Raw genomic sequence first — 57671 nt, 5'->3', positions numbered from 1 at the left:
ACTCGCGGAATTTCTCTTTGATGATCCGCGGGCAATGATCCGCATCGATATGAGTGAATACTCTGAGAAGCATGCGGTTGCCAGGCTTGTGGGTGCCCCTCCGGGTTACGTGGGATACGACGAAGGTGGGCAGCTAACCGAAGCCGTGCGCCGCAGGCCATATTCCGTCGTTCTTTTAGACGAGGTGGAAAAGGCTCACCCGGAGATCTTCAACATTTTATTGCAGGTCCTCGACGATGGGCGCCTCACTGATGGCCAGGGACGAACCGTAGACTTCCGAAACACCATACTCATTTTGACCTCAAACCTAGGGTCTCAGTATTTGATCGACCCTGAGCTTTCATCCGAAGGGAAGCGTGAGGCCGTGATGGGAGAAGTTCACCGAGCATTCAGGCCCGAGTTCCTCAATCGACTTGATGAGATAGTCATTTTTGATCCACTCACCAAAGAAGAGTTGGGTAAGATCGTCGATTTGCAGGTTGCACAGATGGCGAAACGTTTGCAGTCCCGTCGCATCGAGCTTTCTGTTGCACCAGAAGCCCGCAAGTGGTTGGAAGACCACGGCTACGATCCTGCTTTTGGAGCCCGTCCACTTCGTCGCCTCGTCCAAAAGGAAGTGGGCGACCGTCTTGCTGTCGAGCTCCTCGCCGGGGAGATCAACGACGGTGATCAGGTAGAAGTTGAATTAAATAACGAAAACGAGGGGCTAAGAATTCGGACGCAGTGACAACACGTGGAACAATAGAAGAGTTGACTGAAAGCTCGGAGGTGCTCCATGTCGGAGAGTCCCAAAGTACGGGGCGCATATGGCTCTGGGCGCGCTACAAAAGAAGCAATTCTTGTAGCCGCCACTGAGCTTTTTGGAGACAAAGGATATTATGGTTTTTCTTTGCGAGACGTCGCGAAGATCGTTGGTATATCGCATCCGGCGGTGATCTATCACTTCCCGACCAAAGAAGCTCTTCTTTTCTCAACCATGGCGCGTTGGCACAGCCAATTGGGGATAGACGCAATCAAAGTAAATCCAGGGACCGGTGAGACTACAGTTGGGGACTACAAGCATAGTCTCACCGGCCTTGGAGCCGCGCTCTTGCGCTTAACGGCTCTTGAAGAATTTCCAATGTTGGCACGTTTTGATTCAACCATGGCTACTGAAGCGGCGTCGCCTGGCCACCCGCTCCATGACCACTATTCTGAACGGATGCAACATATTCGGGCCCTCATCGTTGAGCGCGTTGACCTCCTAGCCGAAGAAAAATGGTGCGTGCCATTGTTCTCTTCAGAAGGTATTGCCGACATGCTTATCGGCGCTTGGTATGGGGGCCTGATCGTCAGTGAGTATCCTGATGGTCTCGAGCCCGGGCAGTACCTTGTGGGTAGGTTACTTGCTTTAGCAGTAAAAATACTGCAGCTTGGCTCTGATGGGTTACTGGCAATTGCGGCCGCTGTGCCAGAAGAACTGGCTGGATCATTCCAAAGAGTTCTCATTGTGAATCGAGAACTCACCCGATGATCGACGTTCCCTTTGACTACGGTTACGCAGTAATCGACAGATCGGGGGCAGTGCGCGTTCAATACGGAGACGTTGGCCGAGTTTTCCCCCTGGCTTCGGTCACCAAACTGATTACCGCACTAGGGGTACACGTGGCAATTCAACGTGAGCTTATGTCATATGATCAGGCGGCCGGCCCCCCGCAGGCCACAATCGCGCATGTACTGGCACATGCGTCTGGTTTAGCGCCTGAAGGAGACGGGACGCAGACAGCAGCCCGGGTGGGGGCACGCCGGATTTACTCCAATCAGGGGTACGAAGTCTTAGGGCATGAGATCGAGGCAGCCACCGGTTGTTCGGCACCACAATGGTTGCGGCGGGAAGTGTCAGAGCCACTTGGAATGGCCTCAGTTGAGGTGAACGGATCGCCAGCCCATTGCGGCCAGGGTAATGTGGCAGACCTGTCGATACTCGCACAAGAGTTTCTTGATCCGCAGCTTCTCGATTCGACCACTGCGCAGGCTATGCATACGCCTGCATTCCCGGACCTGGTGGGGATACTGCCAGGCTACGGCCGTCAGGATCCTAATCTGTGGGGTCTTGGCCCAGAGATTCGAGGGAATAAAACTGATCACTGGACGCCACCGACAGTCAGTGCGCAGACATTCGGCCACTTTGGCCAGTCCGGATCATTCGTGTGGGCCGATCCAATGTCAGGGTTGGCAGGTGTTTTTCTTGGTGAAGAGCCTTTTGGTCCTTGGCATAAGAAGAACTGGCCAACTTTACCACTGGAGTAAGTGCAATGCGGCCCGCGCAAATCTGCGGAGCCTATTCCCAATCAACGATTACTGGTACGTGATCGGAGGCTCCTTTTCCTTTGCGCTCATTGCGGTCAATTTCTGCCGAAACAACCCGGTCTGCTAAAGCCGGTGATGCGTACATAAAGTCGATGCGCATCCCTTCGTTCTTCGGGAAGCGTAATTGCTGATAGTCCCAATACGTGTAGCCTTCCACTTGGGGCCGTGTCACTTCGCGGTACCCGGCATCTTCAAAGGCTGAGAATGCTTCACGCTCAGCGGGGGTCACGTGAGTGGCACCAGCAAAAAAATCAATATCCCATACGTCTTCATCTCGTGGCGCGACATTCCAATCGCCCCCCATAGCGATAAGCGCATCGGGATCTTCGCGCAGCCACCCTGATGCATCCGCTTGCAGAGCCGCTAACCACTCCAGTTTGTATTGGTAGTGCGGATGGCTGATCTCGCGTCCGTTAGGAATGTACAAACTCCAATACGTTAGTGGTCCCGCTGGAGACTCTACCGTTGCTGCCAAGGCCCGTGCTTCCACAGTGTCTTGCCAGGTAGGTTGCGATGGGAACTGGTCACGTACGTCGAGCAGTGGAAGTTTGCTTGCGATGGCAACGCCGTTCCACTGATTCAAGCCGTGGATGGCAACCTCATATCCGGCTTCAGTGAAAGCATCAATTGGAAACTGGTCGGGGCGGCATTTGATTTCTTGCATGGCCAACATATCAACGTTAGAGCGTTGCAAAAAAGCGATAATACGGTCGACTCGGGTTCTGGCGGAGTTTACGTTCCACGTAGCGATTCTCATGCTCCTAGGATAGTGACTGCTAGTCTTATTGCATGGCAAGTGCATTAGTAACAGGTGCAACTTCAGGGTTAGGAAAAGAGTTCTGCTGGCAGCTTGCGGAACAGGGACATGACCTTATTCTTGTTGCTCGCAATCAAGAGCGCCTTGAACGCACAGCGCAACAACTGCAAACAGTGACTCGTGCGAAGATTGACATTTTAGCAGCAGACCTAGCCGATCCCCGTGACCTCACAGAGGTATGCAAGAGGGTGAGCTCAGTCGATATTGTGGTCAACAATGCAGGATTTGGCCTGGGTGAAAGCTTCCTCAATGGCGCATTAGACCGCGAACTCTATGCTTTAGACGTGATGGTCCAAGCTGTGATGGCTACGTGTCATTTCGCGGGTCGTGCAATGCGTGAGCGTGGACGTGGGGCCATAATCAATGTTTCATCGGTAGCTGCTGACACTGGAATGGGGACCTATTCGGCCCACAAAGCGTGGGTTCGTGCATTCACCGAGGGACTGTCAGAAGAGCTTCGCGGAACTGGGGTAAGCGCGACGGTTGTCCTACCGGGTCTGGTGCGCACAGAATTCCATGAGCGGATGGGAGCCGACCTTTCAGACGTTCCCCAGTTTGTATGGGGCGACCCCGGTACTGTTGTGAGAGATGCTCTCAAAGCCGCCAGAAGGAAACAGGTGGTTGTCACTCCGACAGCCCTATACAAGGCAGTCGGAGGACTTTCACGAATAGCGCCGCGCTCGGTGGTACGCGCGGTCACCCGTAGGCTTCCACACACCTAGTCCGAGGCACCGACAAGGGGAACTAAGTCAGCAATCGACTCTGCTATAACTGCGGGGCGGTACGGGAATGCTTCCACATCTGCAAGGGTATTAGAACCGGAAAGCACCAGGTGCGTTCGTAGACCTGCCTCAACGCCCGCCCGCACATCGGTATCCATCCGGTCACCAATCATTGCGGCGCCCTCTGAGTGAGCCCCAATTTGGTTGAGACCAGCTCGGATCATGACAGGGTTAGGTTTGCCGACGAAATATGGTCTGCGTCCCGTTGCGGCTTGAATCATGGCGGCGACAGCCCCTGTGGCGGGGAGAGTTCCCTCATCTGACGGACCAGTAATATCTGGATTTGTTGCGATGAACTTTGCACCGTGCTCAATCAGGCGGATTGCGCGAGTGATCGCATTAAAATCATAGGTGCGGGTTTCTCCCAAGACCACATATTCGGGTTCTGCATCAGTCATGATGTAATCAGCATGATGCAGTGCGGTAGTGAGCCCTGCTTCGCCAATAACATAAGCAGTTGATGCGGGTGATTGCTGTGCCAAGAATGCTGCGGTGGCATTCGCTGAAGTCCAAATTCGGTCCTCTGGCACGCTGAGACCTGACTGAGCCAGCCGTGCGGAAAGATCGCGGTTTGTGAAGATCGAATTGTTGGTGAGAACAAGAAATGGCAGACCGTTCTCATTGAGAGCGTCCAAAAAATCTTGCGCGCCGGGCAGAGCCCGATTCTCCTTGACGAGCACACCATCCATGTCTGTTAGCCATGCAGTGATAGGTGCATGGGGAACCCGACTGGTTGCCGTCATCATATTTTCTTTCTCTGATGTCATGGTTTAACTCTAGCTAGTTGCGTGGAATAAATGCGCCGATTGACATTAACTTCACCTTTTATTCATGTGATATGAAAAAAGCAGGGGTTTCTTGAGGAATAAACCTCTTCAACTAGCGAGCTAGCTCACGTGAATTGGAGCTAGAGGACTAGGGGGGAAGAGGGATAAGATTAAGTGGTGTCGCTGGCCTCGTGAAAAAGAGGGGCAGGGCACAGCCCATGCGGACAAGAGCCGCGGGACCCCACAGACTGCACCTGCAATGAGCTTGGAGTATTCCACCCATGTCGAAGACCCTTACCACGGGTACGCCTTGGCGCGTAATTGTTGTATTCGCCATCCCGCTACTGATAGGCAATGTCGTGCAACAGCTCTATCAAGTTGTTGATGCGATGGTGGTGGGGCAAAACCTCGGAGTTAACCCCCTCGCTGCCGTCGGGACGACCGGAGCTATTCTCTTTCTACTCATGGGATTTGCTTGGGGAATGACTACTGGTTTTGCCATTCCTACCGCGCAGGCATTTGGCGCCGGAAACTTTGTGGCACTACGACGTTCAATCGCTTCAGGAACTGCTCTCACCGCGATTGCCAGCTTATTAGTGACCGTACTGGGAGTTACTTTTTCGCGTCCCCTCTTGCAACTGTTGCAGACACCAGAATCACTGCTCAACGATGCGACCACTTTCGCAGTTGTCAGCTTTTGGGGCACAACTGCAACGATGTTCTTTAACTACTTATCAGCAATAATCAGAGCCATCGGTGATTCCCGTACACCTTTGATTTTCTTGGTTATTTCTTGCGCAGTAAATGTGGCTCTTGTAATTCTCATGGTCAAGTATCTGCACCTAGGAATTGCGGGCGCTGCTGGTGCCACCATCATCGCTCAAGCATGTTCGGTTGCTCTGTGCCTCATCTATGTACGGCGGGCAATTCCTGTTTTGCACATGCGCCGAAACGACTGGCGTATTAATTGGCAAGGGCTTTCACTCCACTTGCGTTTGGGCCTTCCGATGGGATTTCAGGCATCAATCATCGCTATTGGTACTTTGGCAGTGCAAATTCGGCTGAATCTTCTCGGTGAAGAAGCAGTTGCTGCATATACGACGGCAACTCGCGTGGATGGTTTAGCCAATGCTTTCTTGGCATCTCTCGGGTTGGCAGCATCGACTTTCGTTGCACAAAACTATGGTGCGGGCCTGTATGAACGCGTGCGGGTGGGGACCAGACAGTGTGCGGTTGTTGCCAGTATCGTGGCTGTCACTGTCGCTGTACTTCTTATTTCGTGTGGAGATTACATCATTCACGCATTCGTAGGTAGAGGAAATAGCGAAGTTGTATCGATGGCGCACTATTTCCTTGTTGTCAATGGCCTGTTTTACATCGTTCTTGGAATTCTTTTTGTTACTCGTGGAGCGCTTCAGGGGCTGGGCAGGGTGCTTGTCCCAACTCTTACTGGTGTGCTAGAGCTTGTCCTTAGAGTCGCCGCTGCCACCATTTTGGGAGGGACGTTCGGATTTGCTGGCGTCACATGGGCAAACCCGCTGGCCTGGGTCGCGGCTGTCTGTCTTCTGATTCCCGCGTGGTTAGTTGCCAGACGCCACTTGAATGAGTCGTCCGTACGCCTTGCTAGTGTGAGGTCATGACTGACAGAAGCATTGGTGTGGGGCCATGGCAGGGTAAGTGGCCTGAAGGAGACCATTTCGATGCAGAGTTATTAGCATCGGGGGACCGGCGTAATGTCCTCGACGAATATCGGTATTGGAAGCGGGAGGCTATTGCAGAGGCGATAGCCTCTCATTCTCTAGGCTACGAAATCGCTATCGAAAACCTGGGGCACGATTTCAATATTGGTTCTATAGTGCGTACTGCAAACGCCCTCGGCGCTTCAAGTGTCCACATTGTGGGTAGACGCAGGTGGAATCGTCGCGGTGCAATGGTGACCGATCGATATTTGCCGGTTGACCATTTTTCCGAGGTGGACAGCTTTGTTACTGATGTGCGAAGACGGGGCAGAACACTTGTGGGCATCGATATTCTTGACGAATCCACACCACTAGAGACTGCTCAGCTACCGCCTAACGCGGTGCTTGTTTTTGGAGAAGAGGGTGCGGGCCTCAGCCCGGCAATGAGAGCTCAATGCGACGCGATTCACCACATCACCCAATATGGTTCTACTCGTTCGATGAACGTGGGGCATGCTGCTGCCATAGCAATGTGGGCGTGGGTAACTACCCATAAGACTGGTGACTAGGGCCTTAATTCCTACGCGATACGCATGGACGGGGGTAGTCTGCCTTATGGCAGAATAGTGCCTGGAACTGTTCCCTTGAAGAGGAGGCCCCTGTGCCAATCGCAACACCTGATGTTTATAAGGAAATGCTGGACAAAGCCAAGAAAGGCAAGTTCGCATACCCCGCCATCAACGTCACCTCATCTCAGACGCTCACCGCTGCCCTGCAGGGTTTTGCTGATGCAGAGTCTGATGGAATTATTCAGGTGTCTGTTGGCGGTGCTGAGTACTGGTCAGGTTCAACAATTAAGAACCGCGTTTCCGGTTCACTTGCCATGGCAGCCTATGCTCGCGAGGTAGCCAAAGACTATCCCGTGACTGTTGCTTTGCACACCGATCACTGCGCCAAGCAGAACCTGGACTCCTGGATCATTCCGATCATGGAGCTGGAAGTAGAAGAGGTCAAAGCTGGGCGTCTTCCTTTCTTCCAGTCGCATATGTGGGATGGCTCCGCGGTGCCACTGGCCGAGAACCTTGAGATCGCCAAGAAGATGTTGGCCCTGGCTGTTGCCTCGGACACGATTCTTGAGGTCGAAATCGGTGTCGTTGGTGGCGAAGAAGATGGCGTCAAGGCTGAGATCAACGAAAAGCTCTACACTTCTGTTGAAGATGGCCTCAAGACCGTAGAGGCCCTTGGCCTCGGTGAAAAGGGTCGTTACCTGACCGCACTTACCTTTGGAAACGTACATGGCGTGTACAAGCCCGGTGCGGTGAAACTGCGTCCGGAGATTCTTGGAGAGATCCAGGAAGCTGTCGGCGCTGCCCACAATGCTGGCGATCGGCCCTTTGACCTCGTCATGCATGGCGGATCTGGTTCTACGGCCGATGAGATTGCTTTGGCAGTAGCAAACGGTGTCATCAAGATGAACGTGGATACTGACACTCAGTATGCGTTCACCCGTCCAGTTGCCGACTGGATGTACAAGCACTATGACGGTGTCTTGAAGATTGACGGCGAAGTTGGCAATAAGAAGGAATACGATCCACGTGCGTGGGGCAAAGCTGCGGAAGCTGGCATGGCTGCCCGCGTTGTTGAGGCATGTGAGCGTCTCGGTTCGGTCGGATCAACCAATAAGTAAATACTGATCATGCAGTAGCCCGCCGCGGATAGTGGCGGGCTATTTGCTTATCTTCTCTTTTACGGGCTTTAAGGGGGAGACAAGTAGACTCATTCATGGTGAGATGGGATCAGGGAGAAAGGCTCTTCATGGAAAAAATCGAGTGGCTACAACTAGAAGGCATGATCATCGCGGTCGATTTGGATCCGGAGGCGGTGAGTGCCTACGTCGCAAAGACCGGTGTTATTGCCGAGCTAGAGTGGTACCCGCAGACCCCCAATATGATGGGGATCACCGTCGCTACTGACGGTGAAGCGTTGGCATCATGGAAGAACAAAACCGATGGCGTTGTGCCCGGACCAACACTGATCAGTTTTGTAGAGGACTTGGCAGGACAGCTCAACGCTGAGGTAATGATTGGTGACATGGGGGTTGATCGTCTTCCTGAAGATGCTCAGCCAGCTGAACGTAGTGACTCCGAAGAAACTGGCCCCATGCGCGTGGTTGAGATAAGCTCAACACCCGCTTCAGCGGTCCCACTCATGGCAGCTTTTGAAGGTGTCGACGTGGCTGATCTTGAACTAGCGGGTCAAAAGCGCGCACTGATGGCTGAACTGCCAGTGGAACGATCTGGCTGGTACCTCGGAGATGTTCCCCTAGTGACGTTGACCTATCACGATGGTGAGTTCCAGGCGTTTCTGGTCGAAGACGAAGACCCAGAGAACGTCGTCACCTTCAATTGGGCAATGGAACAGAAACTAGTCCCAGGAGCGGCATCGCTTTCTGATGCGGATGCCGTGGCAATGGCTGAAGAACTGGTAGGTTCTCGCAGTACAGTGCTTCGGATTCATGACGGAGTCCCCGGAGTATCGGGAGACGCAGCATGGGAGTCGGCTTCTGCCAGCGGTTCGGCCGCAGTTCACCAGTTCGTTGCCGCATTGGGCCTACCGGACTCAGTAGCTGACTACTTGCTGGGGAACAAGACGCTCAGTGATATCGAAGGCGCATCCGTTCATGAAGCGCGGGGAGTTTCGAACGCTATCGGACGTTCGATGAATATCATGCTGGACCAGAAAGAGTCCGATTCTGAAGTGTGGGAACGCTATTCGCAGCGAGTGAGTGAACGCCCCTGGCAAGTGCCGGTCACCTCGGGCATCGAAGCAGCTGTCGGTACTGCATTGATCGTCTTAGGGCGGGGACGCGGGCGGCCTCGCAATTGGCTTGGGCGTTTAGGGACTGTTGCTGGTGTCCTGCTGATGGTCGATGCGGTTGGTGAACTTGCATTGGCGAAATATGTGAGAGCTCGTAATCAGCGCCGTGACCTAAAACTGTCACAACTGCAAACACCAGGAATCTCTGACTGATACGTCGACAACTGCTGGGTCCTAAGTCTTATATAGGGTCCAGCAGTTATCCACGGCGTGTTAGCGTTAACACAATGCTTGGTTTTTCCTGTGGCATCTTTTCTGAGGACGTCTAGGCTGGAGAAGTAAGCCGATACTCTAGATGAGGATGCCCATGAATGCAGAAGAGCTGCGCACTCTTAGCGCTGACGATCTTCAAGCTGTTGATGCCTGGTGGAGGGCCGACAATTATTTGACCGTCGGACAGATCTACCTCAAATCGGATCCACTCTTACACACTCCGCTTTCGGCTGATGACATAAAACCACGTCTTCTGGGACACTGGGGAACCTCGCCGGGGCTTTCGTTCATCTATTCCCACGCCAATCGTCTTATCCGCCATACCGGCCAAGACATGATCTATATAGCAGGTCCTGGCCATGGTGGTCCAGCACTTGTTGCTGCCGGATACCTTGAGGGAACCTACTCTGAGGTGTACCCGAAAGTGTCCCAAGACGAACAGGGAATGCTCAAGCTTTTTAGGCAGTTCTCTGCTCCGGGAGGAATACCCTCCCATGTTTCCGTCACAACGCCAGGATCTATCAACGAGGGCGGTGAACTGGGATATTGCTTGGTCCACGCGTTTGGTGCGGTGTTCGATAATCCTGACTTGATCGCACTCGCGGTCGTAGGTGACGGTGAGGCAGAAACCGGTCCTTTGGAAGGATCGTGGAAAGGGATTTCATTCCTCAATCCGGCGCGGGACGGCGCAGTACTTCCGGTACTGCACCTCAACGGAGGAAAGATCGCTTCGCCTACGGTCCTTTCCAGAAAAGACCCCGAAGATGTGCGAAAACTCTTTGAGGGGCACGGTTACGAAGTAATCGAAGTTGAGGGTTCTGACATTCCTGGAATGCATGAACGATTTGCGGCAGCGCTTGCCGATGCCTACCTCAAGATCAAAGATATTCAAGCTCAGGCCCGTGAACTGGGCGCCGACGGCATCCCTCAAGGGCTTGCTGACGTCCCAGGCAACGGGGAAATGCCTCGGTGGCCAATGATCATTTTGCGCTCTCCTAAAGGATGGACTGGGCCAAAAGAGGTCGACGGTGTGGTCATGGAAGGTACGTGGCGTGCTCACCAGGTGCCTCTGTCGGGCGTGCGTGAGAATCCTGAACATCTACAGATTTTGCAAGAGTGGTTGGAGTCCTATCGTCCTGAAGAGCTTTTCGATGAAAAAGGTCAGCCAACAGAAATCGTCACTCGTAACAATCCCCAAGGGGATAAGCGGATGTCGGCGATTCCGGCAGCGAATGGTGGAAATGAGTATACGCCTTTAGTAATGCCTGATTGGCGTGGATTTGCTCTTGATTTCAAGCCAGAAGAACGCGGAACGATCAAGAAAGAATCGACCCGTTACTTGGGGCGATTGATGGAGGCGCTCTATGAGCTCAATCCGCAGACTTTTCGCCTATTTTGCCCGGATGAAGCCAACTCTAACCGGATCGGGGATGTCTTCAATGTCTCTGATCGAGCCTTCATGGAAAAGACAAACGACCTTGACGTTGCACTATCGAGGCACGGTCGTGTGATGGAGGTACTGTCTGAGCACAACACCCATGGATGGCTCGAAGGATATAACCTCACGGGCCGCCATGGGCTATTCGCCTCGTATGAAGCCTTCGGCATGGTCTGTGTTTCTCAAACCATCCAGCATGCAAAATGGCTGGAAGAGGGGGTTCAGCTGGACTGGCGCACTGAAGTACCATCGCTCAATATCCTGCTTTCGTCGACTTGTTGGCGCAATGACCACAACGGTTTTTCTCATCAGGGACCCGGAGTGCTGTCAATGGTGGTTAATCTGCGCGGTGACGTGGTGCGCGCGTATCTTCCTCCAGATGCCAACTGCCTATTGGATACGGCCGTCCACGCTTTTGAGTCGACCGATCGTGTCAATTTGATTGTGCAGGACAAGCAGCCGCAGTTCCAATGGCTCACTCCTGATGAGGCACACGTCCACTGTGAGCGTGGCTATGGCATATGGGACTGGGCCGGAAATGAAGAGGTTGGTGCGGATAAAGAACCGGACATTATCATTGCGTGCGCTGGCGATGTTGTCACGCTTGAAGCTATTGCCGCAGCGCAGATCATTCGTCAAAAGCTACCCAATATGACTGTTCGCGTTGTCAATGTGGTGCGCCCGCAAACGTTGGAGCGTCCCAAGGATCATCCCAACGGAATGTCCGAACAGGATTTCGCCGAAACCTTCACCGATACCAAAGACGTGATTTTCTGCTTCCATGGGTATCCGGGTGTGATTCACCAGCTGGTACACGGACGACCTGATGCTGATCGGTTCCATGTGCGCGGGTTTATTGAGGAGGGGACCACCACCACTCCATTCGACATGGTTGTGCGAAATAGAGTCGACCGTTACCACCTGGTGATGGACGCAATCAACAACTGTAAGCGCACGATCCGCGGCGGTGCCGATGTGAAACGTTGGTGTAAGGAACAGTTGGACAAGCACGAAGAGTACAAAGTGGAGCATTTAGAAGACATGCCTGAAGTGCGCGATTGGATATTTGAAGCGTAGGAGCCCGAAAGGGAATGGCGCAGGACCTTGGTCCTGGGTTAGGATGACCTTATCTTAATTCCGAGGGGCGAGGTGCCTATGTCTACTCTTCTTTCTCACCATCTACGTGAGGGAACTCGACGTGTTCACGCAGAAGCAGAAAGCGTATCCTTCATACGCGATTTGATGGAAGGGCGTTTATCGATAGACGACTATGCTCGACTGGCAGCTCAACAGTATTTTATCTATCGTGCCTTGGAAGAGCTCCAAGCGCCCGCTGAGCTGGATTTCCCACAGCTCAAACGCGTTCCTTCCATCGAAAAGGACTTGGCTTACCTCTACGGACCTGAATGGCCGATTGATATTGTTGCCCTGCCGGCGACACTTGAGTACGTGGAACGCATTGCAGCTGTGGATGATGTTGCCACGTATGCTGCGCATGCGTACACACGATACTTGGGGGATCTCTCAGGTGGGCGGATTATTCATCGCATGATGCAGAGACACTATGGCATGGGCGACGAGGGGTTGAACTTTTACGTTTTTGAACAGATTGATAAGGCGAAGCCCTTTAAGGACCTGTATCGAGAGCGTCTAGATTCACTTAGTCTTGATGAAGTACAGATAGAAAAAGCTGTTGATGAGGCGGTGGTGGCGTTCCGCCTCAATCAACAGCTCTTTTCTCAACTCTCCCCGCGCGTGACGGTGTCATAATTCCCATGGCAGTTTAATATTTGTCGCCGGGACACTGTTTTATTCGGGGGGATAGGATTAGTGGCAGTTAGCTGCTTCTCAATGCTTCGACCGGCGGCATCCGAGCTGCTTTAGCTGCCGGTTGCAGGCCTGCTAGGGCTCCTACTACTAAAGCGACTCCAAGTCCCAAACCTGCTACCTCAAGGGGAATGCGGATCGGGGTTCCCGTGAGAGTAGAGAACCCAAGTGCTGCGGCCACACCAAGAATCACTCCGCCACAGGCCCCAAGGAATGACAGTGCCGTTGACTCGGTAAGAAATTGGGCAACTATTTGTGTACTGCGCGCCCCAAGGGCGCGGCGCAGGCCAATCTCTCCTCGGCGTTCCATCACTGAAACAACCATAGTATTGGCGATTCCGACACCCCCAACAGCCAGCGCAATCCCTCCCAAAGCAAGACCGAGGGTTTCCAACATGGTGTCAGCCACGGTCCTTGCCCCACCTAAGTCCGATAATGCTGCGACCGCCACGTGGGGTGAGCCGGGGCTGGCTGCCGCCGCGACGCGATCGCGGAGATCAGCAACGCCACCGGGCGCCGACTGGACGTAAATTTGCGACCAGTCGCCGCTAGTGAGTCCGGTGGCCAAAGGATCGTTCGCAAAATGCTGGGCTGACCACTGGTCGCCAAGCAGCACGGCGGTGTTGATTCCCTCGGCAAGCTCAATTGGCGAAAGGACTCCTAAGAGTGAATACCATTCATTGCCGATCCAGAGGCGATCACCAATAGTAGGTTCACCGAGACGCGCCGCAGCTTCAGCACCAAGAACGACGGTGGGAAGTGCCCGAGAAGCCTCATCGAACCAGCTTCCCGATTCCATAGATGCGCCCAGAGCATCGTAGAGCGATGGGGTTGCAGCCGTGATACCGAGGCCGTTGGTCTCTCCCTGAGCCACAACATCGGTCCGATAGGCATGAACTGAATCGGGGATTTTCTTGAGACCGCCAACTGCCTCCACTCCGTCTTGGTGCCTAATTGCATCCACGGCAGACGCGGGGAGGGGTACTGGTTTACCGTCTGGGCCGTTGGCGGGTTGGACTACCAGTAGATTTGCCCCCATACTATCGAGCTCTTCCATGAGGGCGGCTCGGTTAGAGTCCGAGATTCCCGTCAATGCGACAAGGGCAGCCACCCCGACGGCGATTCCTATAGCGGCAAGAAAACTCCTTTGTGGTCGGGAAGCTACGCCTTGCCAGGCCACTTTCCATGCATCTAGGGGCGAGAGGTGCGAACGCTTGAGTTTAGTGGACGGCATATTCGCTACCTCGACTTTCCTGGACCGCCCCATCGAGCACGTGGAGTTTTCTCTCAAAGTGGTCAGCGATGGCCTGGTCGTGGGTGACTATGACGACTGCCGTACCCTCTTCAGCAGCTTCTAGAAGAAGGTCTAGTACTGCTAACCCTCTCTTAGAGTCCAATGCTCCCGTCGGCTCATCAGCGAAGAGGACACCAGGCCTACGTACTAAAGCTCGCGCAATGGCAACCCTTTGCTGTTCACCGCCGGACAGCTGACTAGGACGGTGTTTCATTCTGCCTGATAAACCGACACGTTCAAGGGCTGCGCGGCTTCGTTCAAGGCGCTCGCGCGGATGAACATCAGCGTACAATAGGCCCGTTGCGACGTTCTCTTCGGCGGTGAGCCGGGGGAGTAAATGAAATTGCTGGAATATGAATCCCAGACGGGTTCCCCGCATCGCGGCTCTCTCCCAGTTTTTCATGTGCGAGGTGCACTGCCCTTCGATGCGAACTTCTCCGCTGGTCGGCTGATCCAACGTTCCCAGAATACTGAGCAGCGTGGATTTCCCGGATCCTGAAGGGCCGACGATTGCTACCGCTTCGCCAGCGTTAATGTGGAGGGACGTTGGTTGAAGCGCTTCCAAAGGGGGTGGTCCAGGAAAGACTTTTCGTACAGCTTCAAGCTCTACAACAGGTACGGTCATCGTGACACCACCACATTGTCGCCTTCCGCTACATCTCCCGACAAGATTTCGGCTTTTGTGTTTGATACCCGTCCGATTTCCACAGGCACCCTCACAATGGTGGCTTGGCCATTGGCCATCCGTTTAACTTCGACAGCGTATTGTCCGTCAGCATTGGCAAGAAGCGCAGTAATAGGTACAAGGAGCGCGTCTGAGTCGCCCTCGTGGATGGCGGCAATGCGTACTTCGCCGGGCGAGGCATCCTCAATGCCTTCGGCGCGAATGATCGCCTGGGCTTTGACTTCCTCTTCTTCCCCAGTAGCAGGCTTTCCAGGAATGATGTCGGTGACTTCACCTTCCAATACGCTCCCGTCAGTGAGCTTCACCTCCACTTTTTGGCCGACCTCTATTTCCTTTTCCAAGCCAGAGGTCAATGGTGCCGAGATTTGTCTTTCAGGGGAGGTGTAGGTGGCCGGGCTCACCCCCGATTCCCCAAGCTTGCCAGTGACACGATCGATCCTTACCGGCGCAGCACTTGTTACGACGACGTCGCTGGGAAGGAACACTCCAGTCTTTTCGACTCCTAAGTCTTTCTGCCAAGCCTTCACTGCCTGCTCGGTGTACCAGTCGTATTTGTCACCGACGTAATAGTCGTAATATCCCATGTCGGCAAGGTTTTGTTGCAACTGGCGCACGTCTTCACCTTCTGAACCGACAGAAAGCTCCCGCCAGAAGGGGCGGGCCCCCACCATGAGGGTGACGGGCCTGCCTTCGTTCTCATACACCGTTGCTCCTCGGCCTATTTCCATACCAGCCTCGGGCAGACCAGTGAGCATCCCAGCAGATGCTGGCAGTGCAATGGGATCTCCATAGGAGATTCTTCCGGTGAGTTTCGTACTGGTTGCTAAGGTTCCTCGTTCTAAAGGGACGACGACCGCTTCGGATGTTCCTGACTGCTCATCGGCGCCTGCAGCTGCGGCATTCCACGGTTTCCACCAGAGCATTCCTCCCAACGCTAATGCCGTAAGTAGACAGGCAGTAACTCCGATGACTACTTTCTTTGCAGTTCTCACTGGTCACTTCCTCCGGCTTTCATGAATTCACCGAGAATCCCACCTAGATCGATATTTCCGCCGCTTCCCCATCCGAATGCATAGTTAGGCTTGAAGCAGGCTTTGAGAGCACCCCGTAATTCATCTTCGGTAACGTTTTCACCGACGAAGAATGCTCCGTCTTGAGGATCTTCCGCCCAATCGAAACCTTCGTCTCGTGCACATTTGGCAAACTCTAGTCCATCTTTTTGTGCTTGCTCTTGGAATGCGGCGAACTCTGGGTTGGATTCAGGGGAGAATTGAGGCTGGGTGAAACCGGGAATCTTTTCTTCGCACTGCCTATATATGTCCTGTAAGTCTGGGTCTTCGTTCAGATCTCGTGAGCTATCATAGGCTGCCCAAGCCTTGCCCGTACCAGTATCGATGTCTTCAATAGCAATAGGCCCCTGGGAACCCTCGTCCGATGAGCCGGCGCGTGTCATAGTAACTGATGCGCCGTCACCGCTATCTTCTATGTCAAATCCTGCATCTGTCTGTACGAGGAGAAGTCCCGAATGCTCACTTATTCGAGCTTGCGCGCCGCCCGCTTTGAGACATGACACCATTTGTGCTGCCGAGCCGGAACTATCTGTTGGCGCTGAGCTGCCTCCCGATTCAGGTGTGGGGGTTGATGCTGAGCAGCCTGTAAAAGCAAGTGCCAAGAGGGCTGCTGTCGCAGCGGCGGCAAAACGGCCTATGGATGAATGCAATGTCATTCTTTTTCCTTTCCGGTGGTTTGTGTGTCTCTACTGTGCCCCCGTGCTGGTCAAGGCTCGGTCGTGAAACACTTGACCGGTAGCTGACTGGTACCTGAGAAGATGGGAACCATGAGATTGCTATTGGTGGAAGACGAAGCCGATTTGGCGCAATCGCTGGCTGAAGGACTATCTCACGATGGGTATCAAGTCAGCGTGGCGGGGGATGGGCAAGTAGCTGTGCAGATGCTTGCAGAAACTGATTTCGACGTGATGATTTTGGACCGTGACCTTCCCCTCCTCAGTGGGGATGCGGTGTGTAGAGTCGCGCGAGCACAAGGGTTAGATGTACCTGTCATCATGCTGACGGCAGCCGCATCGGTTTCTGATCGAGTCGAGGGACTCGATTTGGGGGCCGACGATTATCTGACCAAACCTTTCGCCTATGTGGAACTGTTAGCGCGGCTAAGAGCGCTTGGACGGAGGGCTGGAAGCACCCCCACCATCACAGAGTTTGCTGACCTCCGTTTAGATACTGCTAGGCGCCTTGTTGAACGAGGCGGACGCCCCGTAGGGCTGACTCAAAAAGAATACGGCGTGATCGAATTGCTGCTGGCTGCCGGTGGGGGGTTCGTTACTGTCGATGAGTTGCTGGACGAGGTGTGGGGGTCAGCCCAGTACAACACGCGGGGAGTGGTTAAGACCGCGATCTACACGCTGAGAAAGCGCTTGGGAGAACCCGATCTAATCGAGGCGATCTCGGGCAGGGGGTACCGGTTGGTGGAGCCAACGCCATGATGAAGCAGTGGACTTTTCGCCGACAGTTAGTGACGACAATAGCCGTGGTATTCATCACCGGAGCTGCCGTTTTACTGGCAGTCCAGTACTTTACTGTTCGCGAGATTGTCAGCAGTGAAGTGTCGATTGGGACAGGGAGCCTTCCTGTATCGATCTGCACATCTGAAGACAGTGATGAGTGCATTGAAGGACCGCAGTCAGGACCCTTGTGGGGGCCTGACGAGGCTGCTCCTTCGCAGATGCCTTCAGTATCTGCCGATAACAATGGTGGAAGTGTCTCTGTGCAGATGGTGAATTTCTTCGATGAAGCCAATGCGGCGATTGCTCAACGCTTATTGCTGTGGTCAGCAGTGATCCTCGTCGTATTTGCCATCGTTGCTGTTGCCGTTGCGAATTGGTTGGCTGGGAAAGTTTTGAGGAGAGTCGCCTCCATCAGCGAGACAGCGAAGAGTGTCACGGCTTCAGACCGCAGTGCTCGACTGCAATTGGATGGCCCGAATGATGAAATCAAAGTTCTAGCCGACACTATCGACGGGATGTTAGAAAGGCTTGACGAGGCACTGGGCCGGCAAGAGCGTTTTGTTGCTGCCGCTTCTCATGAGCTGCGTACGCCTCTAGCCACCGTCCGCACTTCTCTTGAAGTACCAGCATTGCAGGGGCGTTTTCCTGAGGATGTATCAGCTTCTGTCGAGAGAGCTTTGGCCGCGAATCACAAGAGTTTGGAGCTCTTGGAAGCTCTCACTTTCTTGTCATCAGTACAACTGACAAACGACAGGCAGTATCGAGGTGATTTCTTATCTGCAGTTGGCCGCGCATTAGAAGAGGTAAGGCTCCTGGCTGAGGAAGTGGGTATTGTTATCCATTCTGCTAAGTTTCCCGCCGGTGACCCTACGGATCCGGCAGATCGCCTGGTGACTGTCGCTATTGCCAATCTGCTTCGTAATGCCGTAATTCACAACACGGTGGATGGGCAAGTGTGGGTTGAGGCTGATGAGCGGACAGTGCGAGTATTGAATACCGGTGGGGTGCTTGAGGCTTCCGCTGTGGCAGAGATGTCGCAACCGTTCAATCGAGGCAGTGAGACTCGACTATCTGGCGGTGGGCTTGGATTGGGTCTCACCGTGGTGCAGGCGATAGCCGAGCATTTTGATGGAACTTTGAATCTCGAACCCCGTGATGGTGGCGGTCTTGAAGCAAGGCTTCATTTGCGGTAGCTGTAAAAGCGGCCAGCCTGGCAGTTCTTCACGGGGTTAGCTGTAGGGGGAGGCGAAAGTGGTTTAGCACGGCTTAGGTGGAGGAATGACCCAAACGCGGGCCGTCGGTTGAGCGCTCGACGGAGGTTGCGCAGCAGGATTCGTGGGTGGATCGCCGTCGGGCACTGTGGGCGTAACTTCAGGAGGTGGTGCAGGAAAACTCATAAGACCTCGAATCTTTGTGTCAAAATATCGAACAGCTCTAGGATTTCATCTGTCATACTGATTGCTGGTGACGTGGCCCCGATCATGAGTGTCCCCGTGGGGGTGGGAATATAGGTTTCCATGATCACGGCTCTCACCAGAGGGGTATGGGGCTCTAATTCTTGGCTTGCCACTCCAAAGCGCCGTACGGCGTCGTGGCCAGATGGCAGAGACACAGGAACTGTCTGTAGCCAGTCGCCGTCTTGAACCCATTGTGGGTCAGGAAGCGACTGAGATAGCCACTCTACCGATGATAGTTCTGTATTGGAGGCTGGCCTGGGAAGAGCTGTGGCGGTCAGGGAAGCGAGGAGTACACCCTCTTCCATGGGAATGGCACATACGGAACAGAATTTGGTTCCGACTCGCCAGGCTTTGTCGGTGAGGTTGCGGGTATAGGCGGTGATGTCATCTGCGCGAGGCGCCAAGTCAGGCATGGCAGCGACCATCTCCCGAACCAGCTCACGGCACGATTGGTCGCGCGTCTCAGGGTGCAGGTCAATTTGGCGCCAATCGGAGGGAAGGGACACTGAGAAACGAACGGTACTGGTCATGGCACTTCCAGGTAGATGGGAATTTGCAGGGATTTCTTTGTCGATGTTGGGTCGCCAACATTTGTGAATGCGCGACCAGGTGGGGGTGGTATGTCAGGGCGTGTCTCTGAGCGTGAAAGTTTCAGTCCGATCAGATTGCCATGGGTGAGCTCGCTAGGGGACAACAACATCCCGTTTTTACTCTTGCGCGCCTCAACAATCCACCCCGAAAACCCTTTGCCTAGCTCGTCAATATCTCCAGCAACGACAAGGGCAGTTTTTGTGGTCGTAGCGTGAGTGATGAGCTCTCGCAGGTACAGATCTGCTGGACACTTTGCCAACAGGTGGGCGTCGTCAACAACGATGAGGGTTGGCTGTTCAAGCCCGATGTGAGGGGCTAATGAATCCTCATCCAGGTCTGCTCCGTGGAGGACGGCCACCCCTGATTGTTCCCATCCAGGGGTGGAGGGAGTCTCATTCTTGGCACTGACGAAGACGGTGTGATATCCGCGGCGGGCTCCCTCGCTTGCCAGCCATATCGCGGCGGTTGTGCGCCCAGATTTTGGAGGTCCAGCTACCAAAAAACAGGGTCCTTCCAGAGGATTAAAATACAGCGGAGCCGTATTGTCGCCGCCTATCCCAAGAAGGAGATAGTGTTCTTGGTCAGTTGGCATTGTGTGGAGGGCGACGTCGCGTGCAGAGAGTAGGCGTGGCAGTTCAGCAATGGTAAAGGGTAATCGTTCCTGCGCGGTGTTGGACCAGTGGTGGGCAATACCCGCAATCGTAGTGCTGATGTACGATTCGGGTCCCCCTTCAACGGTGATTCCTAAGCCTGCAATTTGCAGTTCGGTTGCATCTGATGACGATAGTGCCCGCCCCTGTGGCATATCGTCTGATATTTGGCGGGGGTTCGCTCCAATAGTTGAGTAATCGGATTTGTCAACCATGCGTAACATGACCTTGTCTTCTGCAAGAGTTGCCAGTTTGCTTGAGGTAGCTAGCTGCCTGTCACCAGCAACTATCAGGTGTATTCCTACTGAGGGGCCTTCTCTAAGCAGCTGAATAACTGAGTCGATGAATGCTCCACCGTCGGTTCCCTGATACGCGGAATAGAATGCCTCCCACGCGTCAACTAAAACCAGCACATCAGCAGGGGCATCATCGGAACGCAAGGCTTGGAGTGCCTGAAGTGAGGTTGTGCCGGTACTTGCCATTTCTTCTTGCCGTCTACTTAGTTCCCCCAATAATCGAGAGAGAAACTTGCGGATAGTTTCTGTTTGGTGTCGCAAAACGACTGCGCCGACGTGCGGCAATTCTTGGAGGGAAAGTAACCCGCCGTTACCACAGTCCAGTACATACATGTGCAGTTCACCAGGTGAAAAGGCATGCGCTGCGGAGACTGCGATTGTTCGTAGCGTGGTTGTTCTGCCTGATCGTGGCGCGCCGATCACGAAGAGATTACCGGAACTCACAAGATCGAATGTTGCTGGTACCTGTGCCTGCTTTTCGGGCACGTCTTGAATACCAAAGACAATGTTTTTTGAGCCTTCTGCAACGGTTGATAGCAGGGAAGCAAGCTCGATCTGCGGGGGAAGTTGTGGCAGCCATGGGCGCCGCGGTTGCGGATATTGACCTTCGACGTAAGCTTGCTTTATTGACTCCACCAGCAGTTTCAGGTCAGTCACTTCAACATCAGTAGCACCTTCTTCTTTTTCGCGTCTTGGCGGCGGGCAGCCGAGGTCATCAAAGGTGAGGGTAGTTACCATCGGTGCGATGAGTTCGTTATCTTCTGTGGTTCCGGGTGCCCTGCCCCCTACACGTGATGCTTGGAAGGGAATGAGTGAGTTTGCTCCAAGTCGGGCTAGGGCCCTGCCGGGCGTTGATTTCGAAATGTTTCCGGCTTCGGGGGAGTTGATCACATCAGTGCTTTCTGCCCCATCTGTCATCCGCAACGCGATACGCAGATTGGTGTTGGCCCGAATCTCGGGTGATATCGCACCTGAGGGGCGCTGAGTTGCCAGCAATAAATGAATCCCTAACGACCGCCCTCTTTGCGCAAGGTTCACCAAGCCAGTGATAAATTGTGGGAGTTCACGTGCCAGCGAGGCGAATTCGTCTGCGACGACCAGTAATCGCGGTAATGAGGGTAGTGCTTGTTTCACGGCAATATCTTGGTAATCCTCAAGGTCTTTTGCGCCGACTTGTGCCAGCAGGTGCTCGCGGCGTCGCAATTCGGCTCCCAATGATACTAGCGCGCGCTCAACCAGGTGGGTGTCGAGGTCGGTAACCATTCCAACCGTGTGAGGTAAGTGTTCGCAATCTTTGAACGCCGCGCCCCCTTTGTAGTCGATGAGAACAAAGTTCATTTCTGAGGGTGTGTTGGCAACTGCTAGTGAAGCAATTATGGTCTGTAAGAACTCACTCTTTCCTGAGCCGGTGGTGCCGCCAATCAGCCCGTGGGGCCCATCTTTTACCAGGTCTATGCTGAAAGGTCCGCCCAGAGATTCCCCTATAGTGGCAACGGTTGAACGTCCCCTCATGCGCCACCGGGCCAAAATATCTTCTTTTGTTGGATTCTCAAGGCTGAGTACTTCGAGCAGTCGGGACTGATCGGGAATAGTGGCTTCGTTGGTGGTTGGCGTTGAATCTTCAATGCGAGCGATTGATCGTGATACCCAATCCAGCCAGTCTGGTGTCACCAGATCTGCGGAAACTTTGGTCTGTGTTTCGCTGCGGTGTTGAGTGAGAATAGATCGAGGACCATCAACGACGAATACGGCTTCGCATTCTTCGGGAAGTACGCGTTCATCGTGGTTGAGGCAGATCGAATATATGCCGTAGCGTGGTCCTATTTTTAGGATTCGTGCCATGCCGGGCAGGGAACGCAAAGTAGCTGCTCCATCCATGACAACGACATCAACGGGTCCCACATATCGGCTAGAGTTTTGTTCTTGTGACTCTTCTATTCTTTGGTCTAAGAGTGCGTTGAGTTCAGCAATGCGCGCTGAAATCGTGGTCATTGTAGAACCAATGCGGCGCAAAGAATTTGAGGATGTGAGCGGGTAACTGTGGGGAAGCCAAGGGAAAAAACTCCAGGTTGTACTGCGTGATGCGCCTTGATTTCCAGGTGACACTAACAGATATAGGCTGAGATCAGAGGGGCTGTGGAGTAATGCTAATTGTGTGGTAATCCAGCTGCCAATGTGAGTGGCTTCGGCGGGGTTGAGGTTTCTTGAGGCCACACCAAGGACACCGACTTTGGTGAGATCAACAAATACCGGTGCGAAAGGAATTTCCCAGTACACCTCGCGCTTGTGGTGTAGTTGGTTGGGATCGTTGAGTTTGATATTCGACTTGGTTGTCGTTGAACCCAACCTGATATTCAGCCATGTTGGGTCTCCTGGCCGTCTTTCCCACAGACGCGTTGTTGGTGTCGTGGCGGTCATTCCTAATACTGTGGCATCTGGATGATCGTAGAGACGTTGCTGAGCTTCCATATCTAATGCTTGACGCGCATCAGCTTCTGTTTGGCTACGTTCTTCCTCATACGCTTTGACCATCGATAGGTAGCGTTTCTTCGTATTCTTGCCACGAGTAACGTACGCTGCCCCCAACATGAATGGCGAGAGCAGACCAAAGATCAACATTCTGGGATTGGAAAATACCAGGGCCATCACGATTCCCGTCACGAGTGGCATTACTGCCATCAGCCAGGGAAGTGGCTGTTTTTCGGGTTCATCCGGCTTGCGAGGCAGATGGAAGTCTGTTGGATTCTCTTCGGGTAGTAGGCGCGGGGGGCGCGTGTATTTAAGTGTTCCGCTCTCACTGGGTATCACTGCCGCTGAGGTTCCCCACTGGCCAGCGCCTAGTTCAACAACGCAGTCTTTGAAACCGATGTGGTGAATGCCTTGAAGCGGTTGTCCCACTCTTATCTCGGAAGAGAGACGAATCAAGGGATCATGGGCAGGAATATAGGTGGGTGTCATTGTCCCATCGGCAGCAATATTGATAACTAGGTCATCTGCACCTACATAAGGTTGTCCAACCTGAATGGTTGCCCGGGGGCTTGCTCCGATAGCAACAATTCCTGAGGAACATGCGTATATCGTTCCAGTTCCCGTACCACTGACGATGCGGACATAACTTATGGCTGGTTCGTGAGAAAGGTTCTGCCAGGCAGGTTCCGTGAAACACAGATGAGATCCTTGTCCCACAGGATCTTGGCCCTGAACTAGGGGGTATGGATATGCCCATGTTTTGCTCTCAGTAGTGATATCTCCACCTAACCGAACGCGTATTGCGTTGAGGGAATGCTCTATGTGCGTGTCTTTTGGGGTGTCGATATGAATGAGCGAGGTTGGGTGGGTTGGGGTGAGTTGCGCGGTGATGAGCAAGGGGTGTCCCCTTTGGGGTGTGGTGGTATGGATCGTAGATTACCGATAGTTCAGTAAATAGTGGTACATGTGTTCGTGGTGTCTGTCAAGGAGTTCGGTTTCTGTGATGTGCTATGACAGTGTTTTGTTTGAAATGTGGGCTTAACAGCTGAAATGGTGTTGTGTGGGTGGTAGTCTCCGAGTCGAGACCGAGCTTTCCGGTCGGTAATTAATATGTAGTGATGGTCTTGGGAGATTGTGTTATGGCTAATGTGAATGTTACGTATCAGGATTTGGAATCTGTGAGGGGCCGCCTTGAGAGTGGGCAAAGTGATATTGAGGGAAAACTGACTGAGTTGAAGAACGCGGTTGATGAGTTGGTGTCGGCGGGGTTCCAAACGGATCAGGCTTCGGGTGCGTTCCAGACTTCGTATGAAGAGTTCAATCGGGGTGCTACAGAGACTATTAGCGGGTTGGAAGGAATGCGTTTGTTCTTGCAGAAGGCTGCGGAGGCTTTTGAGCAGTTAGATAGTGAGCTTTCTTCGGCGATTAGTGGCTGATGCTGCGGATACACGTGGTCTTTGGCGGTGTGGTTGCGTAAGAACAATGGTGAGTGAGGCTAGCCTGTGGTAGATCGGTTGGTAGCAGATATAGATGCGTTAGATGACCTGGGGAATTCACTGTTTCAGGTTCGTGATCTTTTGGATGGGTTAGGGGAAAGGATTGCCGCGGAAGAAGACTCGTTAGGGTCCCCTGCTGTGATAGCAGCGGTTGGGGGTTTTGAGTCGCATTGGTCGCGGGGGCGTCGTCTTTTGCGGGGTTCAGCTGATGCTCTAGGCCAGATGCTTATTGATTCGGCTGCAACGTATGAGAGCGGTGATGCTGATATTGCGGCTTCTCTTCAGGTTGAACAAGGGAGTACTTCTGCTGTTGTCCCTCAGTATTAGGGCATCAGTGGTGGTGTGGTCCCACGCACGGTAAGAAGACACGAATAGCGGACGAAGAGGTCGAAGAGGAAGTGGTTTATGAGCCGTGGTGGGGATTGGTCGCTGGTTGGTTTAGCATCTGATCCGACTCCTGGTAGTACCCATGGAGTGGATTCTTTGGCTAGACGTTTTTGCCAGGTTGAGGACACGGCTAGGGAAGCTGGAAGCATCCTCGCCCGGGTTGATACTGCGCATGGGGTGTGGGAAGGCCACGCTGCGGAGGCTTTTTCAGCTCAGGTCAGTGACCTTCCTGCCAACATGTCTAAGTGTGAGATGGCGTATGGGATGGTAGCTGATGCACTCGCAGCGTGGTCTTCGGCTATGGATTCTTGCCAGGGGCAAGCGGATCGGGGTTTAGAGGACGCGCTTGGCGCTCAAGCAGATATTGATGCCGCGCAGGCCGCTCTCGATCAGGCGCTTGCTCACCAGTCATGGTGGCAAGGGAACCTGGCCAGTCAAGAGGAAGTGTACTGGCGGTACAAGAATGTGGATGAGCCACCATCATGGGTGGATATTCCATCAGTTCAGGACATATCTTCTGCGCGGTCCCAGGTGGCGCAGGCCTCAATGGGTGTTACGGATGCTCAATCAGCTCTTAGCGGGGCTACGTCTCGTTTTGAAGCGGCGAGAAAGATGATTCTGGCTGCTAAACAAGATTATGAGGAGGCCGCGCAAAACTTTGTTGCCAGGGTTGAAGAAGCCAAAGAAGAAAGTGTTCGCAGGGATCATTGGTGGGAGTCTGTAGCTAACAGTGAACTATGGCAAACCATCGTCACTATCGCCACCGTTGTCGGGTTTGTTGCCGCTTTCATTTTTGCTCCTATTGGGCTGGTTATCGGGACCGTTGCTGGGGCGATTCTTACCGCTGACATGATCCTGCGTTTCCTTGACGGTGAAACATCTACCCGGCAATTCCTTGCCGAAGTAGCCCTGACCTTCATCCCAGCAGGACGCATCCTCAAAAGCACACAAAACGGACTCCGCAACGCAAACAGATTCGTGAGGGGTGGTTCGCCAAAGAATCCGTTGGGTGGCGGCCGGATTTCCCAAAAAACTGGAATAAAAGGGTCTTCGAGGAAACCAAATGGTAGATCTATAGATACTGGTGGGAGCAAGGGAGTCGATGCGCAGCCGCCGGTCCGTGTAGCAAAGGGAGTTTATCGTCGTAGTGATGGGACGCTGGAAATCCGTCTGCGGCCGAAGAAGAATTGGACTCCCGAGCAAATTGCGGAGGCGAAACATAAGATTGAGCAGATCAATGCGCGAAATCCCAAGAAAATCGATGATGTTAACTCGCTCAGTCGCAGGGGAAACGCTCGCAGGCTTTGGGAAAGCATCCATGGGAAAGGTTCAGCAAGAGGAAAGGATGTAGATCATATTCTCGATTTGCAGCTGGGAGGAGAACATCATATAGATAATCTGCAGCTCTTGGATCGCAGTGTCAACCGTAGTTTTGGCTCTCAGATACACCATAGGCTGGGACATGTTGAGGAATCTGATCGTTTGGTTTTTGTTTTTGATGGGTAGGTGTGTGTTGTGGGTTTTGTGAGGTATCGGCAGTCTCGTGGTGAGGCTGAGGTTTTGGTGGGGCGGATTCGGGAGTCTTTGGATGTGCGGGGTGTGCCGGTTCCGCGGGTGTGGCTTTCTAATGGTTTTCGTGATGTGGACCGGGGGAAGTTTAAGTTGAGTGTGAATAGTGGGGGTATTCGCACGGTTCGTGCGGTGGTGTTGACGTTGTGTTTGTATGGGTATTATCGGCGCACGGTGGGGACTGCGGTGTTGTTGGAGCCGGTGGATCGGGATTTGTGGGAGATTGATTTGTCGTATGTGGAGAGGTGTTTTTTGTATCCGTATTATTTCGCGGTGCAGGCTGGGGATGAGGAGTCTGTGGGGGTGTTGGAGCCTTTGCAGGGGTATCGGCGTCGTGATTGGTTTACGGGTGAGCCGAGGCCGCTTCGTGAAGACAAGTTGAGGGGGGAGTGGTTGCGTAATCCGTTGGAGTTAGGTCTTGAGGGGTATGAGAAGAAGTATTGGCAGGATTATTACAGTGAGAAGGTTATAGATAGTTTGATGATTGACGACATCGGGCATGATATTGGTGTTTTGTTGTCGATGTGGGCTGATGGTGGCAGTGATGTGTGGCCTAGGGAGCGGATTGTGGGTCAGGTGGATCGGTTGATTGAAGCGTTACAGTCGTTTCCGGGCAGAGGCCCGTGGAGCGAAGAAAAAAGCGGATGGTGAGTGGTATGAGTGTTGTTGTTGACCAGTTAACTGGTGGTAAGGGTGGTAGGTATGTGGTTGAGCATATGCGACCGGTATTTGCTGATAATGGGTATTGTGGTGTGTCGTTGAATCAGGGTATGTTGCGGTTTCATGATGCTGAGACGGGGCCGCTGTACCGGGCTTTGGTGGGTGAGGCTTTCCCTGATTTTGCTGCGCGTGGGGTTGACGTGTTGGCTTTTGACTGGCAGGGGCGTCAGTATGCGACTGTTGATAGTGGTGGGGGAGAGTCTGATATTTGGGTGGCAGATATAGGGCGTGGAAGTATTGACGCGGTGTGTAGTGTTGAGAATTTTATTGCGGCGTTGAAAGATGATCATGCTTTTGACACTGTTTTTGAACGGGAGTTGTTAGATCAATGGCGTGGGATGGTCGGTGCTGAGAATTCGGTGATCCCTTTCGATAGTTGTGTGGCTTATGAGGTCCCGATTTTCCTTGGGGGCAGTGAGGGAGTGGATAACCTTGAGGTTGCTGATTTGGAAGTGAATTGGACTGTTGGCGCACAGATTTATGCTCAGGTAAAGGACCTACCTGAAGGTGCGTCGGTGAACTTTACCTTTGAATAGTGTTGCTTTTTGAGTGAGTGGAAGCTGGAAACAGCCGACTGAATCAGTGTTGCCCTACTCAAACGAACAAATCTTGGGACATGCATTCCCAACACGGAAGTTAAACTGACGTGGGAAGGCTGCGCGGCAGAGGCTTTGTCAGCTCAGGTGGGTTTGTTGCAGCTTTCATTTTTGCTCCTATTGGGCTGATTATCGGGACCGTTGCTGGGGCGATTCTTACTGCTGACATGATTCGGCGTTTCCTTGACGGTGAAACATCTACCCGGCAATTCCTTGCCGAAGCAGCCCTGACCTTTATCCCAGTAGGACGCATCCTCAAAAGCACACAAAACGGACTCCGCAACGCAATACGCACCCAGTAACGGGTCAGTTGAGCGTCCGGCTGGTCGGTTGCCAAGCCGTGGTGAGCCGAATTCCTTTGGGTATGACGCTAATGGGAAGCGTCTTCCGTATGCTAATAGTCGGCCTCGCTATGCGTCGGGGCAAATTGAGCAGGTATAGGACAATACTCGTGCACGGCAAATTCGGGACATCGAAAATGGAGTTCTAGATGCCCCGCCGAGACTTCCGGGAGCGGACCAGCTGTGGGTCAAGGATATTGCGGGTGAGTGGAAACTGATTGAGTGGAGACCTGGGGATCCTCGCGCTGGACTCTGGGACATGGGTCACATCCCTGAAGCTAGATATGCTAACCTCCGGGAGGAATATCTTAGCGGGAAGATCTCAAAGGAGGAATTCCTGAAAAAGTATCGCAATCCAGAGAACTATCGGGTTGAGGACCCGCTTAGAAACCAATCACATATTGATGAATAGTACGAAAATAGGAGGATGTAATGTCTTCACCGCTCTATCTGGCGGAGTATGGGACTTATGAAGAGTTTATGGCTGTCTATGATCCCGTGACAATGCCGTTTATTGTAACAGCGAGTGGGCTTGGATACCTTGGTAAGGCCCTGGCGAATCGAGATCCTGTGGCGCGGTTGGCGATTGCGAATCGTTTGCTTGATGATGGTGCGGACGCCAGCCTGGTTAGTGTGGATGGTGACCGGATAAATGTGCTTCATGTGTTGTGGGGGCGTGAGCGTGAGCGGGATGTGGAGGGTGAGGCTGCTCTCATTGGCCGGTTGTTAGATGGTGGGGCGGATATTGATCTGCGCTCCCCCAGATTCGGTCTTCCGCTGAAAATGCTTTCCAGAGAAATTTCGCCTACGCCGGAGTATTTACGGGCTGCTTTTGTTGCGGTCACGGAGCATTCTCGGCCCGACCTGACGGCACATGTTGATAATAAGCGCGATATGAGTGTGGGGCGGTCGCTTGCTCGAACGATGTTTGGTGTGATTAGTGATGAGGTTCTTGCCTATGCTGCGGCGTCTGGGCAAGATATCGACGTGGTTTCCTAGGACAAGGGAGTAGTTATGGAGTTTATTCCGCAAGCTGGTGCGTGTTTGATGACAGTGAATGCGTGGGAAGGTCGGGCCCCGGTGCGGTGGATGCTGCGTGAGTCGTCAAAGGCGCCTTATGATAATGGTTGGCGTATTATGAGTGCGGCAGATACCAGTGAGTATCTTGCAGACTCTGCGAACTGGCGTATCACTGACTTCAACGACGCTTGTGAGATTGAGCCCGCTTTGATCGGTATCTATGATCTTCCTGTTGGAAGCGATTTACAGATCGTGGTTGATGAAGAGGGGATACACATTGTCGAGACGCCAACTGGTCGTGAGTTGACACCTGACCAGATGTACGTCCCGCCAGCGTGGCGCCGCTAATCCACTGATAGCAGAGCCCAGTTTGCATGACCCGAACCTGACGCAGCCCTCGTGCCACCCGCACCGTTGGCGACGGCAATGTGTCTGAAATTGTCGCTTGTGTGAAAAGGATGGAGGTCTCAATGGCATAGTTTAGGGAGGAGGAACAGGAAATAGGGTAAGTAAGGTCCGTATAAAAATTGAGAGTGGACGCATAAAGATAGCTGAACACGGCTCCAATTTGACGGTGAGTGCCGATAACGGGGAGCATGCAGCTTATTTTTCGGCGAATAGACGATCGGGTGGGCAAGTCGTAGAGTTTAAGGTACCAAAGTGGTTTGATGATTTCGTTAAGGAAAATACGATACCTCAAATAGGCTATAGAAAGAATTCAGCGAATCAGTGTGGATTCGCACCGAAACGCGTTGATAGTACGAAGCCGGGCTATGCAGTTGAGCTACCACCTGTTTGGATAGAGTGGATAGAAGAGGTCGCTGTGTCTGGAAGAGTAGTTTAGGTCATATAGATAGATGGAGTTAGAACCAGATTATAGTGATGCGTTTGTCGTTGCGTCTGTGTTGGGTGGTGAGTTTAGCTGGTATGTGACTCCACCGGACTATTGGTGCTTGGATTATCGACGTATTTGGCGTGATGCGGATGAGCAGGAACTTGAGCAGTATCGCAGTTTTTTTGGCGATGGGTATTTTCATAATAAGGGCTCTGTTTTTGGGCCACGCGAGGATATGGTGATTCTGGATTCAAAGTCGGCACCTGTATTTCTAGAGAGAATCGCTAGAGACCGCGCATCAGTGGCGGAACTGCGTGAATGGCTGAGCATAGTTTGGCATCCACAACATACGGATGAAAATGATGATGGAATGTGGTACTGGGCGTGGCGCCCTACGTTTTATGTGAATTTTGATGAGAAAGTGTTTTATTCCTCCTATACAGAGCCTGGCTCATGGGAGCGCTGTGCGCCAGAAGGATGGAGGTCTCAATGGCATAGTTTCTTGTACTTGGTACCGGAGGAATACCGTTACTGGGTGCTGGATAGTGGGGTGAATGTATTTGCCCGTTTGGAGCATAACGAGTGGGAGGTCTCGTGTGAATAGTTCTATGACGGTTATGGTGGATCAGTTTGAAAATGAGCGGACGGGGGAGATGGTTGAGGGGGTGACGATTATCGTTGATGGTGTATTGAAGCAGTTTTTGGATGTTGTGCGTTCTCGTAGTTCTGCTTATCCGGATAATGCCACGTTGATTCAGGATGCACTTTTCCGAGGTCTGAATGACATCAAAGATGGCCTGTAGGGCAAGGCATTCACCAAGGAGACAAATTGAGAAAGATTTTGAACCTCTCGTCGATGGGCGTGTCAAGAAAATAGATTGGATGTTCTATCGAAGTCCTGTGACAGGAAAAGTGGGGCCGACTGGTCCCTTACGTGAGTATTTGGATCGCCGAGGAATCGGAGTGATTGAGGTGTCAGGTGCGGGGGTGCTGTAATGGTTGATTGGGATGGGTTCGAGGTTTTCGCGCCTCGCGATCTGGCGCGTGTGGGGGAGGTGAGTGGACGCCAGGCGCGGGCTCTGTTTCGGTTGCGGATGGGCTTGTTGAATGAGCGCATTAACGAGCTAAAGGGGTTTGCGGCTCGTAACGAGTTCGTTTTGGATGGGCCTGATGTGAAGTGGTCTGGGTTTGGTTCCGTCCTTTTTGAGAGGATGGATTCATGGCAGTGAAGTATGAGCAGTCGTTCAAGGATCGCGCGGTGCGCATGGTTCTGGATCGATTGAACGATGATGATGCGGAAACCCGGTCGGCGGTGATCCGGGAGGTCGCTCCACGGTTGGGGGTGGCCAGGGAAACGCTGCGTAGGTGGGTGAACCAGGCACTGGTGGATGAGGGAAAACGCCCTGGTGTTTCCACTGAGGAGTCCGCTGAGATCCGCAGGTTGAAGCGGGAAAACGCTGAACTGAGAAGAGCTAACGAAATCTTGAAGACAGCGTCAGCGTTTTTTGCAGCCGAGCTCGACCGCCCCCGGGCGAGATGATCGCGTACATCGACCTGTATAGGGATCGTTTCGGGGCCTGGCCGGTCTGCCGCACCCTGTGTGCAACAGAGGGCGGGTTCATCACTTCTAGGGGTTACCGGGCCGCGAAAACGCGTCCTGTGTGTGACCGGGAAGTGCGCGACAGCGAGTTGATACCCGTGTTGCGTGAGGTTCATGCTCGCAACTATGGGGTGTACGGCAAACGCAAGATGTGGCATGCGATGCGCCGTGAGGGTTGGGACATTGGCCGGGAACAAACCGGCAGGCTCATGCGCAAAGCGGGCTTGTGTGGGATCCGTCGGGGCCGTAAACCCATCACCACCTGCCGGTCTAAAGCAGTGGACACTCGCCCTGACCTGGTGGACCGGGACTTCACCGCTGTCGGCCCTAACCGACTGTGGGTAGCGGACATAACGTACGTGCGGACCACTTGGATTCTATTGGTGGTTGCAACACTGAGGATTCAGGAGTTGTGGTGGCTGAACGGAAGTACAGTGATGAGCAGAAGCAGGCGGTTTTAGCGGCGGTTGAGCGCGGATCTACGGTTCGCGCCGCTGCGGTCGTTGCCGGGGGTCTCTCCCAACGCGGGTTAACGGTGGGTTAAACAGGCGGGCCTTTCGACATCGCGGGGCTCCCCGAGAAAGTACACGACAGAGGAAAAGGGAAGCATTTCTACAGCAGGTCGGGGAAGTGAGAAACGTCTCGCAGGTTGCGCGGGAGCTGGGGATTAATCGAGTGACTGCGTACTCGTGGGCGCATCGCGCTGGCATTTTCACTAGCGATGATGCAAATGAGAGGAAGAAGGAGTTCTTCCGGTTGCGCCAGCAAGGCGTAGGGCGTGTTGAGGCTGCACGTCGGTTAGATATCGAGGCTCATCAGGCCTCGGATTGGGATCGTGGGATCCACTCGTTTGCGAAAGGGCGAATCTATCCTGATGGTCGAGTCGTTGTTTATAACCAAGACGAGATACTGGCTAATGTGAGAAGACCAAGAACCACGTGGGCCCAGGGCGAACACATTGCTCTAGAGAGGGTCGAGCAAGTTATTGATTCGCGGTATTTGAGCTTGATTGAGCGAGAACACATCAAGGATCTTCAAGTCCAGGGACTCTCGATCCGTAAGATTGCTTCGTTTCTGGGGCGGCCGGCTTCAACTATTAGTCGGGAACTGCGTCGTAACGCGACCAGTAAGGGAGAGTACTTGCCTTACACGGCGCATCGGTTTTCGGTCAAGCGTCGGTTTCGACCAAAAACAGCCAAACTTGCGGTTCCGGGCCCGTTGCAAGACTACGTCAGGGCTAAGCTTAAGAAACGGTGGTCGCCAGAGCAGATAGCTCATCGGCTGCGCAAGGATCATCCCGATAGTGAGGAGATGAGAGTGTGCCCAGAAACCATTTATCAAGCGATCTACGTCCATGCTAAGGGTGAGTTGAAACGCGAGCTTACCGCCCCACTGCGCCGAGGTCGAAGCGGACGAAAAGCACGCAAGAATGCAGCAAAACGAACTGCTAGATTTGTTGATGAAATGACCCCAATTGCCCAGCGTCCCAGTGAGGTTGATGATCGGGTGCTGTCAGGACATTGGGAAGGTGATCTGATTACCGGCACCCAGAATCGTTCAGCTGTGGCGACCTTGGTCGAACGCAATACTAGATACGTCGTGCTGGGTCACTTACCAGATGATCACGGCGCCCAGTCGGTGCGTGAGAGCCTTGTCCGCAGCTTAGAGCCCCTACCACAACAGTTGCGCCGCACTTTGATATGGGATCAAGGCGCGGAAATGGCAGAACATAAGGCTTTCACTGTCTGCACCAACATTGATGTGTACTTCTGCGACCCTGCTTCGCCCTGGCAACGCGGCACGAACGAGAACACCAATGGCCTCTTACGTCAATACCTCCCCTAAGGCGAAGATCTTCGCCAGTTCACACCAGACCAACTCGCCTTGATCGCCGAAGAACTTAACACTCGCCCCCGAAAATCCTTGGACTGGGACACCCCAGCCGAACGATTCTCTGCTTTACTAGAAGCCACATAAGCAAACCCGTTGCAACGACCCCTAGAATTCACCGAGGGTACGTTCCGGGCACCGATGCTGAGGTCTATCGGCTACACGTGCGTTTTTTACAAAGACCATGTCCCAACCTGAGCTCGTGCAGCATCCTGGGCGACGTAGTTGGTGCTGGGGCGGTATACACCGTATGTACGGTTCTATGGCCCCGTACTTGGGAATAGGGGAGGTCCAACCGCCTCACCAGAATCCGAAGAGCCGGTTTCATCGCTCAGTGCGCTGGGAAGTGAGAACAAAATGCAGAACATAACATCCTGTGTTCTGCAGAGCGCGTGGAGCGGGCGACGGGAATCGAACCCGCATGACTAGCTTGGAAGGCTAGGGCTCTACCATTGAGCTACGCCCGCGTGTCTTTTGGACTCGTCAATAATAGCGTCAAAATCCAAAATGGTGAAACTGAGATGTTCGGAATTCGAACTCTTCATTTAAGTGTGGCTACTGAAAGCTAACGGAAGCTCGACCGTATTCGCCGCTCCAAATTACTTCCAGGTCCGAGGCATCTTTGGCCATAAAACAGGCCGTATATGCCAATGTTTTTCCATCTGAAAGAGGAAGATTTGGCATGGAGGAATATCCCTCGGCACACTGGTGGAGGCGCTCTGACTGCTCACCTCCCGATAGCATGTCAGTCATAAACATCACAGTTTCAACTGTATTTCCCGTGTTGTTGGAAACCTCGACCTTGACCTCGAGTGGTGTGTATCCGGTCTTGCCATAATACTCTTGATCAAATTCGTCGAGTTCGAAGCTTTTTGGAGCAGAGATCGTGACTTCCAAGTTGTCATCCCAGACGGCGGTGTCCCCGAAAGAGAGTTGAGACTTCTCAACGTCTATATCACTTGGAGGGGTCCAGGAATTTGTTGATGAACTCAAAGGAGAAGTAGACGTCACAAGATTTTCAGCATCCCGGATAAGGCGTTGCCCGTGGGCCATCATTGCTGCCCCAGCAAGGAACATGGCGATGCTAAGCCCAAGCACAACCCATACCCACGTTGGATGGGGGCGCCGTGAACCATTGTGGATGGAGGATGGTGCTGGCGCTTGAAAGTCACCTGGCATATTGGGGGAATGAGGATATGCCATGGGCGGTGGGGGCGGTGAAGGCTTCGGTTGACTACCGTACGGGAAACGTGCTGCATTATTGTTTTGCTCCATGAACGCTCCTTCTTGTGCTAGATTACATGGGCTTCCAGCATAGACATGAGTTTCGGGCTCACTTACCGGTAGGTATGTCAGCATGATAACGGATGCACTGAGGTAGCAAAATGTGTACCAAGAATCAGTACAATAGTGCGATGCGAATCGAGCATCTAAAACCTGAAAAGAATGAGCCTCGCCTCGAAAGATTTGCCCGCACTGTGGAGATGGGCTTCAACGGTGGTGAGATAAGTGACGTGGAGCTCTCGCGCACCGTGGGACTCATGGTAGATAACAATGCGGATGTGACGGAGGTATTTACTGACGGCTCTACGAACCCTGATCCGAAGATGACAGCTGCACCTGAGGGGACTTTTGTCACGTTCGAAGGAACAGTTAATCTTGGAACCACGCCGATTCGAGCAGCAGAAATTACCGCGGTGTCCGTGCGTCCCACATCTAAGCGACAGGGCATATTGCGTGCCATGATGACCGACAATCTCGATCGTGTAGCTGACGAAGGCTACCGAGTTGCACTCTTGACTGCGTCGTCTGCTGCTTTATATGGCCGTTTCGGATTCAAAAATGTTGTCGAAGTGTCGACCGTAAAAATCCACCCATATCCCAGGTTTGCTTTGCGGGACGGGAGTACCGAGAACGTACATATGGTGTCAATGGAATGGCTCTTCCCACAGATGCCAACCATTTTTGAGGCATTTCACAAGATCACTAGAGGATCTGTGAGTCGCTTCGAAGGATTCTATGGGTTGGCGAAGTACTTAGATGATGCGGGAAAACCTGATCCGAAATATCGTGGGGCCATTCACTGCGATGAGCAGGGAGCTATTGACGGCTACGTCGTCTACTCGATTGCAGATGAGACGAAACTTGCAATCAAGGATTTCATCACGCTTACACCGGTTGCTGAAATAGCATTATGGGCATTTTTGGGGAGCATCGAATGGCTTGATGAAATCCGGTGGGACGGTGCGCCAAAGGAGTGGCTGCTTCCAGAAGCGTTAGTGGATCGACGTGTAATCAGAGTCGAGAGCCAGTCAGATGCGCTCTGGGCACGCGTCCTCGACGCCCACATCCTCGAAAATCGTCCGTATGGCACAGACGGAGTATTCCGTTTATCTATTGACGACCCGATGGGGTATGCCAGTGGCGATTTCCAGCTTGAGGTATGTGATGGGATTGGGACTGTGACTGAGGCGAAGGGCGGTGTCAAAGTATCGGTACAGGCATTAGCAGCATTGGCATTCGGGTCAACAGCCCCCAGTACCCTTGCTGCAGTGGGGCTTATGGATAGCGACGCGGACCTTTCATTGCAGAAACTGGATGCGCTCTTCTCACCCCAAGGGTTAGCGCGCTTTGATTCCTGGTTCTAGAGTATTGACGCCAGCTAGGCTGAGACGCTTTGCTGCACTAAGATTAGGCGGGGTGCCCGCAGGGCGTGGGCTAAGAAACGTGGAGAGTGAATTTTGAAGAGCACAGTTGAGACCGTGGAGCCCACTCGGGCAAAGCTCACCGTCGAGGTTGACTATGACGAACTAAAACCTCACATGGATGCAGCATACAAAGATATTGCTGGTCAAGTTGAGATTCCTGGTTTCCGTAAAGGCAAAGTTCCTCCCCGTATCATCGACCAGCGGTTTGGCCGGGGTGCTGTCATCGAACAGGTTGTGAATGAATCTCTGCCCGGATACTACGGCGACGCATTGCAAGAAAATGAACTCCGTCCCATGGCTCAGCCCCAGATTGACGTGGTTGAGGTTCCTGCCACGGAGGGAGAACCGGGCGGTGTGCTGAAGTTCACTGCGGAAGTTGACGTAGTTCCTGCCTTCGAGTTGCCTTCCTTGGAAGACATTACGGTCGAGGTTGAAGCCACTGAGGTATCCGACGAAGCCATCCAGGAAGAACTCGATCAGTTGCGTGGACGTTTTGCAACGCTCAAGACACTTGAGCGTCCTGCGGAAGACGGGGACTACCTGTCACTCGATCTCAGCGTCGACGTGAATGGAAAAAACATCGACTCTCTGTCAGACGTTTCTTACGAGCTGGGTTCAGGAACCATGCTTGATGGAATGGATGAGGCGCTGCGCGGAAAGTCAGCAGGGGACGAGGTCGTTTTCGTAGCCCCTATCAAGGGCGGCGAGTACGCGGGTGAAGACGGAGATGTTACCGCCAAGGTACTGTCTGTCAAAGAACGTGAACTACCGGAGGTCGACGAAGATTTCGTCCAAATGGTCTCGGAATTCGACACCATTGAGGAACTTACTGAAGACCTCAAGAAACAGGTTGCTACTCGCACAAAGTCCGATCAGGCGCTTGCGGCTCGCAACGCACTTCTTGAAAAGCTGATTGCTGAAACAGAGATTCTTTTACCGGAGGCTCCTGTCGCTGCAGAAGTTGATGAGAGAGTCGATGAGAACACCACTGATGAAGAGCGTAAAGAATTGCGCGAAAAGATCGAAGGTGAAATCCGTCAGCAGATTTTCCTCGATACTTTGGCGGCAAAGCAAGAGGTGAAGATCGCTCAGCAAGAACTGATTGACTTCATGCTGCATACCTCGCAAACTTTCGGTATAGACCCGAATCAGCTCTTCTCTGATCAGAACCAGATCCAGGGAATGATGGGCGAACTAGCACGTACAAAGGCTCTTGTATCGGTACTACGCAACACTAAAGTTGTTGATACCAATGGTGAAGAGGTTGACATCAGTGAGTTCACGCGTGACCCTGCAGAAGACGTTGAGGTCGTGACGGACCCCGAAGGAGAATAGTCGTCTCCACTGTGGCGTACATGGTAGCTGCCGGGGCCTGTGAAGCCCCGGCAGTTGTCATATATGACAACGAGATTGGCATGCGCCGTCAGCGAAAAGACAAGCCGCGATCGTCGGAGCACGCTACCTTTGAGTTAGAGCGATGAAAGGAAACCGTTGATGTCTACTCTCCCCGTTGGTGAGCAAAGCCAGAGTCCATTGGGCTTGGGCGACAACGTATACCAAAAACTTCTCAAGGAACGCATTGTCTGGTTAGGCAGTGAGGTTACAGACGAGAGTGCCAATACGGTCTGTGCGCAGCTGCTCCTCCTAGCCGCAGAAAATCCCGATGAGGACATCTTCCTCTACATCAATAGCCCCGGCGGCTCAGTAACCGCGGGCATGGCTATTTATGACACCATGCAGTGGGTCAGTCCCGATATTGTCACCGTGGGAATGGGAATGGCTGCTTCGATGGGGCAGTTTCTTCTCACTGCGGGTACTCCGGGAAAGCGTTACATTACCCCTCATACCCGCGTACTCATGCACCAGCCTTCTGGCGGTGCGGGGGGCTCGGCAACCGATATTCGTATCAACGCAGAGCTCATCTTGTCCATGAAGAGAGAGCTTGCACAGATTATTGCTGACAGGACTGGGAAATCTGTCGAGCAAATCAACAGAGATTTCGACCGCGACAAGTGGTTCACAGCCGAAGAAGCCTTGGAATACGGGTTTGTTGACCATGTAGTTGAGAAGGCCTCGTCTGTAGGAAAGGAAGACTAACGTGACCACAAAACCCTATTTTGAGGCCATCGCCCGGCAGATGCCAGAGGCCCGCTATGTCTTCCCAAGTTTCGAAGAACGTACGCCCTATGGTTTCAAACGGCAGGACCCATACGCGAAACTCTTTGAAGAGCGGATCGTGTTCTTAGGAGTGCAGGTTGACGACGCCTCAGCAGATGACGTCATGGCACAGCTATTGGTCCTGGAAAGTCAGGACACCGACAGTCTCATCACCATGTATATCAACAGTCCTGGTGGGTCTTTCACTGCGATGACTGCCATCTACGACACCATGCAGTTTGTGCGTCCACAAATTCAAACAGTGTGTCTAGGTCAGGCGGCGTCGGCGGCTGCGGTTCTTCTGGCGGGAGGATCTCCTGGTAAACGTCTTGCGTTGCCGAATGCGAGAGTTCTCATCCATCAGCCCGCAATGGACGGTGTGCGCGGGCAGGCCTCGGACATTCAAATTGTTGCTGATGAGATTGACCGTATGCGCGCGTGGCTAGAAGATACGTTGGCCGATCATACCGGACAGCCAGTAGAGAGAGTGCGCGGGGACCTCGAAAGAGACAAAATCTTCACCGCGCCCCAGGCGGTTGAGTACGGACTGATTGATGAGGTGCTATCCTCACGTAAGGCATAGCACGTAAGAAGAGGAGCCTGAATGAGTCGCCTCGGGGACAGTACTGAACTGCTCAAGTGTGCCTTCTGCGGTAAGTCGCAGCGGCAGGTGCGTAAGCTCATTGGGGGCTCGGGCGTATACATTTGTAACGAATGTGTCGATCTTTGCCAAGAGATTCTTGATGAGGACGTCGAAAAGGAAGCGAAACCTTCAAAAATTTCCTTGCCTAAGCCAAAAGAAATCTACGAATTTCTAAGCTCCTGGGTAATCGGCCAAGAACGGGCAAAGAAGGCGCTTTCCGTCGCGGTGTATAACCACTATAAGCGGGTGCGTTCGCGCGAGTCAGGCAATGAAGAAGATCTTGAGGGCACTAAGTCCAACATCCTCTTGCTAGGCCCAACTGGCACTGGCAAGACACATTTGGCGCGGTCTTTGGCCCGTCTGTTGGACGTTCCCTTCTCCATCGTTGATGCTACTGCGCTCACAGAAGCTGGATATGTCGGCGAAGATGTGGAGAATATTCTTCTCAAGCTCATTCAAGAGGCTGACGGCGATATCAAGAAAGCTGAACGGGGCATTATCTATATTGATGAGATCGACAAGATCAGCCGCAAGGGTGAGAACGCTTCGATTACCAGGGATGTGTCAGGCGAAGGCGTCCAACAGGCTCTTCTGAAGATTATCGAAGGAACGAAAGCTTCCGTTCCACCCAGTGGCGGACGGAAGCATCCTCACCAACAGTTCCTTGAGATCGATACGTCCGGCATCCTCTTTATTGCAGCGGGAGCCTTTTCTGGCATTGAGGACATTGTGAAAGCCCGCGTGGGTAAACGTTCCACCGGGTTTGGTACCAACTTGGCAGAAACTGCTCAGATTGAAGATTTCTATCAAGAGATCACCACGGAGGACCTCCATAAGTACGGAATGATTCCCGAGTTTCTTGGGCGTTTGCCTGTCCTCACGTCGACATCAGCGCTCAGCGAAGAAGACTTGGTGCGGATCCTCACGGAGCCGAAGAACTGTCTAGCAGCCCAGTACAAGCACCTTTTTGACCTTGACAATGTTGATTTACAGTTCCAACCGGGGGCTTTGGAGGCCATTGCTCGCGAGGCGATGACAAAGAAGACTGGTGCCCGCGGTCTTGCCACTCTTATGGAGCGCACGCTTGCTGATTTGATGTTCGAGATTCCGTCCCGTCCTGAGGTTGAGAGAGTGGTGGTCACTCCCGAATCTGTGATGGGTGAATCTGTTCCCGAGGTATATTCCAGCGACGGCAGTATCGTCGAACAAGGAGTCGCATAGCTAGCGTAGGGCATACGAGGGGAAGCCATGGAAGATACCGCAGCATTGGTCCAGTTGGACGAGGAACGCCGCACGATCGACAACATCGATGCGGCTCTCATTCACATCCTTGCAGAGCGATTCCGCTGCACACAACGCGTGGGACATATCAAAGCACGCGGCGGACTTCCCCCAGCAGACCCCGAGCGCGAAAGACAACAGGTCGAGCGCTTGCGAGCGCTAGCAGAAGAGTCCGGTCTAGATCCGGATTTTGCAGAAAAGTTCTTGTCGTTCATGGTCACTGAGGTCATCCGACACCATGAGGTCATTAAGGAAGCCTACGATGGAGTTTAGGAGGTTCTGAGAATATGTTTCTCTGAACCCATCTAAACTGGGCCTCCATCCTTCTGTAAGGGATGTCTGGTGCTCTAACCCTGTAATGGACCACCGTAAATAGAGTCAATGACGTCCTCAAACTCTGACAAGACCACAGAACGTTTGACCTTGAGTGAGGGGGTCAACATGCCGTTCGCTTCAGTGAGATCGGTGGGAATGATCTCAATTTTGCGGATCGACTCGGCTTTAGAAACTCGCTGGTTTACCTTTTCGATCGCGCGTTCGAGCGAGGCACGCACCTGAACATTTTCAGCTGCTTCCGAAACCGACATGGGTGGAAGATCTTTGTTCTTGAGCCACAGTGGCAACATTTCTGCGTCCAAAGTGATGAGAGCAGCCACAAAAGGTCGCTTGTCACCGACCACAACCACCTGGCTAATCAGTGGGTGGGCGCGCAAATCGTCTTCTAACAGAGATGGAACCACGTTTTTGCCCCCGGCAGTGACAATGATGTCCTTGGCGCGTCCGGTAATGCGAAGGTACCCATCGCGATCAAGTGATCCTAGATCGCCAGTCTTGAACCAGCCGTCTTCAAAGGTAGCTTCTGTCAGTTCGGGCTTATGGAGATACTCTTTGAAAACGGACGGGCCCTTGACTAAGACTTCGCCCTGGTCAGAGATTCTCACCGACATTGGCGGCAGAGGCGGGCCCACAGTTCCGATCTTATTGAGTCGGGGTGTATTGACCGATATTGGACCAGTTGTCTCGGTGAGGCCGTATCCTTCAAGCACGGGCAGCCCAGCACCTCGATAGAAGTGTGCCAGACGTTCAGACAGGGGAGCTCCACCCGAAATAACATAATCGACATTGCCGCCGACGAGGGTGGCAATCTTGCCGAGCACTAAGGTTTGGGCCGCACGCATACGCGCTTTGAGAGATTTTGATGGGCCTTCATCGGTATCGAGAGCCTGCGAGTATTCGATGGCAGTATTCGCTGCCCAGCGAAAGATCTTGTTCTTTGTGCCTGATCCGGACTTGGCGTCAGCCGAATTGTAGATTTTTTCCAGAACGCGAGGTACGACCAGAAGATATGTGGGGCGGAAAGACCCCAAATCTGGAAGGAGATTCTTAATGTCCGGGGTATGTCCCAATACGCCTTGACCTGTGAGCTGAAAATACTGCAAAAAGCGCGCCAGAATGTGAGCCAGGGGAAGGAAGAGAAGAAGTCGTGACTTGGGGTGACTCGCTATCTCGGACATCCACAAGTGGGAATTGACACCAAGATCTGTGAAGTTTCCATGAGTGATTGCAACGCCTTTGGGTTCCCCTGTCGTTCCCGACGTGTACACCAATGTCGCCAATGAATCTGTTGTGAGCCGGTTGGAGCGACTGGTGACTTGAGATTTGGGAATAGTGCGGCCAGCCTCGGTGAGGCGTTGAATGGCTTCAGAGTCAAGAGAAAGAACTTCAATATTTCGATCTAGCGTGTCCACGGCTGCACGAACAAGGTTTGCCATAGATGCCGTTTCAGCAACAACCAGTTTCACCTCGGCGTCATCCAAAATATAGGCGATTTGCTGCATGGATGAGGTTTCATAGATGGGAACGGGCGCTAATCCGGCCACCCAGCCCGCGCAGTCCAGAAGCGTCCATTCATAACGGGTACGTGACATGATTGCAAACCGTTGCCCGTAATCCAAACCCATTCCGATGAGTCCAGCAGCAATGTCTTGCACTTCTTCCCAAAAGTCAGCTGCAAGAATCTTGCGCCATGACGAGCCCATTTCGCCTTTAACTTCGATAATCGGTGCCTTCGGTGCCGCGGCGACTCGCTTGGCAAGCATGGAAGGAATCGTACTGTGTTCGTCAATGCGATCGAGCACAGGGGCATGCCATTCCAGAGCGGCAGTATCGCCGTTCTCTTCTCCATTGCTCCCTGACATATGAGCGGTATTGTCACCCACAGTTTCCTCCCCGGTTCTAGTTTTTGTTTCTCTTAGGGGCCTCACCTAACTGATGTGATGCGATGGACAGTGAGTCCCCTTCGAGCCACTCTATCGGCACTTCTGATTTCACCGCCGCTTCAAGATCTGCGGAGGCAGCGTGCAGCTTGTCCAGCAACGTTGCAGGTGCGGCTACACTCACCTGCAGATAGGGCGTGCGCGGAGAAACCTTCGCATCGGATTTCACTCTGCGCAGTACGATAAGAGCCTCAGAGACTGCCGAGAGCATATCCGGGTCGCCATTTTCTCCATATTCATCGGCTTTCGGCCACGGTGCGTGGTGAATGGAACCTTCGCGGTACCACGACCAGACCTCTTCTGTTGCGAAAGGAAGGAACGGGGCCAGCAGGCGGATGATGGCATCGACAACCAATGCTAGAGCTGTGCGTGCAGAGTGCGATTGTTCTGCAGTCCACACCCTGTCGCGGTTGTAGGCCCGCTCTTTGACCAGCTCGACATAGTCATCGCAGAATGTCCAGAAGAATGTTTCCGTCACTTCGAGGGCGCGCGTATGGTCATAGTCGGCGAAAGCCTTCGTCGCGGCGGTGATCACCTGTCTGAGAGCAGCCAAGACTGAAAGGTCAACTGCCTCAGAGACACCGGAAGGATCTAAAGTGAGCGAAGCGTCGCCTCCCATGGTCAGTGCAAACTTTGAAGCGTTGAGCACCTTGATGGCTAGGCGGCGTCCGATTTTCATTTGGCCTTCGTCGAAAGCCGCATCGGTTCCCAGCCGAGCTGAGCACGCCCAGTAACGGACAGCATCGGAGCCATGCTTTTCAAGCAGGCCCATAGGCGTGACGACATTGCCTTTGGACTTGGACATCTTCTTGCGATCTGGGTCCAAAATCCAGCCGGAGATTGCAGCATTTGCCCAGGGAAGGCAACCGAACTGCAAGTCTGATCGAAGCACTGTAGAGAACAGCCACGTGCGGATAATATCTTGACCTTGCGCCCGCAAATCCATGGGGAAAACGCGAGAGTACAGATCCTCATCGCGCAGCCAGCCTGTGGGAATCTGTGGGGTAAGTGAGGATGTGGCCCACGTGTCCATAATGTCTACTTCAGCAGTGAAACCACCGGGTTGGTCGCGCTGTGATTCGTCATAACCCGCCGGAACGTCAATGGTGGGATCGATGGGAAGTGCATTCAAAGACGGGGTGAGTACCTGGTCGTAGTGCACGACACCACTGTCATCGATGCGATACCACAGTGGGAGTGGGACACCGAAGAAACGCTGGCGGGAGACCAGCCAGTCAGTGTTGAGGCCCTCAACCCAGTTTTCGTAGCGCACACGCATGAAGTCTGGGTGGAACGCTAGTTCACGGCCGCGCTCTAACAGCTCGTCTCGTAGCTCTTGCCCTTGATGTTCGTAGGGTTTTCCACCATTGCGGATATACCACTGCCGTGAGGTGACAATCTCAAGAGGCTTGTCGCCTTTTTCGAAGAAATTTGTCATGCGGTTTGTCGGGGTAATCTCTCCGACCAGCTCTCCCGACTCTTGGAGAGCCTCCACTACCGCCTTGCGGGCAGAAAATGTTGTCTTACCTGCCATCGCCTCGAAAAGAGCTTTTCCATGGACGTCAGTAATCCAATCCGGAAGCGAACGCGTAATGCGTCCATCCTTGTCAAGAATTGCTCTCGTCGGGAGGTTCAGCTCGCGCCACCACTGTACGTCGGTGAGGTCACCGAAAGTACAACACATGGCAATACCAGCACCCTTGTCCATCTCTGCCATCGGGTGAGGCAAGACTGGCACCTCCACATTGAAACCGGGGGAAGTAACCGTGGTGCCGAAGAGATGCTGGTAACGCTCGTCTTCTGGATGCGCAATGAGAGCGACGCATGCAGCGAGCAGTTCCGGACGGGTCGTCTCAATGACCACATCTCCAGCCTTGCCGTGGAAAGCCAGCGAATGATAGTGCCCGGGGTATTCACGGGCTTCCAACTCTGCCTGGGCAACGGCGGTTTGGAACGTAACATCCCATAGTCCGGGTGCCTCGGCCTGGTATGCCTCACCGCGTTCCAGATTTCCCAAGAATGCAGCCTGAGCTACTTTGCGAGCATCAGACCCGATGGTCTGGTATGTCAAGCCCCAGTCCACCGACAATCCAAGGTAGCGCCACAGCTCTTCAAACTGTTTTTCATCCTCTTGAGATAGGCGCATGCAGAGTTCAATAAAGTTCTGTCGAGAAACTGGCACCTGGTCGGCGGCTTTGATGGACTTGCCTTCTCCACCCTCATGAGGGGGAACAAAACTGGGATCGTAAGGTAAAGATGGGTCGCAGCGGACACCAAAATAGTTTTGGACCCGCCGTTCGGTGGGAAGACCGTTATCATCCCATCCCATCGGATAGAAGACTTCCTTGCCTTGCATGCGCTGAAAGCGAGCTACCGCATCGGTGTGGGTATAAGAGAATACGTGGCCCACGTGCAATGACCCTGAAACAGTGGGGGGAGGCGTGTCAATAGAGTAGACCTGGTCTCGCGTGGCACTGCGGTTGAAGCTGTAGGTTTGCTGGGCAGTCCAGGCTTCATTCCACTTGGATTCCAAGCCGTCCGTGGAAACCCGATCCGGAGCAGAGGGCGACGGAAGGTGGGCAGGAAGGATGGGGTTCATTGACACTCTCCATGATGGTGGTTTGTAGCGGAGTTAACGGTAGTTCCTCAGCGGCTGTAGAGCCAACTGGGTCCAGTTTCTAGCCGCCAAGTTCTTGGTCGCGTAGTACGGTGGCATCGACGGCCTGCACTAGAGCGGAGTCTAGACCAGCCGCTTGAGCAGCCAGAAGACCAGCAATGGTGGTTCCCCCCGGAGAACAGACACGATCAATGAGTTCGGATGGGACTGTGTCCTTTTCAGATTCGATTTGGACCATACGCGCTGACCCAAGCATCGACTGGGTGACAGCCTGTAGTGCCTGTTTCTTTGTCAAACCGTGCTTGACTCCGGCTCGGGCGAAAGAATCGAGGATCTGGAAGAACCATGCTGGCGACGCTCCCGCCAACGCGGAGAATACCGAAAACGATGCTTCTGGCAGTTCTATGCACTCGCCGATCGCCTCAAAAATTGAGATGGCAGAGGCCCGCATATCATCGGCAACATTGGGGCAGAAACAGATTGCTGACGCTGACATGCCGATTTGTGCATTGACGTTGGGCATCACGCGAATCAACGGAGGGCATTCCGATACACCAAATTCTGCCAAATCTTGGAATATTGCGGTGAGGGTTCGACCGGCTGCAATCGAAATGATCCCGGGTCGCTTAGAGGAGGTGAGAGCAGGAGCGACTTCTTGTAGGACAAGACGCTGAATGTGAGGCTTGACCCCAAGAATCACAAGATCGCACTCTTTGACTACTGTCTCGATATCGGGAGCAACTTCGCCGCCGATATCTGTTGCCAAGGTGTGGGCAGCGGCGTCATTCACGTCGAAGAGAACGAACTGTGCTGCGTTGTCTGTCTTAGTCAAGCCGCGGGCAATGGCACCCGACATGGCCCCCGTACCGATGACTCCCAAGCGCATGATGATCCTTTCCGTACTCTATTGTGCCTGACGTCCCCTAAAATAGACCAGTAGTCGTATATCGAAGGGGCAACCATGAGCACACTAGTTGGAATCATGGTGCTGACGCTGGTTACGATACTGGTAGTTGAAATTGGCAATAGAGTAAATGCGCCATGGCCAGCTCTTATGGTGTTAGTTGGTGTAGGGATTGCGTGGATTCCTGGGCAGCACCTTAACGTTCCTAACGATTTAGTTCTTCCTCTACTGTTACCTCCGTTGTTGTACACAGCTGCCGAACGCACCAGCTGGCGGATGTTTCGTATGAGATGGCGCACTATTGTGATCTTTGCGGTCGGTCTTACGATTTTTACAACGGCGATGGTGTCGGGGACCGCGTGGCTGCTGTATGCAGGTATGGGACTGCCAGCTGCCCTGGTGTTGGGTGCGATGGTGTCTCCGCCTGATCCAGTAGCGGTCGAAGCAGTGTCGAAAACTGTTCCCCTGCCGCGCCGTATCCTCTCCACTTTGCAGACCGAAGGTCTATTCAACGACGCGGTTGCTTTGGTGATCTTTGAAGTTGCCTTGGCAGCTCTTGAAAGTGGTGAGGAAATCCAACCCAGGGAACTTCTAGCGGATTTTCTCGTCGGATTAGTCCTAGCGGTTATTGTCGGTTTGGTTTTGGCCACGGGTATTCGCTTCATCGTGCGACTATCAGATAATGCCATTGCGTCTGCTGCCGCCACCGTCGTCTTGCCCTACGGTGCATATTTGATTGCTGACTCTATCGAGGCATCGGGTGTACTTGCTGTAGTTGTGGCTGCCCTCGAATACCGACGGACCGAGTCCCCTGACGACGTGGAAGAGCGTCTGGTGAGGGCATCATTCTGGGAAGTGGCGGAGCTGATATTGACGGGCCTCGCCTTCGGGCTTATTGGTGAAGGCTTCCAAGATGTCCTGTCTGAATATGGTTCGCAAGTCTGGCGAATGATTGGCAAAGGCCTCATCATCGCGTTGGTTGTCGTTGTTGTGAGGCTGGTTTACCTTGTCGTGCTGACCAGGGTCAACCGCATGCGAGGAACGCCTATCATGGCCCCGCGAACATGGAAAGAAGCCATCGTGATGACCTGGGGCGGTATGCGCGGCCTGATCACCCTGGCACTAGCAGTTTCACTGCCACGGTTCATAGGGCCGGGGGACGAGTACTTCTCTGAACGTGCGCAACTTATTGTCGCCTCCTGCATGGTTCTAGTCGTGACTTTGCTTATTGCAGGTTTGACAATGCCTTGGCTACTGAGAGTCCTCAACGTGGGATCTGAGGCGGAGGTCGAACGCAAACAAGAACGGGAACTGGCACATAGTGCTGCAAGACGGGCTTTTGACGCCATCCATGAGATGGAGGACCTTCCCGATCCTGTCGTTGAACGCATCGATGCTGTTGTCGAACAACTGGAATCGGGCCTCTTGGAACGTACCGTGGTAGAAGATATTGACGAGGATATTAACACCAGGCGCACAAACCGGGCGATTCTCTATCAGGTTCAGAAAACTGCACTTGCTGCCGCGCGGGAAAGCCTCATCGAGGCACGCAACCAAACTGGCGCGGACCCTGTCGTTGTTGATCGAGTCCTCCAACGCCTCGACCTGCAAACTTCACTAATGAGAAAGAGAGACTGAGGCTATCCACAGGTCTTGATGGGGGAGTTATCCACATTTCTTGAGGTTGTGACTAGGTAAGTCACAAGACTGTTGTTAGCGTGGCGGCGTGAAGGGAATATGGAAAGTGCAGCGCTGGAAGCTAGATCCTTTGGCCGCCGTCACGCTAGTTGTCTTATTGGTTGGGCTTTCAGTATTCAGCTACGTGAACTTATGGATGAAAGACCCGGGCGGAGGCAGTGACCACGCAGCTGCGGGACAATCTGCAGGGGTGCTCGTAGAAGATACAGCCGAGGATTTAGCCCAGGCCATTTCCGGAAGCGAAATCGCGAAGACTCCGGTTGGTGAGGATGCGGTGGTGTATGTTTCTGGGGCAGTGAGTACCCCGGGAGTTGTGCACCTTCCATTGGGGTCACGAGTCTGTGACGCCCTAGAGGCAGCCGGTGGTGCACTTCCTGAAGCAGATGTGGCACGTATCAATCTTGCACGAAAAGTCATGGATGGAGAACAAATTCATGTGACGGTCCAAGGCGAGGTAGACGTGGGAACAGGGGAGGAGACCTCGCGTGAAACCACCAATACCACCTGCGTCGACATCAATTCCGCCGATATGGAACAGCTACAGCAACTCGACGGCGTGGGGCCAGCATTGGCACAAAGAATCCTTGATCACCGAGAAGAATTCGGTCCCTTTTCATCGCCTGAGTCTCTAGTCGAAGTGACAGGGATAGGCACAAAAAAGCTGCGAGCGATACGTGATAGCCTCTGCCCCTGAGAGGAAACCACAAGACTACCGTTTGGTGCCCATCGCGGCAGCAACATGGCTTGGAGTCGTACTTGGTCTGACCGGTCTGGTGTGGGGGGCCGTAATCGCTGCGCTACCGTGCCTGGTGTATACAAAGATGCGGCTGACGGGCGGCGTATGGTGTCTGGCATTGTTGCTTGGCTTTGGTGCGGGAACACTTGCCATGCAGGGGTACGAAAGAGATGCGGCAGCGAAGATGTATGACGGGCAGACTGCTGTGTTCTCGGTGATCCTCAAAGAAGATCCGCAACGGAGAGTCTCTTCCTGGGGCTCAGTTCAGTGGGATGCTCGCATAGAAATAGTAGAGGTTGACAGTGGAAATGTAGTGCATCTGTCAATGGCAGAAGCAGTCATCTCCGGCGATACCATCAAAGCATTCCACCGATACGACCGCCTCAGAGTATATGGGGCACTGAAAAAGGGCTTTCGTGATACTCCGCCGTTGATTGGAGTCGTGAAGGCGAAAGGGGTGCGTCACTACGAACCGGCCCGAGGATGGCAAGCAATAGTAGGGCAGATACGGCAAAACCTGCACCAGCGAACTGCAAAACTGAGTTCGGCGGCCCAAGGTCTCATACCAGGCATGGCACTAGGTGATGAAAGCAACTTGCAATCTGAAGTGAAAGACGCGATGAAAACGGTGTCACTCATCCATATCACCGCTGTCTCAGGGGCGCATTTAGCGATTGCACTTGGTGTATTAGGAGCGGTTATTCCAGGAGGCCGGATCACTCGGGCAACCATCGCGGCCGTATTTGCGTTACTTCTCTTGGGTGTCGTCGGCCCAGAACCCAGCGTTATACGAGCTGTAGCGACCTGTTGGGTGTCATCGTGGGGATTAGCTGGGCGTAGGCGTGGACAGCCACAGACCACACTGTCGATTGTGGTTCTCCTTTGCGTGCTAATTCACCCGTGGATCGCCGTAGAGATCGGTTTCGCACTGTCAGTACTGGCCACATGGGGTCTCTTATTCACTGGCAGAGAGCTGATGGAATGTTGGCGTGTGAAGAATCGAATATTCCGGTTCTTTATCGAGGCGGCCGCATTGACTCTCTCAGCCCAACTATGGGCAATGCCAGTACTGCTGACTTTCAACGATGCGCTGCCCCTGTGGGGACCGCTGGCAAACATCCTTGTTGCACCAGTAATTCCTGTAGTGACCATTGGGGGAATGCTTGCCGCCGCTTGCGGTATGTGGGCGCCGCAGTGTGCTGAAGTCTTGTGCGCGTTGGTAGCCCCTTGCGCTGATTGGATAGCGTTCGTGGCGACAACATGTGCACAGTTGCCGGCAGCGCAGGTGCCCTGGTTCTCAGGGTGGTTGGCTCCACTAGCATGGATTCCCCTGATAGTTTTAGTGGTGGTATGGCAATCGCTTAGGAGGCGCATCGGTGGCACACGCGGAGGGTATCACTCTCATTCGGGGCAGCGAAGCAGCGCTGGGGGATCGTGAGGTGGCGCGGATACGGACACAAGTCCTGTCTGCAGATCCTTCAACTGAGGTGACAAAACTCAGCGCGGTTAGCTACCAGCCGGGGCGCTTGCAGATGATATGCGCACCATCTCTTTTTGAGGAAGCACGACTGATTATTCTCGATGATCTAGACCGTGCTGGGGCCGCGTGTGTAGAGGACGTTTTAGCGTATATTGCGCAGCCTGCTTCCGGCGTTCAGATGCTTTTGCGTCACCGCGGGGGCAACAAGAATAGAAAAATTATTGATGAGGCAAAGAAAGCCGGAGCTACGATGATCGAATGCGCTCAGTTGCGCAATGATCGGGCGAAAATCCAACTGGTCCAAGAGGAAGCCAAAGCGTGTGGTGGCACTATTAGTGCTCGCGCTGCAGCAATGATTGTCGACGCGGTGGGACGCGACTTGTATGAGGTGTTGGGGGCCGTGCGTCAACTGGTGAGCGACTATGGTCCGCGCGTAGCCGACGATGATATTCAGTCCTTCTTTGCGGGGCAGACAGAAGCAACTGCCTTTGAGGTTGCCGATGCCATCGTTGCAGGGCAGGGACCACGGGCGTTGTTGCTCTACAGGCAGGCGCGCTCGGTTGGAGTGGAAGATATTCCACTTTTAGGTGCGGTTGCCATGAAGTTTCGCGATATGGCTTTGGCAAGTGCGGGTAGTGCACCTGCAGGATACCGGGGAACGGCGGCTCGGGAGAGTTTGCGGCGCTGGGATGACGACCAATTGGGGCAAGCCATGTGTTTCCTTGCTCAAGCAGATTCGGTCCTTAAAGGAGCCCCCGGATCAGCTGACCACGCCATCGAAAAGTGCATCATCGATATTTCCCGGCTAAGGTCTAATGCTTCGCGTTGATGATGTGCGGTACCTCTTCCCACGTACGGGTCCCACCTACGGGGTCATAAAACTGTAAACAGGGCGGCATGCCGCCCAGGCACTTGCCATATCGCCCAGTCTGTTGCATGAAGACCTCCGCAAGGAAGACCCTAGAGGTAAGAAAAAGGCCCGGCTTGGAGCCGGGCCGAAGATAGAGTGAGAAGGTCTCAGTCCATTGCATTTACGCGTTTAGCAAGCTTCGACTTACGATTGCGAGCCTGGTTACGATGAATAACACCCTTTGATACTGCAACGTCCAGCTTGCGGCTGGCAACACGCAGATTTTCTTCTGCAGCTGCCTTATCACCAGCGTCTACAGCTTCACGGGTTTTACGAACTAGAGTCTTCAGCTCAGACTTGACCGCCTGGTTACGGACACGGCGCTTTTCGTTGGTCTTGATGCGCTTCTTCTGAGACTTAATATTTGCCACTGGTCGGTTTCTCCTCGTCAGTTTGTTTAGATACAACGGTCGGTGAGGGGTGAATCACTGTCGGGACTGGGCGTGGGGCACCCTGCAAACGACGCGAAGCAGATCCGCGGCCCGACCTGGCCGAGAATCCAATGACCAAGTTTAGCAGCGTCAGATACTCAGAAACTATTCCTGGCAGTGAAAGGTGTCACCTATTCGTCCACAGGCTTTCCTTTTGATCTTATCCACATTTTCTGTTGGGGGTGGAGGCGAGCTTGGGAAAAACCGTGCAGAGTGTGGTCACGACTATTCGACTATTACGGAGGAAGAATGAAGCTATACAGTGAAATACCAGCCCCTGAGGGCCTCTTTGAGCATGCCCAAGTCAAAGAAGCCCTTGTTGCCGCCTACTGGTCAGAGTTTGAGCGCGCGATCGCCGCGATCACGGAGTTTCTCAATGATGATCCACCGGAAGATCATGCGATCTTTGCTTTGCGTGAGACAGTTCCTTGGTGGGCAGAACTGGGGAACCTAGACCGCGCGGCAAAAGTTGCAACACAATGCGCGCAGCGCGCCATCCAGCTATGGGGATCTTTAGATCCGATGGCGTTGGTGATGCGCAATACACAAATGTACTGGCTGGGGAAGGCCGGAAAACAGTCCAAAGCTGAGGAATGTGCCAGGAGTCTCCTAGCCGATGCTGCTGTGGTGCTGGATCTGAAAGAGCCACTGCACGCGGCCGTGCGTAACAATGCTGCCAGAATTTTTGAGGGAGGGGAGCACCGGGCGGAGGCTGAAAGCATCTACATCGACTTAATCTCTGATTTTGAAGCATGGGGACAATCTGAGACTGAGCATTGTTTCACGACGCGGGATAACTACGTCCAGTTCCTTGCCTCGGATGGGCGCGTGAGTGAGGCTAGGGATCTTATGCTGGAGCAAATCCTGATATTTACCAAGATCTACGGCCAGTACTCTCCGATTACACTGAGAGGCCGTTATGATGCATCTATTCTTTCGCTGCACCTGGGACAGATGGACAGTGCCCGTGAACAGTTAGAGGGGTTGGCGCAGGACTGCGCGAAACATCTTGACGTGGCAGACGCACTCACATCGATGGTTTTATCTGTGCTTTTATCTATTGCTCTTGAACAAGACGATGCTGCCGCTGTGGTCCAGGTGACCACTCGGCTCCTTGACCAAGCCCAATATACGGGTGACCCGTGTCAGATGAGTGCCGGACTGCAGCAACTGCGCAATCGGTACCGCGATCTTTGTGGAGTGTCACACTAGTTTTCCTAAAATGCGCGCATCATGGGACCATATTGAGGCAGCATCAATCGGGAGGTCCCAGTGAGTGAAGCAACGGCCTTGAGTCCATTGCATACAACGCAAGCACGCATACGCAATTTTTCGATCATCGCTCACATTGATCATGGCAAGTCCACACTTGCTGATCGCATGCTTCAACTGACCGGAGTGGTCGATAATCGGGAGATGCGTGACCAGTACCTTGACCGCATGGACATTGAGCGCGAGCGTGGCATCACCATCAAGAGCCAAGCCGTGCGTATGCCTTGGACTGTCGGGGGTGAATCTTTTGCTCTCAATATGATTGATACACCGGGGCACGTGGATTTCACTTACGAGGTTTCTCGATCGTTGGCAGCGTGTGAGGGGGCATTGCTGCTAGTCGATGCCGCGCAAGGAATCGAAGCGCAGACTCTCGCTAATCTCTATTTGGCGATGGAAAACGATCTCACTATCATCCCGGTTCTCAACAAGATTGATCTTCCTGGTGCTCAGCCAGAAAAATATGCTGAAGAAGTCGCCGGTCTGATTGGGATTGATCCAGAGGAAGTGATGCTCGCTTCAGGGAAAACTGGCGAGGGTGTGCGTGCCATTCTTGATCGCATTGTCGATTCGGTTCCACCACCTAACGGGGATCTGGAAGCGCCGACTCGCGCAATGATTTTTGATTCGGTGTATGACTCTTATCGTGGCGTGGTGACCTATGTTCGTGTGGTTGATGGGGCGCTGAAACACCGCGAACGTATTAAGATGATGTCAACTGGTGTCAACCATGAGCTATTAGAGGTCGGTGTCATCTCACCCGAGCCCAAGCCTTCCGAAGGGCTCGGAGCCGGTGAAGTCGGCTACCTTATTACGGGCGTCAAGGACGTGCGCCAGTCACGCGTAGGTGACACGGTGACTACCGCCATCCGGGGGGCTACAACGCCACTAGAAGGCTATCGTGATCCGCAACCAATGGTGTTCTCTGGAATCTACCCGGTAGACGGTTCAGATTTTCCTGATCTGCGTGAAGCTCTCACAAAGCTACAACTCAACGATGCCGCTTTGACTTTTGAACCTGAGTCGTCGGCGGCATTAGGGTTCGGATTTCGGTCAGGTTTCTTGGGGCTGCTTCACCTCGAGATCGTGCGTGAGAGGCTTGAACGTGAGTTTGGTTTGAACCTTATCGCCACGGCCCCCAACGTCGTCTATACGGTGATTGCTGAGGACGGAACCGAGCTGCGGGTGGATAACCCCTCTGAGTATCCTGATGGAAAGATAGCTGAGGTTCGCGAACCGGTGGTTGACGCAACGATCCTTGCGCCCTCGGAATATATTGGTTCAATTATGGAGCTTTGCCAAGAGCGGCGGGGAACCTTGGGGGGCATGGACTATCTGTCGCCTGAACGGGTCGAAATGCGTTACCGGTTGCCGCTGGCTGAGATCGTTTTTGACTTTTTTGATCAGCTGAAGTCCCGCACCAAAGGCTACGCTTCGCTGGACTACCACGAAGCGGGGGAGCAAGCCGCAGACTTGGTGAAAGTCGATATTCTTCTCAATGGAGAACAAGTGGATGCTTTTTCGGCAATCGTCCACAAAGATGCAGCATACGCATACGGTGTGCGCATGACTAAACGACTCAAGGAGCTTATTCCTCGTCAACAATTTGAGATTCCTGTTCAGGCTGCTATTGGCTCACGGGTTATTGCGCGTGAGACGATCAAAGCTTTGCGTAAGGACATGCTGGCAAAGTGTTATGGGGGAGATATTTCACGCAAGCGGAAGCTTTTGGAAAAACAGAAGGAAGGAAAGAAACGCATGAAGTCGATAGGCAGCGTAGACGTCCCTCAAGAAGCTTTTATTGCGGCTCTTACTTCCGAAGCTCCGACAGGAAAAAAGTGAACAGGTACCAGGCTCGCACGAAGTCTTTTACTCGGCGTGCCAGGGCACTTCCTGAGAACCTTCAGCGGACCCTGGCGCATCACGGGTCAGACTTTGTGATTGAAGTACCTCGCAGCGATGGGCATACAACCATTAATGAGGAATACGTATTTGACCAGCGCAGTATTTTCGGACGCATGAATGAGCTCGTTGTCGAAATCGGTTCTGGCGTTGGTGAACAAATTGTCGAGGCATCGCGCCAACAACCTGAGCGTGATTTTCTGGCATTTGAGGTGTGGCAGCCAGGCATAGCCAAAGCTGTTTCGCGTGCTGTGGAAGCTGGTGTTTCCAATCTGCGCATTATGGAAGCTGACGCCCAGCAGGCTTTCCCAATAGTTTTTTCAGACGGTGCGATTGCAGAACTGTGGACATTCTTTCCAGATCCTTGGCGTAAAGCCCGCCACCACAAGCGCAGACTCGTCTCCCCAGATTTCGCTGAAGAAGTGGCCCGTACTCTCGTGAGTGGGGGGCCGTGGAGACTTGCGACAGATTGGGAAGATTACGCACTGCAGATGCGTGAAGTGCTAGCAAACTCGCCCAGTTTCGATTTCGAGGAAACCTCACGGTGGGAAGGGCGAGTGCTCACTCGCTTTGAACGTCGAGGGATTGAAGCTGGCAGAGAAACGTGGGACTTTACCGCATGGCGCAAGTAGCCATCCCCATCAGTCCCGCACATAAGGCAAAGTCCGCGTATGTGCACATACCGTTTTGTACGGTGCGGTGCGGATACTGTGACTTCAACACCTATATCAACGATTTTGGGCCGGGAGCCTCCCGGGGAAACTATCATCAGTCGGTTTTGCGCGAAATCGAGATGAGTAAACGCTGTATCGAAGGCAAATTTCGGACAGTGTTTTTTGGTGGAGGTACGCCTACTCTGCTCGATGCCAAAAGCCTCGCTGAGATACTGCACGCCCTCCCTGTAGCGACAGATGCTGAAGTGACGATTGAGGCAAATCCAGAGACGGTCACGGCTCAATCTTTGAAAGATCTAGCCAGCGCTGGATTTACGCGGGTGTCTGTTGGAATGCAATCGGCTGTCCCCAAGGTCCTAGCAACACTGGACCGCCAGCACCGCCCGGAAAGACTACCTGTGGTCGCCCAGTGGGTCAGAGATGCAGGCCTCGATTTTTCGGTGGATCTCATCTACGGAACTCCAGGAGAGACTCTTGAGGATTGGAAGACTAGCCTTGAGCATGCGCTTTCTCTAGAGCCCGACCATATGAGTGCCTATTCCTTGATTGTTGAACCAGGAACAAAGCTGCATGCGCAGGTAGCCCGTGGCATCCTCCCGCAGCCAGACCCAGATGAAGCCGCCGACAAATATCTCTTAACAGACCAAGTGCTTTCCGAGGCGGGCTTCGCTTGGTATGAAATTTCTAATTTTGCAAGGGCACTTCCTGGCGAGGATCACCTCGATGCAAGTAAGAGAAGATTCGCTTCGCGTCATAACCTTGCATATTGGAGAGATTGGGACTGGTGGGGCTATGGGCCCGGTGCTCACTCCCACGTGGGAGATACCCGGTGGTGGAATGTGAAACACCCATTGGCATACGCTCAGAGGGTTCGTGACGAAGAAATTCCCATGCACGAAGGCGAAAAACTTAGTGTCGAGGACCGGGAACTAGAACGCCTGATGCTCAGTATTCGCACGTGCGAGGGGGTCCAGGCGCCAATGCGACCTGAATTAGAAGGTTTGGTTACTGAAAACGACGGACGTCTTATATTGACGGTACAAGGGCGCCTTATGGCCGATTACGTTACGCGAGTGCTGGCGGGCTGGGAGGGCTAATTTCCCCTCCCTGACATGTGACAGTGTCATAATACCTATCCCGGCGGGAAATAAAAGTCCGGGACACTGTTTTGTTCGGGGGATTAGGACTTTGCAGGGACCTGCAACCTATGCCAGCTCCACCAAAACACCAGTCCCGTCATGGTTGAGGCGGCACTTGCCGCAACATAGGTGACTTGGTAAGCGCCGCTTTGATAATCCGCACCACTAAGAGTGGGGAGAAAATATGCGAAGGCCAGCGCCAAAGCTAAAGTGACGGCAGCAAATAGCGCGATGAACACAACCAATGCGGTGCGAAAAGGAAAGGATTTACCGCGCCACGGAACTATATCGCCGCTGCGCGCCAGCCACAAGGAAAAGAGAGATCCCACCCCTAAAGCAATCATGTCGCCACCGATAGTGTCACTGAGCCGGTGCCAGTGTGCGGCCAGTGTTGCTGCCCCGATTCCAGTTGACCATGTGAAGACGATGAACATTGCCCAGCCGCGACCCCTGTAGGGGACGACCAGGATTGTTGCCATAAGAATACTCATCGCGATCGTAGTGTGTCCGGAGGGAAAGGAGTTGTGACTGATATCCGCAGCCGCCTGGACAAGTGCAGGTCTTGGGAGAATTATGCGTTTAAATGCTTCGGCTGCAAGGACCGAAACGATGATTGTTCCCGCTCCAGCGATTGCCAGCCGCGGACGTCGACGGATGAGACCAATGAGGAATACAACGACAATGGAAACTGCCAGTGAAGTGTACGATATTGCGGCTAGCTCATCGTCTGCCTCGGTGATGAAAGCTGGAGCTTCGAGGCGTGACCCGGCCAGAGCGGCATTTTCGAAAGCCTGTCCCTGTGATGTCAGCACTGCAATGCCATATATGGCAGCAAATACCAGTATTGACATCACAGGCAGCCATATCCATCGAGAAAGATTCCGTATCGAAGTCATGATTTCAGTGTGCCATTATTCTTGCCCAAAGGATCTGGAAGGGGAGATCGGTAAATCTAGACTTGGAGTCCTTCAGCCTCCATCGCCTCGCTTAATGCGATATCATCAGCCGAAGCCTGGTCGTAATTGACGTCTTTTGTCTCGCGAGTGATCCATAGGGCAATGAACGTCAAAGCTGCGGATCCGGCAAGATACCACCCGACGGTGTGGGTTGATCCGTCAGCATCCGCCCATAGAGCCACGGCAATAAAGGGAGCCAGCGCCGCACCTAGGATTGAACTCACGTTGTAAGCGATTGCGGATCCGGTGTAGCGAACATTGGTGGGGAATAGTTCAGGCAAGATGGCACCCATTGGTCCAAAAGTGAGGCCCATGAGAGTGAAACCAATAATGAGGAAAGATTGAGTCATTGCGCCGGTAAACATGAGCTCAGTTCGCATGGTAAGAAATATTGGGAAAGCCAGCCCAAAGACGGCGATAAGCGCCGATATCCACAGTAGGAGCCTGCGGCGGCCCAGTTGGTCTGCCATCACTCCAGACACCGCGGTGAAGATCGCGAAGAAGACCACACCGATGATTTGCATGAGGACGAAGTGAGTGTAGGTAATCCCCAGTCCGGCAGGTTTAGCATCTTGCGCCGTGGTGCCATAGGCCTGACTTCTGACATGGGGTCCTGAGACGGCGTTTTGGGTTGTTGGTTTTGGCTTGTTTACGCGGTTTGGGTGTCTGGGTTGGGGCACTAGGGGCCTTGTTAGAATGGGGTTGTGGCTTACATTCG

Annotated in this window: 56 protein-coding genes, 1 tRNA gene and 1 pseudogene (1 of these 58 running past the window's edge); 42 read left to right on the top strand and 16 right to left on the bottom strand. The window is 53.4% G+C overall.

The genetic code is table 11. From position 1 onward, the window contains the following. The 3 genes in view from clpB to FYJ24_RS07510 are tightly spaced (at most 48 nt apart) and all read left to right on the top strand, a layout consistent with a single transcriptional unit that may run on beyond the window. Window positions 1–727, top strand: partial view of an ATP-dependent chaperone ClpB gene (clpB, locus tag FYJ24_RS07520; RefSeq protein WP_318656587.1) — the final stretch only. The gene continues 1874 nt to the left of window position 1, outside the view; the window shows 727 of its 2601 coding nt (coding positions 1875–2601); its start codon lies beyond the left edge, outside the window; it ends in the stop codon at window positions 725–727. A 48-nt stretch (window positions 728–775) separates the two neighbouring features. Continuing rightward, window positions 776–1513 (top strand): TetR/AcrR family transcriptional regulator, encoded by a 738-nt coding sequence (locus FYJ24_RS07515; RefSeq protein WP_154545127.1) that lies wholly within the window; start codon window positions 776–778, stop codon window positions 1511–1513. Continuing rightward, on the top strand, window positions 1510–2289 hold the full coding sequence (locus tag FYJ24_RS07510) for a serine hydrolase domain-containing protein (protein ID WP_154545125.1): 780 nt from the start codon (window positions 1510–1512) through the stop codon (window positions 2287–2289). Before FYJ24_RS07515 ends, FYJ24_RS07510 begins: the two co-directional genes overlap by 4 nt. Window positions 2290–2320: 31 nt before the next feature. Here the strand turns inward: FYJ24_RS07510 and FYJ24_RS07505 are convergent, their stop codons facing one another. Beyond that, window positions 2321–3106, bottom strand: a complete 786-nt coding sequence (locus FYJ24_RS07505) for an exodeoxyribonuclease III (RefSeq protein ID WP_154545123.1) — start codon at window positions 3104–3106, stop codon at window positions 2321–2323. A 32-nt stretch (window positions 3107–3138) separates the two neighbouring features. Here FYJ24_RS07505 and FYJ24_RS07500 point away from each other — a divergent pair, with 32 nt between their 5' ends. Beyond that, window positions 3139–3888, top strand: coding sequence for an SDR family NAD(P)-dependent oxidoreductase (locus FYJ24_RS07500; protein WP_154545121.1), 750 nt, complete (start codon window positions 3139–3141; stop codon window positions 3886–3888). Here the strand turns inward: FYJ24_RS07500 and FYJ24_RS07495 are convergent. Beyond that, complete coding sequence (locus tag FYJ24_RS07495; protein ID WP_154545119.1) at window positions 3885–4715, bottom strand: HAD-IIA family hydrolase; 831 nt, start codon at window positions 4713–4715, stop codon at window positions 3885–3887. The two genes, FYJ24_RS07500 and FYJ24_RS07495, sit on opposite strands and share 4 nt — an antisense overlap. Before the next feature lie 281 nt (window positions 4716–4996). Between FYJ24_RS07495 and FYJ24_RS07490 the strand changes: the two genes are divergently transcribed. The 6 genes from FYJ24_RS07490 (at window position 4997) to FYJ24_RS07465 (ending at window position 12692) form a co-directional block, all read left to right on the top strand. Beyond that, on the top strand, window positions 4997–6355 hold the full coding sequence (locus tag FYJ24_RS07490) for an MATE family efflux transporter (protein ID WP_154545117.1): 1359 nt from the start codon (window positions 4997–4999) through the stop codon (window positions 6353–6355). Next, on the top strand, window positions 6352–6963 hold the full coding sequence (locus FYJ24_RS07485) for a TrmH family RNA methyltransferase (protein ID WP_154545115.1): 612 nt from the start codon (window positions 6352–6354) through the stop codon (window positions 6961–6963). Before FYJ24_RS07490 ends, FYJ24_RS07485 begins: the two co-directional genes overlap by 4 nt. A gap of 92 nt (window positions 6964–7055) precedes the next feature. Beyond that, complete coding sequence (gene fbaA, locus FYJ24_RS07480; RefSeq protein ID WP_318656586.1) at window positions 7056–8081, top strand: class II fructose-bisphosphate aldolase; 1026 nt, start codon at window positions 7056–7058, stop codon at window positions 8079–8081. 128 nt (window positions 8082–8209) lie between these two features. Continuing rightward, window positions 8210–9424 (top strand): hypothetical protein, encoded by a 1215-nt coding sequence (locus FYJ24_RS07475; protein WP_154545113.1) that lies wholly within the window; start codon window positions 8210–8212, stop codon window positions 9422–9424. Between the two features lie 154 nt (window positions 9425–9578). Continuing rightward, window positions 9579–11999 carry a phosphoketolase family protein gene (locus FYJ24_RS07470; protein WP_225872067.1) on the top strand — a complete coding sequence of 807 codons (2421 nt, stop codon included), beginning with the start codon at window positions 9579–9581 and terminating at the stop codon, window positions 11997–11999. A 78-nt stretch (window positions 12000–12077) separates the two neighbouring features. After that, on the top strand, window positions 12078–12692 hold the full coding sequence (locus tag FYJ24_RS07465) for a biliverdin-producing heme oxygenase (protein ID WP_154545109.1): 615 nt from the start codon (window positions 12078–12080) through the stop codon (window positions 12690–12692). Window positions 12693–12759: 67 nt separating this feature from the next. On the opposite strand, the gene FYJ24_RS07460 is transcribed toward FYJ24_RS07465, so the two are convergent. From FYJ24_RS07460 to FYJ24_RS07445, 4 genes are read right to left on the bottom strand one after another with little or no spacing between them, the layout of a single operon-like run. Next, entirely contained in the window at window positions 12760–13983 is a 1224-nt protein-coding gene (locus FYJ24_RS07460; RefSeq protein WP_206192581.1) for an ABC transporter permease, read from the bottom strand. Continuing rightward, window positions 13970–14668 (bottom strand): ABC transporter ATP-binding protein, encoded by a 699-nt coding sequence (locus tag FYJ24_RS07455; protein WP_154545105.1) that lies wholly within the window; start codon window positions 14666–14668, stop codon window positions 13970–13972. Before FYJ24_RS07455 ends, FYJ24_RS07460 begins: the two co-directional genes overlap by 14 nt. After that, entirely contained in the window at window positions 14665–15720 is a 1056-nt protein-coding gene (locus FYJ24_RS07450) for a peptidoglycan-binding protein (RefSeq protein WP_154545103.1), read from the bottom strand. Before FYJ24_RS07450 ends, FYJ24_RS07455 begins: the two co-directional genes overlap by 4 nt. Next, on the bottom strand, window positions 15717–16454 hold the full coding sequence (locus FYJ24_RS07445; protein WP_154545101.1) for a hypothetical protein: 738 nt from the start codon (window positions 16452–16454) through the stop codon (window positions 15717–15719). Before FYJ24_RS07445 ends, FYJ24_RS07450 begins: the two co-directional genes overlap by 4 nt. Before the next feature lie 111 nt (window positions 16455–16565). On the opposite strand from FYJ24_RS07445, the gene FYJ24_RS07440 reads away from it, so the two are divergent. Both FYJ24_RS07440 and FYJ24_RS07435 read left to right on the top strand, forming a co-directional pair. After that, the gene (locus FYJ24_RS07440) at window positions 16566–17231 is read left to right on the top strand and encodes a response regulator transcription factor (protein ID WP_154545099.1); all 666 of its coding nucleotides are present in this window, start codon (window positions 16566–16568) and stop codon (window positions 17229–17231) included. Continuing rightward, window positions 17228–18445 (top strand): sensor histidine kinase, encoded by a 1218-nt coding sequence (locus tag FYJ24_RS07435; protein WP_154545098.1) that lies wholly within the window; start codon window positions 17228–17230, stop codon window positions 18443–18445. The genes FYJ24_RS07440 and FYJ24_RS07435 overlap by 4 nt, the downstream gene beginning before the upstream one ends. A 200-nt stretch (window positions 18446–18645) precedes the next feature. On the opposite strand, the gene FYJ24_RS07430 is transcribed toward FYJ24_RS07435, so the two are convergent. Next, on the bottom strand, window positions 18646–19239 hold the full coding sequence (locus FYJ24_RS07430; RefSeq protein WP_154545096.1) for a hypothetical protein: 594 nt from the start codon (window positions 19237–19239) through the stop codon (window positions 18646–18648). Then, a complete protein-coding gene (locus tag FYJ24_RS07425; protein ID WP_154545094.1) occupies window positions 19236–23612 on the bottom strand; it encodes an FtsK/SpoIIIE domain-containing protein in 4377 nt (1458 codons plus the stop codon). Before FYJ24_RS07425 ends, FYJ24_RS07430 begins: the two co-directional genes overlap by 4 nt. A gap of 242 nt (window positions 23613–23854) precedes the next feature. On the opposite strand from FYJ24_RS07425, the gene FYJ24_RS07420 reads away from it, so the two are divergent. The 16 genes and pseudogenes from FYJ24_RS07420 (at window position 23855) to FYJ24_RS07345 (ending at window position 33256) form a co-directional block, all read left to right on the top strand. Then, window positions 23855–24151, top strand: a complete 297-nt coding sequence (locus FYJ24_RS07420; RefSeq protein WP_154545092.1) for a WXG100 family type VII secretion target — start codon at window positions 23855–23857, stop codon at window positions 24149–24151. 66 nt (window positions 24152–24217) lie between these two features. Then, complete coding sequence (locus FYJ24_RS07415) at window positions 24218–24538, top strand: hypothetical protein (RefSeq protein WP_154545090.1); 321 nt, start codon at window positions 24218–24220, stop codon at window positions 24536–24538. Between the two features lie 78 nt (window positions 24539–24616). After that, window positions 24617–26104 carry an HNH endonuclease signature motif containing protein gene (locus FYJ24_RS07410; protein ID WP_154545088.1) on the top strand — a complete coding sequence of 496 codons (1488 nt, stop codon included), beginning with the start codon at window positions 24617–24619 and terminating at the stop codon, window positions 26102–26104. Window positions 26105–26113: 9 nt separating this feature from the next. Beyond that, window positions 26114–26818, top strand: coding sequence for a hypothetical protein (locus FYJ24_RS07405; RefSeq protein ID WP_154545086.1), 705 nt, complete (start codon window positions 26114–26116; stop codon window positions 26816–26818). Window positions 26819–26823: 5 nt separating this feature from the next. Beyond that, on the top strand, window positions 26824–27423 hold the full coding sequence (locus FYJ24_RS07400) for a DUF1851 domain-containing protein (RefSeq protein WP_154545084.1): 600 nt from the start codon (window positions 26824–26826) through the stop codon (window positions 27421–27423). 110 nt (window positions 27424–27533) lie between these two features. Further along, complete coding sequence (locus FYJ24_RS07395) at window positions 27534–27785, top strand: hypothetical protein (protein ID WP_154545083.1); 252 nt, start codon at window positions 27534–27536, stop codon at window positions 27783–27785. A gap of 160 nt (window positions 27786–27945) precedes the next feature. After that, complete coding sequence (locus FYJ24_RS13560; protein WP_404814707.1) at window positions 27946–28236, top strand: HNH/ENDO VII family nuclease; 291 nt, start codon at window positions 27946–27948, stop codon at window positions 28234–28236. Between the two features lie 20 nt (window positions 28237–28256). Further along, window positions 28257–28823, top strand: a complete 567-nt coding sequence (locus FYJ24_RS07385; RefSeq protein ID WP_154545079.1) for a hypothetical protein — start codon at window positions 28257–28259, stop codon at window positions 28821–28823. 15 nt (window positions 28824–28838) lie between these two features. Further along, complete coding sequence (locus tag FYJ24_RS07380; protein WP_154545077.1) at window positions 28839–29192, top strand: immunity protein Imm33 domain-containing protein; 354 nt, start codon at window positions 28839–28841, stop codon at window positions 29190–29192. A 509-nt stretch (window positions 29193–29701) separates the two neighbouring features. Then, window positions 29702–30283, top strand: coding sequence for a hypothetical protein (locus FYJ24_RS07375; protein ID WP_154545075.1), 582 nt, complete (start codon window positions 29702–29704; stop codon window positions 30281–30283). Further along, complete coding sequence (locus FYJ24_RS07370) at window positions 30276–30482, top strand: hypothetical protein (RefSeq protein WP_154545073.1); 207 nt, start codon at window positions 30276–30278, stop codon at window positions 30480–30482. Before FYJ24_RS07375 ends, FYJ24_RS07370 begins: the two co-directional genes overlap by 8 nt. Beyond that, on the top strand, window positions 30460–30675 hold the full coding sequence (locus FYJ24_RS07365; protein WP_154545071.1) for a hypothetical protein: 216 nt from the start codon (window positions 30460–30462) through the stop codon (window positions 30673–30675). The genes FYJ24_RS07370 and FYJ24_RS07365 overlap by 23 nt, the downstream gene beginning before the upstream one ends. Then, window positions 30675–30908, top strand: coding sequence for a hypothetical protein (locus FYJ24_RS07360; protein ID WP_154545069.1), 234 nt, complete (start codon window positions 30675–30677; stop codon window positions 30906–30908). The genes FYJ24_RS07365 and FYJ24_RS07360 overlap by 1 nt, the downstream gene beginning before the upstream one ends. Next, entirely contained in the window at window positions 30899–31219 is a 321-nt protein-coding gene (locus FYJ24_RS07355; protein ID WP_154545067.1) for a transposase, read from the top strand. The genes FYJ24_RS07360 and FYJ24_RS07355 overlap by 10 nt, the downstream gene beginning before the upstream one ends. Window positions 31220–31353: 134 nt before the next feature. Then, window positions 31354–31740, top strand: coding sequence for an IS3 family transposase (locus FYJ24_RS07350; RefSeq protein ID WP_206192580.1), 387 nt, complete (start codon window positions 31354–31356; stop codon window positions 31738–31740). A gap of 295 nt (window positions 31741–32035) precedes the next feature. Then, window positions 32036–33256, top strand: a pseudogene (locus tag FYJ24_RS07345) (IS30 family transposase). Window positions 33257–33562: 306 nt separating this feature from the next. Here the strand turns inward: FYJ24_RS07345 and FYJ24_RS07340 are convergent. Next, a tRNA-Gly gene (locus FYJ24_RS07340) sits at window positions 33563–33636 on the bottom strand. An 88-nt stretch (window positions 33637–33724) separates the two neighbouring features. Then, on the bottom strand, window positions 33725–34444 hold the full coding sequence (locus FYJ24_RS07335; protein WP_154545063.1) for a hypothetical protein: 720 nt from the start codon (window positions 34442–34444) through the stop codon (window positions 33725–33727). 140 nt (window positions 34445–34584) lie between these two features. Here FYJ24_RS07335 and FYJ24_RS07330 point away from each other — a divergent pair, with 140 nt between their 5' ends. The 6 genes from FYJ24_RS07330 to FYJ24_RS07305 all read left to right on the top strand — a co-directional run bounded on the left by FYJ24_RS07330 (window position 34585) and on the right by FYJ24_RS07305 (window position 40231). Further along, window positions 34585–35817: a GNAT family N-acetyltransferase gene (locus FYJ24_RS07330; RefSeq protein WP_206192579.1), complete on the top strand. Its 1233-nt coding sequence runs from the start codon at window positions 34585–34587 to the stop codon at window positions 35815–35817. A gap of 93 nt (window positions 35818–35910) precedes the next feature. Next, complete coding sequence (gene tig / locus FYJ24_RS07325; RefSeq protein ID WP_154545059.1) at window positions 35911–37212, top strand: trigger factor; 1302 nt, start codon at window positions 35911–35913, stop codon at window positions 37210–37212. Between the two features lie 159 nt (window positions 37213–37371). After that, window positions 37372–37974 carry a ClpP family protease gene (locus FYJ24_RS07320; RefSeq protein WP_154545057.1) on the top strand — a complete coding sequence of 201 codons (603 nt, stop codon included), beginning with the start codon at window positions 37372–37374 and terminating at the stop codon, window positions 37972–37974. Window position 37975: 1 nt separating this feature from the next. Then, window positions 37976–38617 carry an ATP-dependent Clp protease proteolytic subunit gene (locus tag FYJ24_RS07315; RefSeq protein ID WP_318656585.1) on the top strand — a complete coding sequence of 214 codons (642 nt, stop codon included), beginning with the start codon at window positions 37976–37978 and terminating at the stop codon, window positions 38615–38617. Between the two features lie 21 nt (window positions 38618–38638). After that, window positions 38639–39898, top strand: a complete 1260-nt coding sequence (gene clpX, locus FYJ24_RS07310; RefSeq protein WP_154545055.1) for an ATP-dependent Clp protease ATP-binding subunit ClpX — start codon at window positions 38639–38641, stop codon at window positions 39896–39898. A 27-nt stretch (window positions 39899–39925) separates the two neighbouring features. After that, window positions 39926–40231, top strand: coding sequence for a chorismate mutase (locus FYJ24_RS07305; protein ID WP_154545053.1), 306 nt, complete (start codon window positions 39926–39928; stop codon window positions 40229–40231). A gap of 74 nt (window positions 40232–40305) precedes the next feature. Here FYJ24_RS07305 and FYJ24_RS07300 read toward each other — a convergent pair whose 3' ends face one another. The 3 genes from FYJ24_RS07300 to proC all read right to left on the bottom strand — a co-directional run bounded on the left by FYJ24_RS07300 (window position 40306) and on the right by proC (window position 45737). Further along, the gene (locus FYJ24_RS07300; protein ID WP_154545272.1) at window positions 40306–42156 is read right to left on the bottom strand and encodes an AMP-dependent synthetase/ligase; all 1851 of its coding nucleotides are present in this window, start codon (window positions 42154–42156) and stop codon (window positions 40306–40308) included. Window positions 42157–42193: 37 nt separating this feature from the next. Continuing rightward, window positions 42194–44833 carry a valine--tRNA ligase gene (valS, locus tag FYJ24_RS07295; protein ID WP_154545051.1) on the bottom strand — a complete coding sequence of 880 codons (2640 nt, stop codon included), beginning with the start codon at window positions 44831–44833 and terminating at the stop codon, window positions 42194–42196. Window positions 44834–44912: 79 nt separating this feature from the next. After that, window positions 44913–45737 carry a pyrroline-5-carboxylate reductase gene (gene proC, locus FYJ24_RS07290; RefSeq protein WP_154545049.1) on the bottom strand — a complete coding sequence of 275 codons (825 nt, stop codon included), beginning with the start codon at window positions 45735–45737 and terminating at the stop codon, window positions 44913–44915. A 75-nt stretch (window positions 45738–45812) separates the two neighbouring features. Between proC and FYJ24_RS07285 the strand changes: the two genes are divergently transcribed. The 4 genes from FYJ24_RS07285 to holA all read left to right on the top strand — a co-directional run bounded on the left by FYJ24_RS07285 (window position 45813) and on the right by holA (window position 50498). Then, entirely contained in the window at window positions 45813–47393 is a 1581-nt protein-coding gene (locus tag FYJ24_RS07285; RefSeq protein ID WP_154545047.1) for a cation:proton antiporter, read from the top strand. A gap of 88 nt (window positions 47394–47481) precedes the next feature. Next, window positions 47482–48147, top strand: coding sequence for a helix-hairpin-helix domain-containing protein (locus tag FYJ24_RS07280; protein ID WP_154545046.1), 666 nt, complete (start codon window positions 47482–47484; stop codon window positions 48145–48147). A gap of 25 nt (window positions 48148–48172) precedes the next feature. Continuing rightward, window positions 48173–49627: a ComEC/Rec2 family competence protein gene (locus FYJ24_RS13410; RefSeq protein WP_154545044.1), complete on the top strand. Its 1455-nt coding sequence runs from the start codon at window positions 48173–48175 to the stop codon at window positions 49625–49627. After that, the gene (holA, locus tag FYJ24_RS07270; protein ID WP_154545042.1) at window positions 49566–50498 is read left to right on the top strand and encodes a DNA polymerase III subunit delta; all 933 of its coding nucleotides are present in this window, start codon (window positions 49566–49568) and stop codon (window positions 50496–50498) included. Before FYJ24_RS13410 ends, holA begins: the two co-directional genes overlap by 62 nt. 188 nt (window positions 50499–50686) lie before the next feature. Here the strand turns inward: holA and rpsT are convergent, their stop codons facing one another. Next, window positions 50687–50950 carry a 30S ribosomal protein S20 gene (gene rpsT / locus FYJ24_RS07265; protein ID WP_318656584.1) on the bottom strand — a complete coding sequence of 88 codons (264 nt, stop codon included), beginning with the start codon at window positions 50948–50950 and terminating at the stop codon, window positions 50687–50689. 309 nt (window positions 50951–51259) lie between these two features. Between rpsT and FYJ24_RS07260 the strand changes: the two genes are divergently transcribed. The 4 genes from FYJ24_RS07260 to hemW are packed head-to-tail and all read left to right on the top strand — an operon-like array spanning window position 51260 to window position 55955. Continuing rightward, a complete protein-coding gene (locus tag FYJ24_RS07260) occupies window positions 51260–52222 on the top strand; it encodes a hypothetical protein (RefSeq protein WP_154545040.1) in 963 nt (320 codons plus the stop codon). Between the two features lie 60 nt (window positions 52223–52282). Next, window positions 52283–54124, top strand: coding sequence for a translation elongation factor 4 (lepA, locus tag FYJ24_RS07255; protein ID WP_318656583.1), 1842 nt, complete (start codon window positions 52283–52285; stop codon window positions 54122–54124). Beyond that, window positions 54121–54816 carry a tRNA (guanosine(46)-N7)-methyltransferase TrmB gene (gene trmB / locus FYJ24_RS07250; protein WP_318656582.1) on the top strand — a complete coding sequence of 232 codons (696 nt, stop codon included), beginning with the start codon at window positions 54121–54123 and terminating at the stop codon, window positions 54814–54816. The genes lepA and trmB overlap by 4 nt, the downstream gene beginning before the upstream one ends. Then, window positions 54804–55955, top strand: coding sequence for a radical SAM family heme chaperone HemW (hemW, locus tag FYJ24_RS07245; RefSeq protein WP_154545038.1), 1152 nt, complete (start codon window positions 54804–54806; stop codon window positions 55953–55955). Before trmB ends, hemW begins: the two co-directional genes overlap by 13 nt. 83 nt (window positions 55956–56038) lie before the next feature. Here hemW and FYJ24_RS07240 read toward each other — a convergent pair whose 3' ends face one another. Both FYJ24_RS07240 and FYJ24_RS07235 read right to left on the bottom strand, forming a co-directional pair. Then, the gene (locus FYJ24_RS07240) at window positions 56039–56893 is read right to left on the bottom strand and encodes a phosphatase PAP2 family protein (RefSeq protein ID WP_154545036.1); all 855 of its coding nucleotides are present in this window, start codon (window positions 56891–56893) and stop codon (window positions 56039–56041) included. Between the two features lie 56 nt (window positions 56894–56949). Next, window positions 56950–57633: an MFS transporter gene (locus FYJ24_RS07235; RefSeq protein WP_318656580.1), complete on the bottom strand. Its 684-nt coding sequence runs from the start codon at window positions 57631–57633 to the stop codon at window positions 56950–56952. Window positions 57634–57671: the final 38 nt, after the last annotated feature.

Source organism: Scrofimicrobium canadense (assembly GCF_009696615.1).
Lineage (GTDB): Bacteria > Actinomycetota > Actinomycetes > Actinomycetales > Actinomycetaceae > Scrofimicrobium > Scrofimicrobium canadense.
This window is presented reverse-complemented; position numbering and strand designations above follow the sequence as displayed.

Bases quoted from the DNA above. Each gene is read 5' to 3' on its own strand.
- FYJ24_RS07485 (WP_154545115.1), top strand. From the start codon at position 6,352: ATGACTGACAGAAGCATTGGTGTGGGGCCATGGCAGGGTAAGTGGCCT.
- FYJ24_RS07355 (WP_154545067.1), top strand. From the start codon at position 30,899: ATGGCAGTGAAGTATGAGCAGTCGTTCAAGGATCGCGCGGTGCGCATG.
- clpX (WP_154545055.1), top strand. From the start codon at position 38,639: ATGAGTCGCCTCGGGGACAGTACTGAACTGCTCAAGTGTGCCTTCTGC.
- FYJ24_RS07505 (WP_154545123.1), bottom strand. From the start codon at position 3,106: ATGAGAATCGCTACGTGGAACGTAAACTCCGCCAGAACCCGAGTCGAC.
- FYJ24_RS07470 (WP_225872067.1), top strand. From the start codon at position 9,579: ATGAATGCAGAAGAGCTGCGCACTCTTAGCGCTGACGATCTTCAAGCT.
- FYJ24_RS07500 (WP_154545121.1), top strand. From the start codon at position 3,139: ATGGCAAGTGCATTAGTAACAGGTGCAACTTCAGGGTTAGGAAAAGAG.
- FYJ24_RS07300 (WP_154545272.1), bottom strand. From the start codon at position 42,156: ATGTCAGGGAGCAATGGAGAAGAGAACGGCGATACTGCCGCTCTGGAA.
- FYJ24_RS07490 (WP_154545117.1), top strand. From the start codon at position 4,997: ATGTCGAAGACCCTTACCACGGGTACGCCTTGGCGCGTAATTGTTGTA.
- FYJ24_RS07460 (WP_206192581.1), bottom strand. From the start codon at position 13,983: ATGCCGTCCACTAAACTCAAGCGTTCGCACCTCTCGCCCCTAGATGCA.
- FYJ24_RS07375 (WP_154545075.1), top strand. From the start codon at position 29,702: ATGGAGTTAGAACCAGATTATAGTGATGCGTTTGTCGTTGCGTCTGTG.
- FYJ24_RS07420 (WP_154545092.1), top strand. From the start codon at position 23,855: ATGGCTAATGTGAATGTTACGTATCAGGATTTGGAATCTGTGAGGGGC.
- FYJ24_RS07515 (WP_154545127.1), top strand. From the start codon at position 776: ATGTCGGAGAGTCCCAAAGTACGGGGCGCATATGGCTCTGGGCGCGCT.
- FYJ24_RS07365 (WP_154545071.1), top strand. From the start codon at position 30,460: ATGACATCAAAGATGGCCTGTAGGGCAAGGCATTCACCAAGGAGACAA.
- FYJ24_RS07240 (WP_154545036.1), bottom strand. From the start codon at position 56,893: ATGACTTCGATACGGAATCTTTCTCGATGGATATGGCTGCCTGTGATG.
- FYJ24_RS07385 (WP_154545079.1), top strand. From the start codon at position 28,257: ATGTCTTCACCGCTCTATCTGGCGGAGTATGGGACTTATGAAGAGTTT.
- FYJ24_RS07335 (WP_154545063.1), bottom strand. From the start codon at position 34,444: ATGGAGCAAAACAATAATGCAGCACGTTTCCCGTACGGTAGTCAACCG.
- FYJ24_RS07445 (WP_154545101.1), bottom strand. From the start codon at position 16,454: ATGACATTGCATTCATCCATAGGCCGTTTTGCCGCCGCTGCGACAGCA.
- FYJ24_RS07260 (WP_154545040.1), top strand. From the start codon at position 51,260: ATGAAGCTATACAGTGAAATACCAGCCCCTGAGGGCCTCTTTGAGCAT.
- FYJ24_RS07510 (WP_154545125.1), top strand. From the start codon at position 1,510: ATGATCGACGTTCCCTTTGACTACGGTTACGCAGTAATCGACAGATCG.
- valS (WP_154545051.1), bottom strand. From the start codon at position 44,833: ATGAACCCCATCCTTCCTGCCCACCTTCCGTCGCCCTCTGCTCCGGAT.
- FYJ24_RS07475 (WP_154545113.1), top strand. From the start codon at position 8,210: ATGGAAAAAATCGAGTGGCTACAACTAGAAGGCATGATCATCGCGGTC.
- FYJ24_RS07455 (WP_154545105.1), bottom strand. From the start codon at position 14,668: ATGACCGTACCTGTTGTAGAGCTTGAAGCTGTACGAAAAGTCTTTCCT.
- FYJ24_RS07435 (WP_154545098.1), top strand. From the start codon at position 17,228: ATGATGAAGCAGTGGACTTTTCGCCGACAGTTAGTGACGACAATAGCC.
- FYJ24_RS07400 (WP_154545084.1), top strand. From the start codon at position 26,824: ATGAGTGTTGTTGTTGACCAGTTAACTGGTGGTAAGGGTGGTAGGTAT.
- FYJ24_RS07465 (WP_154545109.1), top strand. From the start codon at position 12,078: ATGTCTACTCTTCTTTCTCACCATCTACGTGAGGGAACTCGACGTGTT.
- FYJ24_RS07330 (WP_206192579.1), top strand. From the start codon at position 34,585: ATGCGAATCGAGCATCTAAAACCTGAAAAGAATGAGCCTCGCCTCGAA.
- FYJ24_RS07410 (WP_154545088.1), top strand. From the start codon at position 24,617: ATGAGCCGTGGTGGGGATTGGTCGCTGGTTGGTTTAGCATCTGATCCG.
- proC (WP_154545049.1), bottom strand. From the start codon at position 45,737: ATGCGCTTGGGAGTCATCGGTACGGGGGCCATGTCGGGTGCCATTGCC.
- FYJ24_RS07305 (WP_154545053.1), top strand. From the start codon at position 39,926: ATGGAAGATACCGCAGCATTGGTCCAGTTGGACGAGGAACGCCGCACG.
- FYJ24_RS07320 (WP_154545057.1), top strand. From the start codon at position 37,372: ATGTCTACTCTCCCCGTTGGTGAGCAAAGCCAGAGTCCATTGGGCTTG.
- hemW (WP_154545038.1), top strand. From the start codon at position 54,804: ATGGCGCAAGTAGCCATCCCCATCAGTCCCGCACATAAGGCAAAGTCC.
- FYJ24_RS07495 (WP_154545119.1), bottom strand. From the start codon at position 4,715: ATGACATCAGAGAAAGAAAATATGATGACGGCAACCAGTCGGGTTCCC.
- FYJ24_RS07430 (WP_154545096.1), bottom strand. From the start codon at position 19,239: ATGACCAGTACCGTTCGTTTCTCAGTGTCCCTTCCCTCCGATTGGCGC.
- FYJ24_RS07285 (WP_154545047.1), top strand. From the start codon at position 45,813: ATGAGCACACTAGTTGGAATCATGGTGCTGACGCTGGTTACGATACTG.
- FYJ24_RS07380 (WP_154545077.1), top strand. From the start codon at position 28,839: ATGGAGTTTATTCCGCAAGCTGGTGCGTGTTTGATGACAGTGAATGCG.
- FYJ24_RS07440 (WP_154545099.1), top strand. From the start codon at position 16,566: ATGAGATTGCTATTGGTGGAAGACGAAGCCGATTTGGCGCAATCGCTG.
- FYJ24_RS07360 (WP_154545069.1), top strand. From the start codon at position 30,675: ATGGTTGATTGGGATGGGTTCGAGGTTTTCGCGCCTCGCGATCTGGCG.